This is a genomic window from uncultured Croceicoccus sp. (genome assembly GCF_947496385.1).
Lineage (GTDB): Bacteria > Pseudomonadota > Alphaproteobacteria > Sphingomonadales > Sphingomonadaceae > Croceicoccus.
Map to the genome: position 1 here is coordinate 1 of NZ_CANMCP010000010.1, position 56,349 is coordinate 56,349.

Sequence of the window (56,349 nt, forward strand, 5' to 3'; positions counted from 1 at the left end):
CTCCCCGAAAGTTAATTGATCACTCTCCGCACTTACCGACAGATTGCTGGTATGCAAGGTTTGTCCACGAACCCTAGTTTCAAGACCTTGCCGCAGTCAAAATTTCACGATGCCCTCCTACAGCTCGTAAAAAACACGCAGGCCGTTATTCAATTCTCGCCAGATGGAACTATACTTGAAGCCAATGAGGCATTTTGTAGAACTGTAGGCTATGACCTCTCCGAAATACAGGGGCGTCATCACCGAATGTTTTGTTCGCCCGAATTGGCGAACAGCCCCAAATACGAGCAGTTCTGGGCTGATCTCAGGGCCGGCAAGAGTTTTACCTCGCGCTATCCTCGCATTACCAAATCCGGCGACGAGATCTGGCTCCAGTCGACGTATGGCCCGGTCACCGATGCCCGGGGTAACGTCGAACGGGTCGTCAAGATCGCGACGGACGTAACTCCGCACCGCAAAGCCATGGACACGATCATTGCCGCGATGCGCGCACTTGAGAATGGCCAGCTTAACCAGAAAGTCCCATCGACCGGGATCGAGGAAGTCGACTCTTTCGGCGAGATTTTCAACGCTTCGGTTGCCAAGCTGGAAACGATGATAATGGCGGTGCGGGCGACCGCGTGTGGAGTCCAGACAGGCTCCGACGAGATCCGTACCGCGTCCGAAGACCTCGCCCTGCGCAACGAACAACAGGCCGCAAGCATTCAGGAAACCGCCGCTTCGCTCAGCTCGACGGTGGGCCTCACCCGCGAGACGGCCGACGACGCCTTGGCTGCCAAAAGCGCCATCGCCCAGACCCACGCCCGCGCCACCGAAGGCGAAGCCGTGGTCGGCAAGGCCGTCGCGGCGATGGGTGCAATCGAACAATCGGCCGAAGAGATCACCCAGATCATTGACGTGATGGACGGTATCGCGTTCCAGACCAACCTGCTCGCGCTGAACGCAGGCGTGGAGGCCGCGCGTGCCGGCGAAGCGGGTAAGGGTTTTGCCGTGGTCGCCAGCGAGGTCCGCGCCCTCGCACAAAGGTCTGCTGAAGCGGCGCGCAACATCAAGACCCTCATCAACAAGTCCAGTGGTCACGTGGGCGAGGGAGTGAACCTGGTGGCCGAGACCGGGACGCTGCTGGCGGAGATAGTCACGCAGGTTGGTTCGGTCGCCGCTCAGGCCAATGACATCGCCGAGACCACCGCCGCGCAAGCGAGCCATCTTGAACAGGCGAACAGGGCCGTGAGCACCATCGACCGCATGACGCAGCAGAACTCCGCCATGGTCGAGCAAGCGACGGCGGCCACCCGCAGCCTGTCGTCCGAGGCAGAGCGCCTCAGCGAGCTGGTAGCCCAGTTCCAGGTCAGCGGCGGAGGCCATCCGTCCCTCGCCAAGAGGCACGCGCCCCCGCCGCGCGAACGCATGCCTGCAGCCATCAACGCGGCACCGCGCACGGTTGCGCCGCATCCACCCTCTACCGTCGCCGTCACAGGCAACCACGCCCGCAAACTGGCAATAGTCTCTGCGCATAACGAAGACGACTGGGCCGAGTTCTAATCATGGCGGTGATTCCGCTTGCCACCCAATTCCGTTGAAAAAGGTATATTTGGCATGGGTTGGCGACTGCTTTGGATAGCATAAGAGCGGCGTTGCAATTCCGCTCAAGAAGCTCTCAGTCGGATGCGAACTGCTTTCCGTTAAGGGGGAGCGCCCTTCCAGGGTTATTTTTCAAGCCATGAGGTTTTACCACTCAGACAGGGCGGCTGAGCGGCGGTTCCTGCAAATTTGACGGTCGACAAGGTAGCGTTTGGAATTGAAATGGTTGTGGGGGCCATGAACCGAGGCGAACTTATGTAACGACTTCATTCGCCTGAAGCGCAGCATCGCTCGCGCTCGTAGTCGGAATTGAGGTGTGAATTCTGGGCGCAGTTGTTAGTATAGTGGCCGATCTCTTGCCTTCGCTCCCACCCGAGGTCAGACATCGCTACCCTGTACGAGCGCAGCCCGTCAGTCGGCATAACCTCCGGCGAACCGCGATGCTTCAACGCCTTCTTCATGAAACGCAGCGCCGCAGCCTTGTCCCTCGCCATGGTGACGGAGCTTTCGAGCGCCTCATCTTCGTGATCAACGGCACGCCCGAGGTACATCATCTCACCGTTTATGCAGACACAGATCTCGTCGAGACGCCAGTTCCAATGCCGAAAACCGCGCATCCGATTAATGCGTTGGCGCCGGATGTCGGCCGTAAACTTCTAGCCAGAACGTTTCACCAACACCCGAAGGGGTTGGCTGATTTCCTGGTTCGGGGCAGACAATTTTCGCTGCCCTGCATTGCTCAAATTGCCAGAGGCACCATTCATGCGACACTACCCCGCCAAGTAAAACGGCATATCTAAAGCGCTGATGTTTCGTCAGGCCTCCACAATGCTGTCCAGCCATTCGCGCATCAGCGACTCTTCCGCCTTCGATAGCGCGCCGACGCCTTCGAGATGCGCGCGCAAGGCGATCGCATGAGGCGCCGGGCCGGCTTCTTTCGACGATGCCGTCGCGTCCAGGATCGCGGCAATGGCCCGCATTGCGAGCCTGCGTGAGCGTCTGCTCGTCCCTTTCGCGGGGCGGCAAGGCCAGAAACGTGGTCGCGACGCCTTACCGCCGACGCGTGTATGAGCGCGGCCACCCGCTCCTCCGCAACACGAAGCCGACCGGCCTGCGCGATCCGCGCGGTGCGGCGACGCAGGGCCGCCATCCCGGCCAGCGACGCCGGCGACTGCGCCAGAGCAAACCGATCTGGTTCATGATCGCGAATACGTCCGGGTTTTCAACGCCGAAAGCGACGCAACGGTCTATCCGTTCCGCGACTCCTCGACCGGATCGAGATGCGGGGGATTGGCTTCCTTCTCCGCCACGAACCGCTCCAGCCTGTCTTTTGCCACGGCGTCGAGCAGGCCGCGCTTATCGCCGAAAATCTGGTAGAGAGTAGGGGGCTGGATCGACGCTTTTGCCGCGACCGCCCGCGTCGTCAGCGCTGCTGTTCCGCCGCTTGCGATCAGTTCGGCGGTGCCATTGAACACGGCTCGCCAAGTGTCGGTGTCGCTCGGATCGGCCGTCGCCATGGCCGGATATTATCGATGATAACGCACGTATAATATCATTGGAACTGACGCCCGTATGATCCTAGTCACAGGCGCCAACAGCCATCTCGGCCAGGGTATCGTCAAGTATCTTTCGAAGCGCACAGGACCGGCGCAGATCATCGCCGCTTCGCACGATCCGGGTTCGCTCGCCCCCGCCCGACGGAGACGCCGTGCGACGCGCGGACTTCGCCGATCTGGCGAGCCTGCCCTACGCTTTTGCCGGGGAAAGCAGCCTGTAGATGATCGGAGAGAATCTGAAGCGCGGCGCACTGTGCGTCCCCGAGGATGGCCTCGTCCTCTGGACGGCGCGGGACGATCTGGCACAGGCGGACGCGGCGATCCTCGCGGAAGACGCAACCTTCGACGGCGCGACCCCGCCGCTTACGGCGTCGCCCGGATGGACCTTGGCAGAGATTGCCGACCTCGCCTCGCAAATTACCGGCTGCGCAGTCCGTCACACCATCGTTTCGGACGCGGCATGGAAGGCGCGAAGGTCGCGGCGGGTCTGCCCGAGCCCTGCGCCGAAATGCTGCTCGGCATCTTCCGTGCCTCTCGGCGCGGCGATTTCAGTACGGTCGATGCGACTTTCGAAAAACTCCTCGACCGCGAACCCACGCCCCTGCGCGACATGCTCGCGGCCGAACCGACTCTTGCGCTCCAGACCCAACAGAAATAAAGGAGTTGCCATGCTTGCGAGAGACAACGCCATAGCCCGTTCGGGCACTTTCGCATTGTGCCAGCGCACCGTCCACCAGATGGGCTACGGGGCCATGCAGTTCGGCGCACGCCGCGATAATGAAGGCGCCTAATCGCCCGTGATGGGGCCGCAGGAACTCGTCGATGCGATCGAGAGCAATTGCGACAATCTCGCGATCGAGCGGATCTCGATCGCAAACCTTCGGCTCATGTTCGGCGCGGACGACGCGGGGCCAGCTCGCGGCGACGTGGGGCCGATGCTGGAACCGCTTATCGCCCTGAAGGAACGGGCCGGGGTCAGCAACGCCCTGCCCGAACAGGTCGGAGCAACACGTTCCATGACCGAGATCGTCTGTGTGCAGAACATGTACAATCTCGCCAATCGCGGCGACGATGATTTGATCGATCATCTTGCAGAAGAGGGCATTGCTTACCTACCATTTTTCCCGTTCGGCGATTTCAACTCATTGCAATCGGGCATGCTGGAGGACGTGGCACAAGATCTGGACGCAACGCCCATGCAGGTCGCGCTTGCCTAGCTTCTCCAGCGTTCGCGCAACATCCTGCTGATCCCCGGAACGAGCTCGATCGACCATTTGCGGCAGACTGTCGCAGCCGCCAATCTCGCGCTGCCAGCAGAGGCTGCGGCGAAGCGGGACGGGATCGGCAATTCGTCGCTTTCTTCTCGTCGACGGACAGCTTTTCGATCATCGGAACCGTTCTTCGCCGGACCGGGATCAGGGCGCCTTGTCGCCTGTTGGAAACTTGCCCATTGCTGACCGCAGCTTTCCGCGCCGCAACAGAGGAAAACCGACACTCCCCGGACGATCCATTTGCGGACGGGGCGCTAGCATTCCTGCAGAATGGAGGCCGATATCAGCAAGATCGGGAACGACTGCCATTGCTTGCCGAGGTAGGATTGCTGCGAAAGGAGCTTCAGAATGCGAATTTGCAGCACTTTGGGATATGCGGAACGGATCGAGCGCGCGATCGCGCTGCTCGAACGGAAAGCGGCAGCAGGAGAGCCGGCGTCCTTGTCTGATTTGGCCTCGGCCGCCGCTCTTTCGCCTTATCACTTCCATCGAATATTTCGCGTGATGACCGGTGAATCCGTGGGAGATGCGATTGTTCGCGCGCGTCTGGGCGGCGCCCTACCCATGCTCGATCGGTCAATTTTCGATGCGGTGACGCAAAGCGGCTACGCAACGAGCCAGGCTTTCGCACGCGCGGTGAAAGTTCGAACCGACGCGACGCCGTCTGAACTTCGCAACGACCCCATCCGTCGCAAACAGGCCGAAGAGAGCCTTGCATTGCCCGAACAATCTGGTGCCGCTTCGCCGCCGATCACGATAAAGATTACCTCGGTCGCCCCGCTGCGCCTGGCCGCAATACGCAATGTCGGGGATTACGCGGAGTTGAACCACGGTTTCGGCCAATTGGTCGAACAGATCGTCGGAAAAGCCGGACCGGAAGGAATAACCGGCCTTTACGGGATCCCATATGGCGATCCGAGAGACGTCGAGCCACAATATTGCAGGTTCGATTGTGCTGTGTCGACGAGTGTTTCCATCGATCCCGATGACCAGATTTCTATAATCGACTGTGATGGCGGCCCGGCTTTGGAGATGACCCATTGCGGCGACTACGACCGTATTCATGATGCAGTGGATGCGCTCTATCGCCGAGCGGTGAGAGAAGAGCTGCAACTCTCCGGCGCGCCGCTGCTCATCCACTATGCGCAAGACCCTGAAGAGGTGCCGACGGATGAACTCTTCGCGAACGTCTATCTGTGGCTGGAGCCGGCAGTCGAATCCAAGCCTTTGTCCGTTTCGTAGGGAGTGCGCTTTTAGATTCCGCGTTCCGACAAGAGATTTTTCTCGTTTCGCAAGGAAAGCTGAAATCGAACATACACCATCACGACCAAACGGATTACGTCCGACGACCAATGGAAATAGCGGAACGGGTTGGCTGGTTTTCGAGGGTGGTCCATCAAACTCCTCCAGCCTGCCCGAATGAGGTGGCTAGCGGTACCATCCTTCTGACAATGCCATCGCCGTCAAAGGCGTTCCGCAAGCAGCAAAGCTCTATCAGATGCAGGTGTAACTCGATGGTAGAGCAGCAGCTTCCCGAACTGATACTGAGGGTCCGACTCCCCTCACCCGCTCCCATCTTTCCAACCACTTAGCGGCCACCATTGTAAGGCTTTCGAAGGTAGGCGTTCAACTGTCGGCCGTCTTCAATGTCACGATCGTCCGGCGGCAGCGGTACGCCGGCAGGGGCTGCAATACCCTCGTGCCGTGTTTACTCCCAATGGACTCCGTACCAGTCGGACCAAGACACATCCTAAATAGAGTCAGAACAGACCGTCATCATCATCATCGTCGTCCTCTTCTTCGGCTACGGGATCGCAGGTGTCGGACTGAAGATCGACATGTTCTATTCCCCGCAGGGCGTGGCGGCGGTGAATTTCGCGTTCCTGCGCCATGGAGTAGCGTTGCGCGAGTTCGGCAAGGATCGCCGTCAACCCGTCAAGCGCTTCGGGGCCCAATTCCGCCACGTCGACGTCAGCCACGGCCGGCGTGGCCGTCGCCAGTGTCTCGCTCGCGGCGATCATGTCGCGTTCCAGCGCAAGCTCATTCGCGAGTTCGGTCCCGGTACGACCGAGCAGTTCGATCAATTCGCGCGCTTCGCTGCGTCCATGCTCAATCCCGGTTTCATTCGTGTCGCACCCCTTTCGCACGATCGCCAGTGCATCTTCGAGACTGGGATGCGCCCCCATGTCGGTGGTGGCCTGGATCGCCACGCTGTTTTCGGACAGATCGTCGATCAACGCGATCATGCCGTCGAGCACCATCCCGAGATCGCTGCAGAGCCGGTCGATCTCCTTCGCGATCACGAACACAGCGCGTCCCGTGCTGTTCATGCGGCGGCACAGGAGCAAGGTATTCATGGCGATGTTGCGCACATCGATCCGCAGATCGGCGAACATTTCAAGCTTCCGCCCCAGCTCGATGAGCGTCCTGGCGATCGTATCGATGAGGCGGTTCGATTGCAGGTCGGTGACATGGAGGCGGTCGGTGAGTTCCGCCATCTCGATGATATTATGTTCGACATTCTGCAGGATCGTACGCTCTTCGGCGCTATCCGCCTCGGTTGCGGCCTGATCATCGATGAGCGACAGGAGACGTTCGGTATGGGGCCCTATACCGCGCAGCGCCTGTAGCAGCGTATTCGCGCCCTCGGCGAAGTCTTCCGCTGCCCGGCCCAGCAAGTCGGCGAGGAGCGCGTAGACATGCGCTCTTACTGCGCGTTCCGCCGCGCTATCCAGTTCCATCCGGTGGAGATGCGCGTCGAGAATTCCGACCCCTTCCACCACGTGTTCGATCCGCTGGCGGGTGCTGTCGCCGACCTGAAGCGCGCCGAGGACAAGAGCCACCTGGCCCTGTATTTCCTGCGCGATGCTCAGGACGCTTTCGGCCAGCTTCCCCATGGCGTCCATATGGTCGCGAAGGATGCACGCGTTTTCGGCAAGGCGTTCCGGAACCGTGGGCGGGATGCGCGCGCATTCGCGGCGAAGCGGCTCGACCGCCTCGCCCGCCTCCGAAAGGCTCGGGACCAGTGCCGTCACCATGTCCAGGATCTCACGAAGATTGCCGCGGCCGTGATCGACCCGTCCGTCAATATCGTCGACGAAATTGACGAACGCCGCTTCGCCTGCGGCCGCGATCTTCGTATTGACGCCGTAGATCTGGAGCACATCGAAGAGTTTCTGTACCTCCTCGACCCGGTCCTTGAGCATGGCGGAATTGGTCAGCGCCGCATCGAGGTCGCCTTCCCGTATCGTCAGCGCCTCCGGCAGACCGCTCAGCCGTTCGGCCAGGCTGGTCATCGTGGTCACGGCATCGACCACGGCATCGCCATCGAGTGCACCGCTGATCCCCTTGAGGATCGCAACCAGCCGGTCAATCGTCTCGATTGCCTTCATCAGGGTCTTGCCCGCGTTGAGAAAGCGGGCGTCCATCCCCGCCGCAAGGGCCGCCAGCTCGTTCGACACGCGCAGAACCGCCCGCGTTTCGTCGGCAACGCTGGCGCTCCTGGGCAAGGTTTCGCCGTCGAAAGTCAATATCTGGGAGTTCATCGTTCGCAAGCCCGTAGCAATTCACCGGCGATATGGCCGAGCGGCACGATCTTTTGCGCGCCGCCCCGGTTGATGGCTTCCTTCGGCATGCCGAACACGATCGAGGTTGCCTCGTCCTGTGCCATGGTGCGCGCTCCGGCGTCCTTCATTTCCAGGAGGCCGCGCGCGCCATCGTCGCCCATGCCGGTCATGATGATCCCGACCGCATTCGAACCAGCAGTCCGTGCGGCGGAGCGGAACAGGACGTCCACCGATGGCCTGTGGCGCGATACCAGCGGCCCTTCCCGCACCGAAACGTAATAGCGCGCGCCCTGACGCTCCAGCATGGTGTGGCGCAGGCCGCCCGGCGCAATCAGGACATGGCCGCGCATGACCGTGTCGCCGTCCTGCGCTTCCTTCACATCGACCTTGCACAGCGTGTTGAGCCGCTTTGCAAAGGCCTTGGTGAAGCTTTCCGGCATGTGCTGCACCACCACGATGCCGGGAGAATTGGCCGGCAACGCCTCCAGCACTTCGCGTAACGCCTCGGTGCCGCCGGTGGATGCACCGATGCACGCGACCATCTCGGTTGTGCGGCGCATCGCGCCCGCGCCCGGCGGCGGCATCATGGCATCGGCGGTCAGTTTCGCCTGCGTGCCTTCATCCTTGCGATTGGCGGAGCGGCGCCGCAGACGCGCCTGCGCCGCGCCCTTGACGGTTTCGCGGATGCGCATGTGCGATTCCACGAGATGATCGGCCACGCCCATGCGCGGCTTCAGGATCACGTCGACGGCGCCCGCTTCCATCGCCTGCAGCAGGGTTTCGGACCCTTCCTCGACCAGCGACGAGCACATCACGACCGGCACCGGGCACTGGCTCATCAATTTGCGCAGGAAGGTGATGCCGTCCATGCGCGGCATTTCGACGTCCAGCGTGACCACGTCGGGCATCTCTGCCTGAATATGGCGTGCGGCGGCGAAGGGATCGGAGGCCGCGGCGATCACTTCGATCTCCGGGTCGGCGGCGAGGATCGATGTCATCGCCTGCCGGACGCTGGCCGAATCGTCGATGACGAGAACGCGAATCCGTTTGCTGGGCATTGCGCTAGACCTTCTGAAACGTGGTGTTGCCGACCTGGCGAAGCGGCAGATCCATTTCGGCAATGGTTTCCGAATGACCGATCATGATCCATCCGCCCTGCTTCAGCTTGCGGCAGAGCCGGTTGAGCACCGCCTCCTGTGTTGGCCGGTCGAAATAGATCAGCACGTTGCGGCACATGATGATGTCCATCGGATCGCCCACCGGATAGGAGGCGTCCATGAAGTTGAGTTGCGCAAAACCGACTGCGGACCGTAGCGCCGGAACGATCCGGACATCGGGGGCTGCGGGCTCGAGCGGTTCCATGACGTAGCGCATGCGCATGGCGGGCGGGACCGGCTGCACCTGCGCGCGCGGATAAATGCCGCGGCGCGCAATTTCGAGGACGCCGCTGTCGAGGTCGGTCGCCAGGATGCCATATTCGGGGCCACCGTTCCGCGTGGCGTAATCGTCGAACACCATGGCCATCGTATACGGTTCGGCGCCCGTGGAGCAGCCCGCGCTCCATGCCCGCAGGCGCCGCGTTCCCGCAGCTCCGATCGCGGGCAGGATGGTGCTTTGCATGTATTCGAAATGCTTGGGCTCACGGAAAAAATCGGTCTTGTTCGTCGTGACGGCGTTCAGGAGGTGCTCCGTCTCCTCCTCTCCCACGGCGCCATCGAACAGGGCGTCGCAATAGGCATCGAGATTGTATGCGCCCACGGCCCGCACGCGGCGGCGCAAACGACCTTCGAGCATGGTTTTCTTCGTATGCGGAATCTTGATGCCCGAAAGCTGATGGATAAGAGCGGAAAGCCGCGTGAAATTGCGCGACGATATCTGGTCGTCGAAGACCGGTTGTTCTGCGCGAGCTGCTGTTGACATGGCGCTAAATCCGAAGGTGACGGACGACGTGCCCTCAAGGCCGCCGGGTCAGGAATTGTCGAAGTCGACGAAAGGAGAGAGGGCTGGTCAGGCCATCTGAAGGCCTGGAAGCATGGCGGTATCCGCGTTTGAGAAGACTGCGGCCAGGTCCATCAGGATGACGAAGCCTTCGTCCAGCCTCACCACCCCCTGGATATAATCGGACCGCCATCGCATCCCGATATCGGGGGCCGGCTCGATCTGTTCGGACGCAAGGGCGCGAACGGCCAGAACGCGATCGACGACAAGCCCCATCGTGACCGCGCGGTCCGCCAGCGCGAGGTCGACGATCAATATGCGGGTGGCGAGCGTGGGTTCCTGCGCCGGAAGCCCCATTCGCGTTCTCAGGTCCACGGTCGGAATGCCCGTCCCGCGCACCTCGGTCAGACCCAGGAGCCATTCCGGCCCCTGAGGCACGCGAAACACCGGAGCATAGTCCAGTATTTCGCGCACCATGCCGACCGAAACGGCGAAGATCTCATCCCCCAGGCCGAAGGTGACGACCTGCGTTTCGGCCGCGGCGGTCATGCCGCCTGACCGAAATTGGCGTCGTCCTCGTCCGGCCCGCCGCTCGACAGGTCTAGCGCGAAGCCGCGCGCGCGGTCCTGCTGGTCGGCTACGCTGTTCGGCTTGAACTTGCGGACCTGCGCCTTTGCCCTGGGCGCGGAGGCCTTGGGGGCGGTCTTTTTCGCTTTCGGCGCGCCGATGGCAGCGGCTGCATCGTCCGCGGCCACGTGGAAGAACGCGATCGCCGTTTGCAGGCTTTCGGCCCGGCTGGCCAGCTCTTCGGAGGTGTTGGAGATCTGCTCCGATGCGGTGGCGTTCTGCTGCGTCACCGTATCGAGCTGCTGGATCGCTTCGTTGATCTGGCTCGCCCCGATGTCCTGTTCGCGGCAGGCGGCACTGATTTCGGAAACGAGTTCGGCCGTGCGGCGAATGTCCGGCACCAGCTTGGTCAGCATTTCGCCCGCTTCGGTGGCGGCGGTGACGGTTTCCGTCGACATGGAGCCGATTTCCGCCGCAGCAGCCTGGCTTCGCTCGGCCAGCTTGCGGACTTCGGAGGCGACCACGGCGAAGCCGCGACCGTGCTCACCCGCCCGTGCCGCTTCGACCGCGGCATTGAGCGCGAGCAGATCGGTCTGACGCGCGATCTCCTGAACGATTTCGATTTTCTCGACGATGGTGCGCATCGCGCCGACCGCCTTCTCCACTGCGACACCGCTTTCCTGCGCATCGGTCGAAGACTGACGCGCGATCTTCTCGGTCTGTGCGGCGTTATCGGCGTTCTGTTTGATGTTCGACGCCATTTGCTCCATCGAGGCGGACGCCTCTTCTGCGGCGGCGGCCTGCTCGGTCGCGCCCTGCGAGACCTGCTCTGCGCTCGCGGACATCTGCTGGCTACCCGAGGCAACCGTATCGGCGGCGGCGGTCGTGTCGCCGATCACCTTGCGCAGCCGGTCGACCATCATGGCAACCGACGCGAGCAGGCTGTCCCGATCGTTCGCCTTGAGATCGACCTTGATGGTCAGATCGCCATCCGCAACCTGGCGCACCACGTCGCGGACCGCGGCGGGCTCTCCACCGAGTTGCTTGAGCACCGAGCGCATCACCAGCAGCGCCGCGCCGACGCCCACCGCAAGCGCAATGGCGATCAGCGCAAGGAACAGGGTGCGCGCGCTGGCATAGGTGCTGTCGCCGGCTTCGCTGGCGGCGCGCCCCCCCTCGACGTTCATGGTCACCATGGTATCGAGCGTTTTGCCAAGCTCACGATACATTTCGACCGAGTTCTGCAGCATGGCCGAAGCCCTCTCCTGCTGGCCTTGCGAGGAAAGAGCCATCAATTGCTCATGCATGTTGAGATAGCGTTCAAGATCGCTGGAGAACTCCTGATAGGCCGCCCGCTCTTCGGCAGAGGAAATCAGTGCCTCGTACTCGGTCCTCAGATCCTGAAGCTGTTCGAGGCCTTCGGAAATGCGGAGTGCATCGTCGGCCCTGCTCGCAGCATCGCCAGCCTCGACATAACGATATTCGCGAATTCGCAGATCCGCGACGCCCGTGTTGATCCTGTGGATGCGATCGATACTGGGCATCCAGTTCTCGGCCATGATGGTCGATTGGTCGTTGATATTGCGCATTTGGGTGACGCCGATCCACCCGAGGGCGGCGGTCAGCAAAAGAATGGCAGAAAAGGCTGCTGCCAACTTCATCTTCAGTGACATGTTCATGGGTTTCTACCTGATCGAAAGAGGAAACGGGTATAAGCGAATTCGGAAAATGGGGCCGGCTAGGCGGCGGCGGCGATGCCCGCGGAGGATGCGTTCAAGGCCTTCTCGAAAATAGCCGGAAGGTCGGGGATGATGATGACGTCATCGCCCCGCTGCGCGAGGCAGCGGACATGATCGCGGTTCCAGCGCAGCCCGACCATCGGCGGCTCCTCGCACGAGGACGGTGCGACACTGGCCACTTCGAGCACCTTGTCGGCGCGGAAGCCGAGCCAGATCTCCTCTGCGTCGAGCTCGATCTCGATCACGACGATCCGGCTGTCGATGGTCGGCTCGGTCGGCTCCATGTCGAACGCCAGCCGCAAATCGGCGAGCGGGATGATCTTGCCGCGAAAATTGATGACCTCGTGGACGAGTTCCGGCGCGCCCGGTACGGCCGTCGCGGTAATGACGTCGAGAATTTCGCGCACCACGATCGCTTCCAGAGCGAAGATTTCGCCCTGAAGCTCGAAGTGGAGAAATTCTTCGCCGTTGTCTGTTTTGGTGGTTTGTTCGGTCATCGGTCTATCCCGCGGCCTGGAGCCGCTCCTCCCTGTTCTGGGTCAGCGCGACGAGTTGCGGCACATCGAGGATCAGCGCGACCGTGCCGTCCCCCAGAATGGTCGCACCGGCGAACGAGGCCACGCCCCGATGAAAGGCGGACATCGATTTGATGACCGTCTGATGGTTGCCGATGATCTGATCCACCACCAGTCCGACCCTTTCCGATCCGGTGGAGACGACGATGATCTTCTGAAAGCGATCGGGCTTCTTCGTGCTCGCGAAAAGTTCGCGAAGCCGAAGGAAGGGCACCAGCGCACCGCGAAGCGAAATGAGGCTTCGCCCCCGATGGCGCAGATCGTCCTCGAGCGAGAGTTCGATGCATTCTTCCACGCTGGAAAGCGGGATGACGTAGCGTTCCTCGCTGACCCGGACGAGCAGCCCTTCAATGATCGCCAGCGTCAGCGGTATGCGCAATGCAATCGTCGATCCCGCACCCGGCTCGCTCGCCACCTCGATCGTTCCGCGCAGGCTGTCGATCGTGCGCTTGACCACATCCATGCCGACACCGCGCCCGGACAGGTTGCTGACCTTTGCCGCGGTGGAGAATCCGGGGTGGAAGATAAGCTGAAGGAGTTCCTGATCGCTCAGCACCTGATCGGGCTTGATCAGGCCATTCTCCTCGGCCTTGGCGCGAACGCGGTTCCGGTCGATCCCGCGTCCGTCGTCGCGGATGGTGATGACCACCTCGCCGCCCGCCTGGTGCGCGCAAAGCGTGACATTGCCGGACTCCGGCTTGCCGGCGGCGATACGCTCCTCGGGAAGTTCGAGCCCGTGATCGCAGGAATTGCGGATGATGTGGACGAGGGGATCGAAAAGCCGCTCGATCACGGTCTTGTCGACTTCGGTGCCCTCCCCATCGGTCGTCAGCGTGATCGCCTTTCCGGTCTCCTGCGAAAGATCGTGGACGAGGCGGCGAAACCGCCCGAACAGGGTCGAGACGGGCACCATGCGCAGCACCATCATGGTATCCCGCAATTCGCCGGACAGGCGTTCGATCTCCTCGGAAACCGAGCGGAGGGCGAGATTGACGTCGCTATGCGCGATTTGCGAAAGGCGGCTCTGTGCAATGACCAGCTGGCCCACGCGGTCCATCAATTCGTCGAGCCGCTCCGCCGGGACGCGAAGCGTGTCGTTCGCCGGCTTTCCCGACGTCGTCCTGCCATCGGTGCCGGTTGTTTGTGCCGACGCTCCAGCCTCCTCCGGCGTCGGTGCGGCCGGCGGATCTCCGTCTTCGGCCGCCGTATCATCGGTGACCTGTGAGGCGAGCGGTTCGATCGACAGTTCCATGTCGTCCATCACGAAAATGAACACATCTTCGATATCGTCTTTATCGATCGCGCCCCGAAGCACGACATCCCAGCCAATATGACATTCCCGCGGATCGAGTTCGGCGAGGGAAGGAAGCTTGTCGGTGGAAGCAGTGATCTCGCACTCGCCGAGGTCGCGCAGTTCGTCGAGAAGGAATAGCGGATTGGTGCCGTTCGCCATGCATTCGGGCGGGAGGCGGAACATCACGCGCCAGCCCTCGGCTTGTGCGAGAGACGGCACGTCAGCAATGTCCACGCCATCGCCGGCATCGCCCGATGCGGCCTCCACGGCGGCGGTGAGCTGGGCAATAATGGCGTTCTGCCGCTCTTCATCGACGTTCCCGTCCACCAGCGCGCGCATGCGATCCTGCGCATTGAGAACGATCGAGATCAATTCCGGCGTCGCGGCGACCGCGCCCTTTCGAACCTGATCGAACGCGCTTTCGCAATGGTGGGTGAAACCTGCCAGCGCGTCGAACCCGAACATCGCGCCCGAGCCTTTGAGCGTGTGGAGACCGCGGAACACCGCGTCGATGAGGTTCCTGTCACCGGGACGTTCGGTCAGGTCCAGCAGCGCCTGCTCCACCTCGTTGAGCACATCTGCTGCTTCGATCCGGAAGGTCGCCGTGGGATCGGGGAGGCCCTGCTCGCTCACCGGCCGAGGACCTTGCGCGCGACCTTCGTCAGCTTCTCGGGCACGAAAGGTTTCACGAGCCAGCCCGTGGCGCCAGCGGCCTTGGCCTGTTCCTTCATCCCGTCGTCGGACTCCGTCGTCAGGAAGATGATCGGCACGCCGGCCTGCTCAGGCTGCTTGCGCAGTTCGCGGATCATGGTCAGCCCGTCCATTTTCGGCATGTTGAGATCGGTGACGATCATGTCGAACTTGCCATTATTGGCCGCGGCCAGGCCCTCTTCTCCGTCACCGGCCTCTGTGACGGTGTAGCCTGCCCCGCTCAACGCGATGCGGATGGCCATGCGAACGGAAGGGGAATCGTCGACCGTGAGAATGGAAGCGGTCATTGCGGAATTTCTCCATGGAACCAGAAGGCGACGTCGTCCGACGTCGCCTGAGTGAGGAAACCTGCGCGCCGCAGAAGCTGGGCGACGGATGCGGACACGGGATGGGACAGGCGAAGATTCCTGGCGCCGGCCCGCGCGTCGCGGCGGGCGGCTTCGACAAGCTGCACGAAGGCGAGATCGGCCGTTTTCAGGTCGCCGATCGCGAATTCGATCGCGCCGTCCTGTTCGAAAGCGGCGATCACATCGTCGTAGATGCCGAGTATGGCGGGAAGCGTGACTTCGGCAGGAATCCTGACCGAAATCGCAGAGCGAACCGAACTTTCCATGCGTATGACGACCCATCTCGTTAAGCTGTTTTTTTCTAGAAGGAAAAACGATAAAATGAGCTTAAACGCGCCCTACGCTTCCAACCTCTGGTCCGTCTTTGGAGATTGCGAGGGAGCGGTGCGGATGGGCCGAGCAGCGCGGGTTTCACAGCGACCACGGCTGCCGCGCCAATCGCCGGATGACGCGCAAATACGCCCGATTTCGCGATCCCGGCTCGCGGCCCCGGATTGATCGCAGGCGGGAAACCGCCGCTTCACCGTGTCGAGGTCAGTCCCGACCTTTTCCTCGTCACCTACGGGATCTGCACCAAAAGGTTTTTGATGCATGGCGCGGTTCGTCGGCGTTGGGGGTGTCCTGCGCAGGAGGGATCAGTCGGATGCAAACCGCTCTCCATTTTGCCGGGGTCGCCCTTCCCGCTCAGGTCTCAAACCCTAGCATTGTGCCGCTCAGCCAGTGCAGCCGAGCGGCGGATCTTGTAGGTTTAGCGATCGGCAAGGTGACCTTCGGAATTGAAGCGGTGGTGGAAGGAGGCGTGAACCGAGGCGAACTTGTGTAACGACTTCATTTCCCTGAAACCCAGCATCGCTCGTTCTCGTATTCGGAATGGAAGGCCCGAGGTTTCGGCAGGGTTGTTCGCGCAGCGACGCGTCTCCCGCTTCTGCTCGCAGCCGAAGCCGGACATCGCAGCTTTGCAGGAGCGAATACCGTCAGTCGTTATGACCTATGGCGATCCGTGACGCCTCAGCGCTCTTATCAGGAAGCATAGGGCTGCAGTCTGGCAACGAATGTCCGCCGCGAACATCGGACCGGACCTGGTCCACCCTTGCCGTAGTGTCTCATGACAGAGCGGCGTCAGGCCTCCGCCAGATACCGCTGCGGCTCAGCCTCTCGCACCAGGTTGGGAGTGTGCAACGTAACGCGGTCCCGCCCTTCGTTCTTCGAGGTGTAAAGGGCGCTGTCGGCCTCATCGATCAGGCTTTGCAACGACGCATGCGGTTGAAAGCCCGCGACGCCGAAGCTGGCCGTCAGCACATGGTCCGCGTCGATTGCCTCGAAATGCGAACTGGAAAGCCTTTGGCGCAGATTTTCGGCGATGAATGTCGCCTCGATTTCCCCTCGTTCTGCGGCAATCAGGGCGAACTCCTCGCCACCGATCCGCGCCGCATTCAACCCGGTTTCGCGCAACAGGACGGCAAAGCGGCGCAGCACCGCATCGCCGACGGAATGGCCATAGCGGTCATTGACCTGTTTGAAATGGTCAAGGTCGCACAGGATCAGTGCCCCGTTGCCGCGCATCGCCTGAACCGCCAGCCGCTCGAAAGCCGTGCGATTGGCCAGCCCGGTAAGGGGGTCGCGCTCGGACCGATCGCGATAGCCGGCGATTACCCCGGCGACGACCCTTGCGATAAGCAACAGGACAATCGGGCCGGCCAGCAATCCATTAACGGCCAAAAGGGCGCGGTCGATGTCCGATCCCGTGATCGCCGCCAGATCCCGATGCGCATCGAACAGGAGGGGGTACAAGACTAGCCGGGCCACGAAAACCGCACCGGTGCCGGTTACGGCCACGAATAAGGCCCAATCGATCGGTCGCAGTACGCGCGCGCGTGCGATACGCCAGGGCGTTTCCGCAACCGCCACGGCACAGGCGAGATTGAACATCATTACGGCGACAAGGGCGGGCAGCCCCGCCAACAGCGCGGCCCATCCGGCGGCCACAATCGCAGCGATCAGAGCATGAAACGCACGCGGGGTTCGGCGTTGCGCATACAGATGGCGCGTGGTTTGCCCGATACAGGCATAAGCGACCGGCACACAGCATATTGCCAGCAACAGCTTTGCGCCTTCGGACGTCAGTCTAGCCAGCAACAGCACCTCTGCCGTGGCGATGAACAGGCTCGCGGTCAACCATGCCAGCGCCGGCTTGCGCTGGAACGCCAGCAGCAGAGTCACGCACAACACCGCCATGAAGCCGTAAATGGCAACATGCGCATATCCCACACTTATCGTCGTAGGCATCGAGCCGCCAGTCCCCCTTGCCAAGCGCGTATCTCATCGAGGTTAACGAAATCTTGCCGCAGTCCTAGGCCCGGCAGGGTTCCACCAATGCAAGACCGTTTCGTCGCAGATGCGGGTACCACGTTCCGACAGGCAATTTTCCACGTTTCGTAATGAAGGCGACAATCGAACAGAGACCATCACCACAACTCGGATTACCTCTGGCGACGCGTGGAGATCCCGGAACAGGTTGGCGGGTTCCCCGGTTCGGAGCCCTCCCCTCGCTCTTCTCGCGATCCGCAATTTGCCGAGGGTAGCGTCCCTGTGACCACGCCCACCAGCGCCGTATGTCGATCCCGCGCTCAGCCAGATCCTCGACATTCCGAAGGCTCAGCGGAAAGCGGACCTACATCATCGCCACCCGGCGAATGATTTCGGGCCAGGAGTTGAAATAGCAGAGCGGGCTGACTGATTTTCGCACTTCTGGCATGCGCACCCCCCTGCCCGCGCCAACGCAATTTTCAATTAGGTGCATGTGCTCTGACGGGGTCCAGAGGTACACTCCCCCCAAGAAGCCCCGCCGTTCGGTCAAGGTAATGTGCCAGACCAGTCAGAATCCGACCGCAACCCTGAGGCCCATTACGAGCGCATCCCGCGTCCCGGGACTGGCACCCGGGTTGATCACATATTGAACGTCAGGCTGAACCGAGAGCCAGGACGTCAGCAGACGCGCATAGGTGGCCTCTATCACCGTTTCGGAATTCGCCCTCCCCTCGTCGACGGCTGGCACGTCCGAGGCTATCGCGTGCACCACCGCGAGCCCCACCTGCTCTTCTTCCCGAGGCGAGAAGACCACGCCTCCCGACAGGAAAGCGGCGTAGGGATTGGTCGCGCCAGAGGCGATGCCGGCACGGGCGAAGACCGCGATTCCGCAATATTCCGCGCCGCGCAGGCATGTCTCGCCGCGCAGATAGGCACCGCTGCTCGATGCTTCGCCCCGGCCATCGACCCGGTCCTGCTTTTCCGAATAGCGCCAGCCGCCGGCAAGCAGGCGAAGCGCTCCCATACGCCAGTCCGCTTCCGCAATGGCGAGCACGCCGTCGCCAAGAGCGATCGCAGTCCTGCTGGGACGATCCAGGTCGCCCGGCACGGCATCGAGGATCGCGGCCCTGACCAGCAGCCCATCGTCGATCTGCACCTGTGCGCGCACCGAAAGGCTCGTCACCGGAAAGATCGACGGCCCGTTTTCGCCCGTTTGGGCAATGTCCTGCCCGATGCCGTGCGCGCTGCCGATGAAAAGCGCGGAGGTTTCAAGCGCGTCGAATTCCGAGTTCAGATCATAAAGCCCGACTTTGACGCTGGCCGTGTCGCCGATCTCCTGCTCGATCCAGGCCTCGTACAGGCGGAGGGCGCGCACGCCGGTCTCGATATTGCTGACGATGTGGATGTCACCCGTCAGCTCGCTCAGCGATGCGCCATTGTTGTAGAGGACATAGACCTGGCCGGTTGCGCCTTTCCATCCCGCGGCACGCTCGAGATCCGCCTCAAGCACGACATCCAGATTGTCGAGATAGCGCCAGCCGTCCTTGACGCCGCCCTCGTTCCGCCAGACTTCCGCCGTATACGCAGCCGATAACCGGAACGCGCTCCCGGCCTGTTCATCGGCTGGCAGATCCGGCGCGTGCGCCGGGCCATGGCCAAGCGCGGACAGCAGCATCGCGGCAAGTGCCGCGGCGGTCCTTTTGCGCACGAAGGGAAAGCGGGAATTTTCGCGAACGCGGGACATAGTGACGAACACGCTACCCGAAAATGCGGGCCACCACTCGCTTAAACGGGCCAGATGCTGTCTCATTTCGCTCCCGGATCGTCATTCGGCTTTCCTTTTGACGAGGCGGTCCATCCACCGGCCCAGGGCGCCGTTTCCGAAATGGCGTCGTATGCGGGCGTAGTCGGACGGCCTCTCATCCTGCCCCAGCTTGAAGAACGGCACGCTTTCCCCGATTTTTACCCGAAAGCCGATGATCTTCGTCAAAAGCAGGTCAGCACGCGCCCCCATCCGATCCATTGTCCAGCCGTCCGCGCCCTCCATCAGCCGCGTGAGGACCGCGACCGACCGTTCCGTCAAATCCGCATCCATCTCGACCGTACCGGTCAGCCGCGCCGATGCAAAGTTCCACGTCGGTGCCCAGTCGTCGCGGCCCACTATGTCCGGCGGGACATAGGCATTCGGCCCCAGGAAAAGGAACGAGGCAAGCGGTTCGCGTGCGAGGATCTCCACCGCCGGGACCCGCAATGGAAGGTGGCCGAGGAGCGTCATCGGCGCTTCCGCGTCATTCCCCTCCGCGACGACGGGCATGAGCAAGGCGGCTGCCGGACTGGCGTGCGGCACGATCCAGCAAAGCGGCATCTGATCGAGCAAACCGCGCACGGCGCCGTCATCGGCGGAGAAGAGCGCACTCATCCAGGCCGCCAGATCGACCGCATCCAGCCGGCGGCATCCGCAATGGCCTCCCGCGCCAGTGCCGATATGCTGACCGCTTCGAGAAAGCTGTGCGTCGCGCCTTCATAGACATGGAGTGCGACATCGACGCCGGCCTGCGCCATTCGCGACGCGGTTTCGCGGTTCTCATCGGCGAGTATGTCGCACTGCGCGACGCAGAAGAATGCCGGAGGCAGGTCGGCGAAATTGCCGTTGAGCGGCGTGGCAAGGGGATGCGGCGCGCGGTCATCGCCCCGGTAATTGCGCCAGAACCAGTCCATCTCGTCGGCGGTCAGCATATATTCGGGACCGCCGTAGCGGCTGTGGCTATCGCGCAACCGTTCGTCGAACGCGCCATAGTTGAGGATCAATCCGCCAAAAGGCGACCGCCCCGCATCGCGCATCCGCATCGCCGTCGCCAGCGCGAGATTCGCGCCCGCACTATCGCCGCCGACGATGGCATCGGTCATCTCTATTCCGTAATTCGCGCCATGCGTTTCGAGCCATCCGACCGCCGCGCCGATCTCGTCAAGTGCGACGGGGAAGCGCACTTCGGGTGACAGGCTGTAGTCGACACCAATGACCGCTGCGCCGCTGTGGGCCGCATATTCGCGCATCAACCTGTCATGCGTGTCGAGGCTGAAACTGGTCCACCCGCCCCCATGCAGATAGATCAGCGCCGGGAGCGGCCGGCCCGTCAGCGGGCGATAGATTCTGAGCGGCGCGCTTGCATCCTGCGCCCCGATCTCGATCGTTTCGGCCATCTGCGGACCGCCGCTGCGCCATGGCTGCCTGACCTGCTCGGCAATGGCCCGGCGCTCGGCAATGGTCTCCCCGCCCTTGGTCAGCCGGTCATATTCCGCATTCACCGCACGAACGAAGCGGCGGATTTCGGGATCGATGTCATCGCCCGGCGTGATGGTCTGGCTTTGTGTCATGCGCCCTTCCCGGCTTCCGCATATATTGGCGGGCTGCTCTTTGATGGCTTCGCGGCCTTGCGTCGCGCAACGCGGGAAGACCGTTTCTTCCACCAGATATAGAGCCCCGTGACCGACTGCCCAAAGGTCACGAGACCCAGTACGAAAACCAGCGCCAGAGAGGCAAAGCCGAAGATCTCGCCGCTGTGAAGTGGATAGACCACGCGGATCATCGCAAGGCCCGCGCTGTCGGAATAGGGATCGACTTGGTGCCGCCATTCGCCGGTATCGCCGTCGAAATAATGATCGACCGGGCCAAGCTGCCGATAGCTGAGTTCGCCATGGGGCGAAAACTTGACCCCGTACAGGTTCCACTGCGGCAGGTAGAGCATCCGCGCCGGCTCCCAGTCGAGGCCGATCGCTTCGGCATGGGCCTCTGCCTGCGGAAGGACATCCGAGAACGAAAGGCGGGGAACGGTGCCCTGCGGAAACGGCGCGTCCTGGTCGAACAGATCATGCTCGAGCGGGGAAACGGCCGTCACGGCAGGCTCGTACGCCTCGCTCCAGAAATTGAACGCGATCGAGGTCAGGGCCAGCAGGACCAGAAACGGAAGCAGCCACAAGCCGCTCGCCCTGTGGAGATCGAGCAGAAGACGCGGGATCGCACTGGAGCGGCGAAATTGCCAGTTGCGCCACCATTTCTTCCAGAACGGCCCCTTCTCGGGCGTGGTCAGCACCAGCCCCGCGATGATCGACAGCAGCCAGAGCACCGCGATTGCACCCAGAAACAAGCGTCCCGGCGTGCCGGCCAGCAATTCGAAATGCAGATCCGCGACCCCGGCCACGAAATTGCGAGGACCGATGCCCGGTCCGGTTTCCCTGCCCCCGATGACCGATCCGTCCGCGGGGTTCAAAAAAACCTCGTCAAAGGCCGGGGCGATGGCGCCCGGCCTCGCGGACAGCTCGGCCGCGATGGATCGGTTGGCGTCACTGCGAAGCCGGAAAGCGGTCACTTGCAGGCCAGGATGGGCCGCCTGAAACGCGTCGATTGCGGCCACGGTATCAAACGGCGTCGATGCGACCGGGTTCGAGACAGAGAAGAGATCGGAATTGAGCGCATGGTCGAGCGGTGCCCGAAACACCAGCAGGCTGCCCGTCAATCCGGCCACGGCGAGAAACGCGAGGCTGATGAGCCCGCAATAGCGATGCAGCAGCAGCAAAAAGGCGCGCATGGACCATCCCCTCCTCATTAGCGGCGCCGCCCCGTTGTGCGGCGCCCGTCCGGCCGGCCAATTCGATCCTATGTCCCAAACACCGCACGCGCGACATCCGGGCGGGCCGCTCTTTATCGCGCATGGGTCATAACGCGCTGTATTGCAAACGTCTCGCAATATTAGCTATGGCGATGGCGTCACAGTTTTGCAGCAAACGTGCCTTGGTGGCCAATTCGCGATGATGGATGGCCCATCCACGAAACCGGCCTGATCGAAACGGTGCCTATGCTGCCCCTGCAATATCAATTTGCGTCCGCGGGGGTCATCGGGCGCGCAATTTTTGCCAAAGGGGATCACTTCGATGTCGCATGCTTCACGTCTCTTCTCCGGAACGGCGCTGGCCCTTGCCATGCTGTGTCCGGCCCATTCGTCCTCCGCACAGGATCGCGGGGTGGAAACCATCGAGACAAGCGAAAATGGCGAACGCGTCATCATCGTCACCTCGGAACGCTATGTTCCGCAAGGCAGGCTGACCGCGACGAAGAGCGATATTCCGCTCGTCGAAACCCCGCAGTCGATCAGCGTGGTCAGCCGCGACCAGATCGACCTTCTGAACTTCATCGATGCGCAGCAGGCCGTCCGCTACGTCGCGGGCGCCACGGGCGAGAATTACGGCCCCGATTTGCGGTTCGATTTCATCCAGATCCGCGGCTTTCCGCCCAAGCAGTTCGTCGACGGCCTCGCCACGCCGGTGACGAGTACGATCTATTCCAACGGCATCGACCTCTATGCGTTCGAAAGCCTGGAGATCCTGAAGGGCCCTGCGTCGGTGCTCTACGGCTCGGCGCCTCCGGGCGGCATCTATAATCAGACCAGCCGCCGGCCCAAGAGCGTCTTCGATGGCGAGATTTCCGCCATGTACGGGACCGACGATTACAAGCAATTGGGCATGACCGTCACCGGCCCTGCTTCGGATGCGCTCGACCTGCGGGCCACGGTCATGATCCGCGACCGCGGGGCGGAACGCGATTTCGTCGATGCGCAGCGCATCTATGCCGCGCCCGCCGCGACCTGGCATATCGGACCCGATACGCGGCTGACCGGCCTTGCCTATTACCAGTATGACGAGGTGAACGGCGATACCAACGGCTTCCTGCCCGCGGCGGGCACGCTGCTCGACAATCCGAACGGCAAGCTGCCGCGCAGCGTCAATCTGGGCGAGCCGGACTACAACCGGTACGAGCGCAAGCAATGGGGCGCCGGCTTCGAATTCGAACAGGACCTCGGCCCCGACATGGGCCTAACGGTGAATGGCCGCTATGCCAAATATGCGGAGGAACAGCGCGTGATCTATGCCGCCGGTTTCACCGATGCGGCCATGGATACGGTCTATCGCAACAGCTATCCCTATCAGGAAGACGTGACCTCGCTCACCATCGACGGGCGTTTTCATGGCAAGTTCGACACCGGCGGGATCGAGCACAATTTCCTTGTCGGCGTCGATTACCGTGATGTCGACAATGATGCGTCCTTCGGTTTCTGCAGCCCGTTCTTCTGCCCCAGCGGTGCGAGCGTGCCCGATCCGATCAATATCTACGACCCGCAATACGGTCTGCCGGCAGGCTTCGTGACCCCGCCGCTCGACACGGTGTTCACCGATCAGACGTTGAAACAGACGGGTCTTTACGCGCAGGACCAGATCGCGATCGGCGGGCTGCGCGTCTTGCTGTCGGGCCGCAACGACTGGGTCGATCGCACCAGCTTTGGCACCGAGGGCAAGCAGGACGAGTTCACCTGGCGCGCGGGCGTGTCCTATGTGACCGACGCGGGCGTTGTCCCCTATATCAGCTACGGCACCTCGTTCGAGCCGGTGCTGGGCGTCGACATCGCGGGCGATCCGTTGAAGCCGACCACGGGCGAACAATGGGAAGGCGGCGTGAAATATGATGCGCGCGGCCTGGGCGAAGGGATCGACCTGCTGCTGACGGCGGCCCTGTTCGACATCCGGCAGAACAACGTCACAAGCGCGGTCTATTCCCCGGTGTCCGCGCCGGTCGGTTCGACGCAGTCGGGCGAGGTCAAGGTGCAAGGCGGCGAGCTTGAGTTCGTGGCCCGTATCCGCAACCAGCTCGCGATCAACGGGTCCTATTCCTATACCGATACCGAGGTCGTGGCGAGCGAGACGCCGCAGGAAGTGGGCGCGGCGCTTCCGGTCACGCCGAGGCACAAGGCATCGCTGCTGGCCGACTACACGTTTCAGCGCGGCTCGCTTGCAGGCTTTGGCTTTGGCGCGGGCGTGCGCTATAACAGCGATGGAGCCGGCAGCCTGCCGGGGCCGTTCAACCCGATCGTTTTCGAAACGGGCGAAGCCACCCTGTTCGATGCCATGCTGCACTATGACTTGCCGAACTGGCGCCTTGCGATCAACGGTTCGAACATCTTCGACAAGCGCTATGTGGCGCGCTGCGCCGATGCGAACAATTGCAATTTCGGCGCGGGGCGGCAGGTGATCGCGACGGCGACGTACAAGTTCTGAACGGACAAGTTCCGGCTTTGAAGGAGGTGGAATGATGGATGCAGGACGGCTGGCCGGCGCAATCGCCAGCGTCCTCCTGCTGTGGACGGCGACGCCCGATGCCGATGCGATGGGACGCACACAGGGCGATGGGGGGGCCGGCGCCCTGCCTCCCACGCCATCCGGCCTGCCGCCGATCCCCCGCGCCGAAGCCGGTGCGACACTCCCACTCGCACCGGAGCGGGAGATCGCCTTCACGGTGGAAGAAGGCACCGCACTTCAGCCCGCATTGTCGCCAGACGGGCGCACGATTGTGTTCGCCATGCTGGGCGATATATACACCCTGCCCAGCACCGGCGGGACGGCACGCGCCATCACGCGCGGCATGGCCATGGACACGCAGCCGGTCTTCTCTCCCGACGGACGATGGATCGCCTTCCTGTCCGATCGCTCCGGCCCTGAAAACCTGTGGATCATGCGGACCGACGGTAGCGAGGCGCGTCAGGTCTCGTTCCACGGGGGCGACCCTGTGTTCACCTCCCCTTCGTGGAGCGCAGATGGCCGCGCCATCCATGTCTCGCGCTTCTGGCCGGACCGGAACGCCTATGAATTGTGGGGAATTCCGCTGAACGGCGACGGCATTGGCCATGTCGTCATACCGACCGAGGTGGACGGCACGACGCGGCACGCGCTGGGCGCCGTAGCGACCGCGGATGGCGCGCTGATCTATGCGCTGCGCGAAGGCGATCTGGACCTGGCCGCGCCTGTCGAATGGCGCATCGTCCGCCGCGATCTCGCCAACGGGCGCGAGGAGCTGCTGGTCAAGGCGGTGGGCGACATCCGGCTGGGCAAGGTGCAATCCAGCGCCTTTCGCCCCGCCCTTTCGCACGACGGCAAAACGCTGGCCTATGTGCAGCGCCGCACCGGGGAGACATGGCTGCGGCTCCATGACCTCACGACCGGGCGCGAACGCGATCTCGTGGCGCTGGATCCCGATGCGCTGCAGGCGTCCTTCTGGAGCGATATTGCGCCCCGCGTGGCTTTCACGCCCGACGATGCCGCAATCATCTTCAGCAAGGGCGGCAAGCTGCGGCGGATGACCCTTGCGACCGGATCGCTGGAGACGATCCCCTTCCGCGCCGAGGTGAAGGCCGGACTGGGGCCGTTGACGCGCGAGCCCGTGCGCGTGGAAACCGGCCCCGTGCATGCCCGCATCATTCAGCACCCGGCCCTCTCGCCCGATGGATCGACGCTCGCCTTCTCCGCACTGGGCACGCTTTATACCATGCCGGCATCGGGCGGGGATGCCGAACCCGTCGCACCGGGACTGCCCCCGCAATTCCATCCATCGTGGACCCGGGATGGAAAGGGTCTGCTCTTCGTGACATGGACCGCGGCCGATGGTGGCCACGTCTGGCGGTCCGATCTGGACAGCCGCAAGGCCGAGCGCCTCACGCAGGAGGACGCATTCTATACCCATCCGGTCGAAGCACCGGACGGCAGCATCGTGACGATCCAGTCGCCCACCGCCGACCGCCTCGCCCGCTATGTCGAGTTCGGGCAGTTCCGGCAGGCACGGCTCGTACGTCTGGGGCCGGGCGGTGCGGAGAACGAGATTCTGGCCGAGGGCGACATGGGCGGAACGCCGCATTTCCTCGCCGATGGGATCTTGCTGCTCAACCGGCCCGACGGGGTCTATCGCGTCGACACGGGCGCGAAGATCATCGGGGTTACCGGTCCGAACTGGTATTTCGCGCAAGGCGCGGCCGAGGCCGACGACATCCGCGTCAGCCCCGACGGCAGCCTCGCCCTCGCCCAGATCGCGCAGCAATTGCATCTGGTCGAGGTGCCCTCTGCCGGGGACCGCGTGGTGTCCTTGTCCGATACCGGCGGCCATCGCCAGCTGAGCGACGTGGGCGCTGATTTCTTTGGCTGGGGCGCGGCGGGAACGACGGCATATTGGTCGGTCGGCTCCACCGTCTTCAGCATGTCACCAAGCAGCCCGGACATCGCCTTGGTAAAGGCCGAGGTCGTCTTGCCGCGCGACGTTCCGCAAGGTCGCCTGTTGCTGACCGGTGCGACGGCCATCACGCAAGGCCCGCGAGGCACGATCGAAAACGCGGACATATTGATCGAGAACGACCGCATCGCACAGATTGGCCCGTCCGGGACGATCCGCGTGCCGGAAGGGACCGCGCGCCGCGACATGGCGGGCCGTTTTGTCGTGCCGGGGTTCATCGACGTGCACGACCATGTCGCCGACATTCGCCGGGATATCCTCGATTTCGAACCGTGGGGCCCTGCGGCCAATCTCGCCTATGGCGTGACGACCGCCTTCGACCCTTCGACACTCACGGTCGACATGCTGGCCTATCAAGATGCGCTCGACGCCGGGCTGGCGCTCGGCTCGCGCATATTTTCGACCGGGACCGCGATCTTTGCGTTCAACGACTTCCGTTCGCGTGGGGACGTGCGCGATATCCTGCGCCGGTACCGCGATCACTACCGGCTTTCGAATATCAAGATGTATCGCAGCGGCAATCGCATGGTGCGCCAATGGATCGCCGAGGAAGCGGCCGATCTGGGGCTTCAGCCGACTGCCGAAGGCGCGCTGGCCATGAAGCTCGACCTTACGCACATTCTCGATGGCTATTCGGGGAACGAGCATGCGATCCCGCCGCCGGTGCTTTATGACGATGTGACGCAGCTGCTCGCGCGCAGCGGCACCAGCTATGACCTGACCTTGCAGATTACGCATGGCGGCTATCCGGCTCAGGATTTCTTCATTGCCCGCGACGCGCCGCATGGCGATCCGAAATATGCCCGCCTCGCCCCACCATGGTTCCGTGACCAGAAATTCTGGCAGCGCGAATGGACCGATCCGGCGGGCTATGCCTTCCCCCGCACCGCCGCCAGCGCGGCACGGGTTTTTCGCGCGGGCGGCCTCGTCGCCATCGGCGCGCATGGCGAAGTGCCCGGGCTCGGCACCCATTGGGAAATGCAGGCGCATCAGATGGGCGGCTGGACGCCGGCGGAAATCCTGACGGCGGCAACCATCAATGGCGCAAAGGCGATTGGCCGGGCGGCGGACCTCGGCTCGATCGAAACGGGAAAGCTGGCCGATCTCGTCATCCTTTCGGCCGATCCGCGCATCGACATCGCCAATACGCTGACCATCGAGCAGGTGATGAAGGGCGGCCGGCTTTACGAGGGCGGCACGTTGGCGCAGGTCTGGCCGGAGAAGGCGCCTGCCCCGGCGTTCTGGTTCACGCCTGCCGGTCGTGCGGCTGATTGATGAAGGCGCTGGGCGGCATGCCGAATACGCGATGGAACGTCGCCGTAAAGGCGCTGGGGCTTTCGTACCCCACCTCATAGGCGACGATTGCGACGGGCTTGCCGGCCTCGATCATCGGAATTGCGGCCATCAGGCGTACCTGCTGCCGCCATGTCGCGAGGCCAGCACCCGTTTCGCGCCGGAATGCGCGGGTGAAGGTGCGCCGCCCCATCGCGGCAAGCGACGCCCATTCGTCAAGGTCGCGCTGATCCGCGGGGTCGTCCATCAATGCATGACACACGCGCAGCAGGCGCGGATCGCGCGGCATCGGAAGATCGCTGGGGGTCACCGCCATCCGCCTGATTTCGGACAGGAGCAGGCTGGCAATCGTCCCTTCGCGCCCTTCCATGTCATAGGCAGGGTGGAAATGACCGACCTCGAACACCAGCGCGCGCACGAGGTCGCTCACCTCGATCACGCGTGCCGTTTGCGGATTGGGATCGAGCGCCGGATCGATATACAGCGTGTAGGCCGATACGGGCCCGCGGCACTGCACCTCGTGCACCAGATGCGCCGGGATCCAGATGGCGCGGCGGGGCGGAAGCATGAAGACCGCCTCCGCCGCGCCGATCATCATCACGCCCGCACTGGAATAGGTCAGCTGCGAACGCGGATGGCTATGCGGCGGATCGCGCATACCGGCGGGATATGCGTCGGCGAACCCCATGATCGGCCTCGTGGCCAGCGGATAGTCGGCGGAATGTTTCATGACCCTCGCGCGTCGTCTTGCCACCAAGGTTCCGCGTATGATGTGCAATAGTCAATCGTGCAATTGAATAAGGATTTCGAATTCACACCAGTCGAATAGATGCTAGAATAAGTAGTTTCCGGTGAAACGTATGCGCGAAACCTTCCCAAAATCTTGCTCGCCTAAAGAATAGGCCGGGAGGGCCGGCAAGCGCCTGACCCAAGGCAAAGGAGAGATGACAAACCTCGATTTGCTCTTCGTTCTTGCGGATATCGCCGGACTGATGGCAAGTATTGCTGAACCGACTATCACCCTAATCCGACGATTGTCGATTACCGAAGGGAATTTTTATTTCAATGACTGGCGAGGATTTTACCGCATGGCTCGCGCACATGGAACTGAGTGATGCAGCGACCGCGCGCCTGCTCGGCATTAGCCGAAACACCGTGGTCAAATACAAGGCCGAGGGGACGCCGGAACACTTTGGTTGGGCGTGCGCCGCGTTAGCGTTTGGTCTGCAGCAATGGAAAAGGCCCGCGGGTTGAGCATAGCATGAAGCTGGCAGTCGAGAGCTGTCAGTCGAAGTCAAAACGCTCTCCGTTTTGCAGTTATGACCTCCGGCGAACCGTGACGTTTCAGAACCTTCTTCATGAAACGCAGGACGGGTGCCTTCTCCTTTGTTTGGCGACGCATCTTTCGAGCGCCTCAGCTTCGTGACCGACGGCGCGCCACAAATACAGCATCTCACCGTTTACGCGGACGTACATTTCTCCAAATGCCAGTTCCAATGGCGAAAACCGCGCATTCGTCTCACCGCCTGGCGACGAATATCCGCCGCAAACATTGGACCGAAACTGTTCTACCACAACCCCACCATCTCGCGTTCCGACAGTCGATCTTCGCCCTTCGCAAAGACAGCGGTAAACGCACTTACATCATCAGGACCAGGCGGATCACCTCGGGCGAAGAATGGAAATACCGGAACGGGCTGGCGGGTCTCTTCGCTAGAGACATTCTCCCCCCCTACCCTGCACCGCGGCCTTTGCCAGCGGTACAATCCTTCTGACAGTACCCCAGGCCTCCTTCGCGTCATTCTAGTCCGCCCCCGTTGCTTCGACCTATTCCAAGAACCGGTCACATTTCCGGCGAGCACGTCAGTTTCATGCGACCCGCTCGTCCCGCCCGAATTGGTGGCGCGCGCTATTCCACCATGTTTCCGCCGTGTGCAGTGCTGTCGGATCGTCGACGTCGATCCAGTCGAGATCGCTGCAATCGAGGGTGGATGCCAGCCCCTGCCGGCCAAGGGCACGCATGCCATCGCTCAGCGAAGGGGCGCTCTGCGTCCGCAACGCATCGAAGACGCCCTCCGCAATGGCGAACACCCCCATGTCGTAGCAATCGGGCTCGCTCAGGCCCTTGCCAATATCGGTGATCATGCCCGCATGCGTCCGCACGCATGTGACATCATCCCTGTCGATCCAGGGATGGTCGAGCCGCCGATCGACCGCGAGGCATGCGCCGCCCCCGGCACCGCGCCGGGCCATGCGCGCGTATAATTCGGGCACGACGAGGTGATCGCACATGGCGAGCACGCCATCCTGCCCCGCCAGCGCCTTCTCTGCCGCCAGAACCGACACGCCATTGGGCAAGGCGGGGTCGGGCGTCGGCACCACCTCCACCCACGGGCCGCGATGGCGCCCGGAAAGATGCCGCCGGATGGCATCGGCTTCGTGGCCAACCACCACGATCACCCGCACGATCCCCGCCTGCTCCATCCCGTCGAGCGCATGATCAATCAGCGCCTTGCCCCCGACCGGACACAGCGGCTTGCACGGGGCGGCACCGCGCAAACGGCTTCCGAAGCCGGCCGCCAGCAGGATGCCTGTCTGGATCATCGCGGCAACCGCACGATCATGCGTCGGCGATAAAGCGTTCGAGCGCCGCGTGCGCGAGGTCGTCCGTCGTCTGCGTACGCGGGCGCTTGCAGAAATAGGCCGAAGCCGGGTCGATCACCCCCTTCAGCCCGCGGTCCCGCGCGATCCGGGCGCAACGGATCATGTCGATGGCCACGCCCGCGCTATTGGGCGAATCCTCCACCGAAAGACGCAGTTCCAGGTTCATCGGGACGCCGCCGAACAATTGCCCCTCCATCCGCACGAAACACACCTTGTTGTCGTTCAGCCACGGCACGTAGTCGGACGGCCCGATATGGACATCGTCGTGCGCAAGCGGGCGGGCCGCGACCGATTGCACCGCCTCTGTCTTGGAACGCCGCTTGTCCGCCAGACGCCCGTGATTGGACATGTTGAGGAAATCGGTATTGCCGCCGGTATTGAGCTGATACGTTCGGTCGAGCGTTACCCCCCGCTTGGCGAACAGGTCGGTCAGGACGCGGTGCACGATGGTCGCGCCCAGATGCGCCTTGATATCGTCACCGATGATCGGCACCCCCGCCTCTTCGAAACGGGCCGCCCATTCGGGATCGGAGGCGATGAACACCGGGATCGCATTCACGAAGGCAACGCCCGCGCGCAGGGCGCATTCGGCGTAGAACTCGGTCGCTTTCTGGCTCCCTACCGGCAGGTAGTTCATCATCACCTCGGCGCCGGATGCCTTCAACTCGGCCACAACTTCGTCCGCATCCGGCTGGTCGGCGTCGGCGATGACGAAGCTGCGGTCTTCGCCCGTCTCCGCCATATGCTCCGCCACCCCGTCGAGCACTGCGCCCATCCGCACGACCGCGCCGGTCGGCGGTACGTTGTCACAGAACACGGCGGTACAGTTGGGTTTCGCACCGATCGCTTCGGCGACATCGCGTCCGATCTTGCGGCGGTCGATGTCCCATGCCGCGACGATGGCGATATCTTCGGGTCGGTAACCGCCGAGTTCGGCATGCATCAGCCCGACCGCATCCCCGGCCCCGCGACGGTAATGTTCAAGCCCCTGGACAAGACTGCTCGCGCAATTTCCGATACCGACGATGGCGACGCGAATTTTATTCATTTTTCTTCCTGTCCTTGGGTGTTTTCATTCGGGGCGGATCGGCGATATGGCGCCGACCGCCGCCTAATTCGTGAGAGCGCTCTCGATCCCGCGGTGCCAGATCATTGCGGCGGCCGCGGCGAGGGAAAGGGGGACGATCTCGAACCACCAGAAGAGCCGCGGATCGCCGAGCGAGGCCGCAACGAAGATCGCAAATACGCGCGCATTCGCGGTTTGAGACCACATCAGCCGCATCGGCCCGGTCGCCGCCTCGGTATAAAGCGCGATCATGGCGGCCCGATCCGTCGCGGCGGCGAGGTGGCTTTCAAAGCGACGAGGCCCGCGATCCGGAGCGGTGGAAATCCGGTCGTAGAGGCGCAGGATGCGGCTTTCACCGGATGCCGGCGATGGCGGATCCAGTCGCCCCTCGGCCCGCCGGTGGAAGCGGGCGCGCTCCCCTTCGTAAAGGTTCGACTGAATCGCGTGGGCGGCACCGGCCGCGACTGCCAGCATCCACCCCTCCCCCGTGCCAAGGCGCAGCGCCAGCGTGACATAGACCATCACGAACACACCATGATCGCACAGCCCGTCGAGAAGCCGCCCCGCCGCGCTCTGCGTTCCGCGTGCGCGCGCCACCATGCCGTCCAGCCCGTCCATGACCAGCCAGCAGATTGAGAGCGCCAATCCCGCAAGCAAAGCCACGGAAGACCGCCCCATTCCATATGCCAGCGCTGCCGCTGCCCCGAACAACAGGCCGAAGAGCGAAACACTATTGGCGGAAAGGCCGGCCCGTAACGCGCGCGGCAACAGCATCCGACCCAGAGGATGGATGAGCCAGCGATTGGACGGCTCTTCGATCCGGGGGTCGCGAACGTCGCAGTGGGCCGTGACAGGCATCGCCAGACCCATCGTCAGGCCGCGGACCGCGACTGGCGCGGCCTTGCGCGAACACCAGCCACCAGCACACCGAGAGTTACCGCCAGCCACGCGAGCGCAACCACCGCCGCGCCGATCAACAACGCGTGCATGAAGCCTGCCAGCACCATGACCGCGCACGCCAGCGCAAGAAAATCCCGCATAGTCAGGCGGATCGCCGCCTCGACCAGGAGGGACGGCTTGCCGTCATGGCGCAGCGCCTTTTTCACGACGTCGAAATTGATCGGTTCCCCATTGGCGCGCGCACGCCCTCCCATCAGGGCGAGCCCGAGGGCGAGCGCGACGAGCGTCACGCCGCCGGCGACCGCTGCCTCCACATCGCCCGCCCTGCGCGCCGCGAAAATCAGCCCGATCAGGAACGAAAGATTGGTCATCGCATCGACCATGCTGTCCAGCGTGGCGCCCTGCCTGGACGTGCGAAAGGTCGCGCGTGCCATCTCGCCATCGACACCGTCGAAAACCGATGCCGCCTGAAACAACGCGGCCCCGGCGATCACACCCGCTTCGCCGCCGCCAACCAGCGCCGCAAACATGCAAAGCGCGAGAAACGCCGTGCCCAGGGTCGCATGGTTCGGCAACAGTCCTGGCATGCGGAGCAGGAGATTGGTGATCGCCTGCGATATCGGGCGGTTGAGATAGCGCGAAACGATGCCGTCCGCGTCCTTCCCCGTGGCCGCCACGATCCGCCGCCCGGCCCGCCGCAGATCGCAAAGCGTCGCTCCCTGCAGCGCATGCGATCGCGCCTGCGCCATGGCCTGACGGTCCGCCGACCCATCCGCCAATGCCATGATCAGCGTTTCACCATCAATGACGTCGCCGCCCATCGCGGCGGCGGCAGACCCTTCGAAGATCACCGCGATTTGCGGGGCCAGACGCGCGCATTCGGCACGCGTGTGTGGATCCGGCGTCCAGTCGGGGTCGGCCAGAGCGATGCAGCGACACGTGCCGGCAAACCCCTCGATCCGCGCGATCTCATTAAGCGCACGCGCCACCGCAGGAAGGCCCGCCACACGATATTGTGCCGTCTTCGTGCCGGAAAAGGTGAGAATGATGTCAGCCATGCGCGGTTGTCCGGAGTTCCATCTATGGCCTTAGACGGAGCAGACCGCCCCCGCCCTTGATCAGCCTTGCGAATTTCCCGCGCGCGCCAATATCTGGCGATAAAGGGCGAGGTTCGCGGCGGCGAAATCGCGCCATCGCATGCCGCGCGTCCGCGCCAGCCCTGCATCGCGCATCCGCGCCGCCAGCGATGGCGAGCCGATCACCTGACGAAGGCGGCGCGCAATGGCCCCGATATCGTGCGGATCGGCCAGCAGCGCCGCACCGCCTGCGACCTCCGGCATGGCGGATCCGTCGCTGGTCACGACCGGACAACCACAGGCCATCGCTTCGGCAACCGGATTGCCGAAACCCTCGGCAAAGGAGGGATGAAGCAGTACGCTCGCCGCATTATAGAGCGCGACCAACGCGTCATCGTCCACCGTACCGAGGAAGCGCACCCGTTCCCCCACGCCCAGTGCGATGGCGAGATTCCGCAGCCGGTTCCGGCCCGGACCCTGACGCTGAACCATGACGTGTTCGATGTCGCTATCGTGCGGAAATGCTTCGGCAAAGGCGCGCAGTGCCCCGTCGTGATTTTTATACGGCGCGTCCTGCCCCACGGTCAGGACGAATGGCCCTCGCCCCGCAATGCCCCGGGCGGCGAGCGTTGCATGCGCCACCCCGCGCGAAAGCGGCCGGAAACGGTCCGCGACGCCCGACAACGTGACCGCCGTGCGTGTCGCCGCAGAAGGGTGCCACGCGGCGATTTCATGCGCGGTTGCCGCACTGATCGCGGCGATGCCGGCGGCATGGCGGATCGCACGGCGCAGGCCATGGCCGTAAAAGGCACGCTCGACCATGCCGGCCGGCCCCGTCCGGCACCATGCCGGATGGGTCAGGCGCATGATGTCGTGAACCGTGACGACGCTGGGCATGCGCAGGCCGGCGGGCATGATGTTGAACGTTGCGTGGAACAGATCGACCCCGCGCAGATTCGCGACACGGGGCAGCCACCACATCGTTGCCGGACCGTTGGCGGGGTGGCGCACGACCTGTTCCCGCGTATTGGGCGCCGCGCTCAATCGTCCGTGATAATCCGCGTTTTTCAACAGCAGAAACCGAAGATCGGGGGCGAGCGCGGGCAAATGGTCGATCAAACCGCGCACCACCTCGGCAATCCCGCTCGGTCGCGGGCCGATATAGCGGCAATCGATACAGATCTCCGGCACCCTTTTCACCCCCTCAGGGCACCGCACTGCCGATACCGGTGACGGAGAAGGCCGCGCTCGACACGATATTCAGGAATTTCTGCAGATCGACCGCGGGCGCGTTGGAGACATAGATGACATCGCCGTCGCGCACGCCGAAATCCTGTGCGGTGAACAGGGCCGAACCCTCGCCCATGTTCAGCCGGTAGACCGTGGGCACGCGCCCCTCGGCGGTTTGCCGGGCGGTCGCCGCGATCGAAGGGGGAAGCGCCCCGGCCTGCTCCATGCGGAAAAGGAACACGCCCCGGATATTCGCGCGCTCGTCCCTGAGCCCGCCGATCCGGCCGAGTGCCTGTGCAAGCGATATACCGCCGCCCTCGAACGGTATTTCCGCATTCTGCCCGACCGCGCCCAGCGCGATGAAGCTGTAGGGCTGAAAGATCGCGGTCAGCACGTCGCCCGGCTGCAGCGTGACGTTCTGCGCCGGATCGCGAACGATCGTGTCGAGCGGCATGGACGCGGTACGTCCGCCGCGCGTCATTTGCATGGTGATCTTGCCCACCGGTTGCCGGGTTCCGCCCGCCGCGGCAATCGCGTCGAGCAATGTTTCCCCCCGCGCGGTCAGGGGCAGCCGCCGGGTCGCGCCGACCTCGCCGATGACCGTCACCGCGCGGCTTTCGTTCTGAACGATCCTGACCACGGCCTGTGGCGCGTGTGCCTTGCCCGCCAGGCGCCTTTCAATCGCCGCCGCGACTGCGCGTGGCGTTTGCCCGCGGACCGTCACGGTTCCGACGAAGGGCACGGCGATCGCCCCATCCTCGCCCACGACCTGTTGCGGGATGCCGACATTCTGTCCCGGCGAACGGCCGATCGGCGTGCCGGGCGCGGTCACGCCGAACAAGGTGGCGGGCGGCGCCTCCCATATGGCGATATCGAGAACGTCGCCGACCCCGATCGTCGTATCACCCGGCTGCGCATGGCCGAACACGTCGGAAAATCGCTGCGCCTCGACGAAGGCGGCGGTGCGCCTCGCGCTGTTTTCATCCAGCGGGACGACCACGATCTGGCGCTCTGCGGCGCCGGCTTGTCCTGCCTCGACAATCGCGTCCGGCGACGGTCCCGATGCGCCGAGCGTCGAACACCCGGCGATGACGATGGGAAGACAGGCGGCGACAGCGCGCGCGCGGAGGTTCATCACGAAACCCTTTCGTATAAAGAGGCAAGACGCACCCGGTAGCGTTCGGCCGAGAACAGCTCCGCCTGCACCGGGCCTTTCGCCGACAGTTCGGCGCGAAGATCGGCGTCGGCGTCGAGTATGCGAATGCCCTGTGCGATTTGCGCGGTGTCGTAGGGGTCCACCTGCCATGCGGCGCCCCCCGCCACTTCGGGAAGCGATGCGGTGTCGGAGCACAAGACCGGCGTGCCCAGCGACATCGCCTCCAGCACGGGCAGGCCGAACCCTTCGTAGAGCGAGGGGAACAATGCCGCCTTCGCCCCGCGGATCAGGCTGATGAGCAGGCTGAACGGTGCGTAGGGCAATTGTATGATGCGCCCGCGCCGTGCGGCCTTTGCGCCGCGCTCCTTGCGGGCCGACAGCGTATCGAGGAGTTTCAGTTCCTCTTCGCTGCGCCAGGCCCGTGCGCCCACGATGACCAGCGGCGTCGTCACCCCGCTCGCCAGATAGGCCTCGACCATGCGGCCGACATTCTTCTTCGGCTCGATCGAGCCCCAGAACAGGAAATAATCCTTAAACCCTGTATCGAGTGCGCCCTCTACCTCGCGCGCGACGGCGTCTTCGGCCTTGCCGCGATAATGCGCCGGAATCTCGACCGATTGATAGGTGTTGGTAATGCGATCGGGCGCGACGCCTGCAAGATCGATGATGTCCCGACGCGAACATTCAGACACCGTGACGATATGGTCCGCCCGGCGCGCGATCCGCCGGATGAGCGAGAGATAGCGCCGCTTGTCATCAAGCGTCGTGTAGGGCAGCCGCAACGGCACCAGGTCGTGCAGCGTGTAGATATTGGCCGCCCCCGGCACCGTCACCGGCAGCGGATAGGTCCAGTGCGCGATGTCGGGCGCGTCGTGCGCATCCGCCATGCGAACCGGCGTAAATTGCCCCCATGCATGGTAACGGCCATGCGCGCGGCGAAAGACATCGGCCGCGTTATAGAGCGTATCGTGCGCGGGCAGTCGCGCGTCGAATTGCCGTCGCAGCACCTGCCCGCTCATGGGAATGCGCGTCGCACGGGTCGCCCGGGGGGACAGGATCGCCGCCCTATCGCGCAGCGCACTGCGCCGGGCGCGCGACTGTTCGTCGAAAAACGCGATTTCCTGCAACAAAGGGTCGCGCGACGGTGCCGCGCCATTGCCATAAAGAACCGATACGCGATGGCCAAGTTGCCCCGCCTCGCGGCACAGGTTGCGCGCATAGGTCGCCACCCCGGTGCCCTTTTCCAGGCTGAGGTTATATCCGTCGATCAGAACATGTTTCATCGGTCCAACGCCTTTCGCGTCATGGGCCAGTCGCGAAAGGCATCGGCCATCGCGGTTTCCGGTGCATCGTCATCCGGCGCGCTCAATTGCTCGACACGCTGCTCACCCGTTGCGGGCGGCAAGTGTGCAAAGGCGAGAACCCGGATCGCATCCTCGTGAACGAAGCCGGTTGGCGCGGGGCGCGCGCCCGTCCATGCCGCGTTCTGCCCCTCACCGGCCATCGCGGCGGCCAGCGCATCGCAGCTACCATGCCGGCGCAGCAGGTCGCGCAACACATCGTCGGACAGTTCAGTCTCGCCCCGCAGCAGCCAGGCCAGCGCCTCCGCATCCGCGCGGCCCGGAACCTGCGCACTGGCGGCGCCCTTGGTATAGGGATGGATCGGCCAGGCATCGGGATCCCCGCCGCCCTGCGCCACGGTAAAGCGCAGGAATGCCTCCACATCCGCCGCAGGTTCGCCGAGCGCGCATGCGGTGCGATACGAGTTTTCCGCCCGCGCATACGCCCCGCTTTCCTTGGCCATGTGGGCGTGCTGCACCCAATAGGAACGCTGAAACGGGTGGAGCGCGAGGGCCGCGGCGTAATGGCGTTCCGCCTCCTCCCACCTGCCCGCATCCCGCGCCCAGTCGCCGTCGCGCACCAGCATGCGAAATTGCTCATCCGCCAGGGCGCGGTGCTGCGCCACTTCGATAAGGGCGGCACGGTCCGGTGCGGCGCCGCGATCGACCGGCGATGGCGTATTGAGACCGATGACATCGCGAAACCGGTCATAGGCCACGTCGAAATCGTCGAACAACGCCAGATTTCCGCCGTGAAGAAGGGCGAACCGGTTGCAATGATCGCGCAGATAGCCGGGATCGTGGGAAATCAGCACCATCGCCCGGTCGCCCCGCTTGCAAAAAAGCTCGTCATTGCAGCGATCGTGAAAGCGCGCATCGCCGACCGCGCCGATCTCGTCGATCAGGAAGCAGTCGAACTCGATGATCATGGAAATGGCAAAGGCCAGCCGCGCCCGCATGCCCGAGGAGTAGGACCGCACCGGCTCGCGCAGATAGGAGCCCAGTTCCGAAAAATCCGCCACGAACGCCAGATTGCGCTCGAAATCCTGCGCATAGATGCGGCTGATGAAGCGGATATTATCGATGCCGGACAAGGTCGGCTGAAACGCGCCGCCGAATGCCAGCGGCCAGGATACCGACATCTGGCGCTCGATCCGCCCCGCCGTGGGCCGTTCCGCCCCGCTGATGAGGCGGACCATCGTCGACTTGCCCGCGCCATTGCGACCCAGAATGCCGAGACGCTCCCCCATGCGCAGTTCGAACCCGACCTTGTCGAGCACGACATTGTCGCCCGAACGGGTGCGGTAGATTTTCGTCACGTCATCGAGCCGGATCATTCGGGCACCACCCGCCGCGCGACCCAGCGCGTGGTCATCAACGCCAGAAGCGTCAGCACAAGGCAGAACGGCACCACGTAGCCAAGATCGTAATGGGCGGTGATGCGCGTGCCGAAGAACCCTTCGCGCACGATTTCCGTCCCGTGGACCATGGGGATGTAAAGCACGTATTCGCGCGCCACCGGCGGAAGCGCATCGACCAGGAATGCCGCGCCCGACAGGGGAAAGATGAGATAGGACGCCGGGTGCCACAGCTTGTCCACCAGCTCGCTTTCATGGCTGAGCGCACCGAGGAATATTGCGAGGGCCGCCCCGATCCACGCGATCAGCAGCCAGCCGCCGACCACCTCCAGGATATTGCGCGGCGGATCAATCGAACCGATGGTGATGAAGAGCAGGGACAGCCCCGCGAACGAGATCGTCGCGCCCCCGAATTCGAGCAAGACACGCGCCACATAGATGTCGAGCACGCGAATATTGCGGTGATAGAGCAGCGAAAGATTGCTCCACAACGCGCCGATGCAGCGTCCGGGCATGTTGCGCCACAAAAGCACGCTGGAATATCCGGTGAGCGCAAAGGCGACGATGGGCAGATCGCTGCCATGATAAGCCTCCGCCGCGGTCCAAAGCGCCGCGACGCCCAAGGTGAACAGCATCGGTTCCACAAACAGCCAGAGAAAGCCGATATTGTGACGGCCATAGCGGGTCAGCATTTCGCGCAGGAGCAACGCCTTCAGCACGCGGCCCTGCACACGCCAGCTGCCGGGCGCGAGGGACGATGGCGGGGATACGGGGGGCGCCACGATCAGCCCTCGCGATGTTCGCGCACGCCCGCCAGCAGCACGGTCAATATGCCCCATGCGAGCAGGCCGAGCACGAACACCGCCAGCACCCCGCCGATCCGGTGCGGGCGGATGGGATAGTCGGGAAGGCTGGGCGGTGCGATCCGTTCGACATAGGCGCGCTTGCCCCGCGCCTCGGCCTGCGCATCGCGGAGCGACACCATCGCCGCGGCCAGTTGCTTGGCGGCAAGCTCGCTGTCGAGTTGAAGCACCTGATAACGGGCGCCCGCCGATGACAGCGAGCCGCGACGTCCCGCAACGCCCGTCCGGCGCCGCTCTATTTCCCGGTTGAGCGTCTCGACCTGGCTTTGGAGATAGGGAATTTGCGGGGCCTGGGGCGTGAACTGCCGCAACTGGTCGAGCTGGCTGCGGGCGGACATCATCTCATCCTCAAGGCGCGCGATGCTTTCAAGCCGCGCGATCGCTTCCTTTTCCGGGTCGATGATACCGGTGCGGCTGCGATAATTGGCCAGTTCGACCGCCGCCGCCCGCGCCCGTTCCTGCGCCTCGCGCGCGTCGCTTTCGGCCACTTGCAGAGCGTCGGCACGCGCCCTTCCCGACAATCGGTTGACCAGGTCTTCGGAGCGTTCGAGCAGGCGTTCGGCGATACGCTGCGACTCCTGCGGCCCGAAGGCGCTCACCCGCAGATGCAGAACCTGCGTCGTGGGATCCGGTTCGAGCTCCACCTTATCGAGGTAATAATCGAAAAACCGTTCCTGATTGGGCGGCAGAAGCCCGCCGAACCGATCGAGCAGGAAGATGTCACCGGCGGTATAGGCCCGGCTCAGCAGCCCGTCCCGGTTCGCGTCGTCGAGTGCGCTGCGCGATTCCAGATATTCGACGACCGCGTTGCTTTCCTCGCTCGCCCCGCCAAGGCCGCTCCCGCTGAGCATCTGGCCGAGCGAGGTCGCGGCCACCTTTGCCGGGCTGCGCACGACGAACCGCGCTTCGGATACGTAGATATCACTGGCAAGGAATGCGAAATAGACGAACGCCAGCACCGTGGGAACGACCACGGCGGCAAGGAACAGCGGCGCCAGGAAAAAGGGCCGTGGCTGATACTGGAAAAAGGGCACGTGTCGGTCTCGGTTCAAAAGGGGTGGCCGCCGGGGACGAAAGCGGTGCGAGCGCCGATCCCGGCGCGATCGGCGGGCGGGTTTGCAACGGCACGCGCCGCGATCATCGGCATCCAGCGCTCCACCGCGTCGAAATGATCGGTCCAGCGGGTCGGGCGATAGGCGCGCAGGGCAACGGCATGGCTCTTGCGAACGTCCGGATCCGTATGGAACGCAGCGATCCGCGCCTCCCAGCCGTCGCGGTCACCGGGCTCGATCAGGCAGGCAAGCCCCTGCCCCACCTCCCGCAGCGCGGGCAGATCGCTGGCGATGACAGGCACGCCCTGCGCCAGCGCCTCGGCCATGGGCAGGCCGAAACCCTCGGCCAGCGTCGGCATCAAAACCGCGCGCGCATCGCGCATCAACGCGGCGAGCCGGGCATCGTCGCAATGTTCGAGGATGGTAATATGGCCGCCCGCGTGGCCCGACATGTCAAGACCGCGGCGAAACGCCTCCGCCCCATGGCCAAACCGCCCGACCACGATCAGATGCGGAGCCGCCGTGCCGAAACGGGCACGCAGCCCCTCCCAAAGGTCGAGCAGCAGACGATGGTTCTTGCGGCTTTCGATAGTGCCGACGCACAGGAAATGGCCTGCGGTCGCATCGGTTGACGGCACCGTGGCGGCAAGCGGCGCGCCAGCCAACGGCGCGCGCAGGATCGGCGGTGGTGTCAGGTGCCAGAGAGCAGCCTGCTCGCGCAGGTCATGCTCCACCGCCGCGCTGCCGACGAGGATCCCCGATCCGTGGAGCAACGCCATGCGAACCCGTTCGGTATGACGGCGCACCGCGTGGGGGCGGCAATGTTCGGGAAACCGGATCGGGATAAGATCGTGGATCAGATAGACCGCATGCAACCCGTTTCGCCCGTTCCACGCGACATGGGCCGGAAGGTCGAAATCGGTATGGCTCACGTTGAGATAGATGCCCCCGCCAACATCGACGGGCGATCGTGCCAGACCGCTGGCCATATGCATGGCGATACGACCGCGCGGCGAGCGCGGCCGATCCTCGCCCAGCAATTCGAACAGGCGCGCCGAACCCCGCGCGTCCCACGTCCGCACGACACCGCGATGTTGCACCACGGCCCGCGCCCGCGCCCCGAAATGGCGAAGATATTCAAGGCTCACGCGGTCGATCCCGTTCGCGGGACGCCCGCTCCAGCGCAGTGCCACGAGCCGTGTCACGTCGAACAGCAGCGGGACATCGCCGCCCATGCGGTTCGGGGATCTTTGCGATAACATCGAACCCATGACGGAGACGGCTGCCGAAAGCCTTGATCCCCAGCCACGAAAACCGCGCCATGCGAACCTCAACGATCGGGATTCATGCGCCCGCGCATGACGTCAGGGTTGGGCCACGCGGCCATCACGCGGGTGACGCATCTGCGCTCTTGCGCCCGTCAATCATGTCTCATAAGGCGAATGGATGTGCGGGGCGGTTTCGGCACGATGACGATCGATACCCGCGAGGGGATGCGCGTGGCGAACCATTGATGTTCGGGTCGCAAGCGAATGAAAGTTGGCGGTGGCAAACTCCGGTCATCCTCATAACGGATTGAAAGCGGTCTTTATTGCGCAGCGCGAGACGATCCTGCGCTTTCTTCGCGCGCGCGGGGCCGGCGATGATGCAGAGGATGTGCTTCAGGATGTCTGGCTCAGGATCGACCGGGCGCAGCAGGTGCCGGTGGGCACACCGCTTGCCTATCTCTATCGTGCCGCCAACTCGGTCATGATCGACCGTTATCGCTCCCGGCGGCAGTCGTCGGTGCGCGAGGCCGCCTGGGTGGAAAGCCAGACGGGCGGCGATTTCGCGGCGGGCGGTGCCGTGTCGGTCGAACGGATCATCACGGGGCAGGATTTTGCACGCAAGGTCGAAGACACGCTTTCCACATTGCCGGAAAGAACCGCCGCGATCTTTCGGCGCAGCCGCGTCGACGGCATTCCGCAGCGCGTCATTGCCGAAGAATTCGGGGTGAGCATCAGCACGGTCGAAAGCGATCTGCGCGCGGCCTACCGCGCCCTGAGCGATCTGAAAGAGCATTGGAATGAGGATTGATCGGGGGGACTCCGTCTAATGGCAGGAGCGACAATCTATGACGATCGATGACACGGTGCGGAACGAGGCGGCGGCATGGGCGGTCCGCACGGTCGAGGACGACTTCGACGATTGGACCGCGTTCACCGCGTGGCTCGAACAATCGCCCGATCATGCGCGCGCCTACGACTTGACGATGGCGGCGGCGGCCGATGGCGCGCAGGCTGTCACTCCGGAGCCGCGGTCCACCGCACCGCGATCGGTGTCGCACCCGGTTCCGGCCAATGACGTCGAACCGGTTTTCGACCATGCTCCGCGCCGCTGGCTTGGCCCGGCGCTCGCGGCTTGCCTGGCTCTCGTTGCGGCGCTGTGGCTGTGGCAATCGTTCGACAGGGCCACCGTCTATCGCACCGAAGCGGGCGAGATGCGGACTATCGCGCTTGCGGATGGGAGCACGATCCGGATGGCGGGCGCGACGCGGCTCGTGCTCGAGCCGGGCGAACCGCGTCACGCCCGGCTCGAACAGGGGCAGGCCGTTTTCGACATTCGCCATGACGAGGACAATCCCTTCGAGGTCGAGATCGGCGGCGCACGTCTCGTCGATGCAGGCACGGTTTTCGAGGTGACTGTCCGGGACGCGGACGTCGACGTCGCCGTGGCCGAGGGTGCGGTCATCTACAACCCTGCGGGGCGGAACGCCCGGATCGAGGCCGGTCAAACACTCGTCTTTGCCAGGGACGGACATTCGATCCGCAGGGGCACCATGCCCGTCGCGCAGATCGGGGAATGGACCACTGGACGGCTGACGTTTCAGGACGCGCCCCTCTCCCGCGTGGCGGACGATCTGTCCCGCGCCACGGGACACGTCTATCGGGTCGGGCGCGGTGCGGACGTCCATGTCGTGTCGGGAAGCGTCACGATCGACCCGCTTCGCAGCGATCCTGCTTCGGCGGGCCCGCTTCTCGGCCTGAACGTGCGGCGAGAGGGCGATATCTGGTTCCTCGACCGGAGCTAGGTCATGCGGCATGCGCCTGCCCTCATCGCGATTGTCGCCGCCAGTGTTGCCGTTCCGGCACAGGCACGCGAACGCGTCGTCGACGTACCGCCGGGCACCGCCGCGCAATCCGCCATCACCCTCGCGCGGCAGACCGATGCAAGCATCATCGTCACGGGATCCCGCCTTGCCAACCGGCGCATCCCGCGCATCCGCGGCAGGATGAGCATGGAGGCCGCGGTCCTCCGCCTTGCCGAGGCGGCGGATGCGCGCGCGATCCGCATCGGTTCGGCAAGCTGGCGTCTGGAGCCGCGCCCCGCCCGCCGCGCCGCGCCGCGCACCGCTGCGCGCCCGCCGCAGCCCCGCCCGGCGCCCTCCCGCGTGCAGGCCGCCCCGACCCCGTCCCCCCCGATCATCGTGACGGCGACGAAGCGCGACCTGAAGCTTCTCAATACGCCCGTTCAGGTTTCGCTTCTCGATGGCGAGGAGCTGACGATGGGCGGCACGGGCGGCACGGAGGAAATTACGCAGCGTGTCGCGGCGGTCTCCTCGACATCTCTCGGCAGCGGCCGCAACAAGCTCTTCATTCGGGGAATCGCGGATTCCAGCTTCACCGGTCCGACACAGGCCACCGTCGGCCAGTATTTCGGCGATATCCGGCTCAGCTATAATGCGCCCGATCCCGATCTGCGCCTGTCCGATCTCGATCGCGTCGAGGTGCTCGAAGGGCCGCAGGGCACGCGCAGGGGTTCGATTCCCGTCTGTGGAGCATCGAGCACGTGTCGGGCGGTCCATCCCCCTGCGCCATACTCGCGCTGCTCAGCCCGGACGGCGAGGAAGGTTTTCCGGGCGAGGTGCGGGCCAGGGCGACCTTCACCCTCGATCCCGAAGGGCGTCTGGGCATCACCTACGAAGCGGCGAGCGACCGGACCACCACCATGAACCTCACGCATCACAGCTACTGGAACCTGGCCGGCGAAGGGGCGGCGCGCGACGCGCGGGAGCAGGAACTGACCATCCATGCGGATCGCTTTCTCCCCATCCGGGCCGGCGGCATTCCGACGGGGGAATTTCGCGCGGTCCGGGAAACACCCTTCGATTTTCGCACGCCGCTCGCGCCGGTTTCGCGTGCGGATGCCGACGATCCGCAGTTGAAGGTTGCCGGCGGCTATGATCATTGCTGGGTCCTGGGCGACGGCAATGCGCAGGAACCGCGGAAGGTGGCGACGCTGCGCGATGCGCATTCGGGCCGCGCCGTCGATCTGTGGTCGGATCAGCCGGGCCTGCAATTCTACGGCGGCAATTTTCTTTCCGGCTACGTGCCGGGCAAGTACGGGCGTGTCTATCGCGCCTACGATGGCATCGCTCTCGAACCGCAGCTTTTTCCCGATACGCCGAACCGCCCCGCTTTCGGTTCGGGCCTTCTCGAACCGGGCGAAACCTATCGCAATCGCATGATCTGGCGGTTTTACTGCGATTGAGCGTCACGCAGATTGTCCCATGCCTCGATGAGGGCGCGCGCCCTTTCGCCGATGTCCTCCGCACTCCGACCGGGTTTGTAAAGCGAGGAGCCGATCCCGAATCCTGCGGCGCCGACCGCGTGCCAGCGGCCCATCGTATCCCCGTCGATCCCGCCGACGGGAAGGAGCCGCGTCCCTTCGGGGAGCACCGTTCGCAACGCCTTGAGCGCCTGCGGGCTGGATGCTTCGGCAGGGAATAGTTTCAATCCGCTCGCCCCGGCGCGCAACGCAGCGAATGCCTCGCTCGGCGTTGCAAATCCGGGAAGCGATACGAGCCCTGCGGCCACCGTCGCCGCGATCATTTCCGCGTCGGTGTGGGGCGAAACGACGATCTGCCCCCCGGCATCGCGCACCTGCTCGACCTCCCGCGCCGTGATCACGGTTCCCGCGCCCACCACGGCGCGCCCTTCAAACCGGGAGGCGAGCCGCGCGATGCTTTCGAACGGGCGGGGGGAATTGAGCGGCACTTCGATCACGCGAAATCCGGCGGCTATCAATGCTTCGCCGATGTCCTCCACCTCCTCGGGCGCGACACCCCGCAGGATCGCGATCAGCGGGCAGGCACGAAACGCATTGTCGAAATCAGACACGAAATTCATCACAGGAGACTTTCTATTCGATCGATACCGCACACGAACGCCGCCCTGCTGTCGACCTCGGCGGCGTCGCGGCCGGCCTGGCGGATGGCCGCGGCATAAAGCGCGCCCAGATGGGGATCGGCAAGAATATGGACGAGGGCGCCTTCATATTCGGCGAAGCGGGCGGAAATTTCCGCACCGATCAGGAGCCCGCTCACATAGGATGGCGCATCGTCCGCAGGCAGCAGGCCGAGCAGCCCCCGGGCGCGCACGCCGAACAGCGCCGCGGAAAGATCCCGCTCAAGCCCCGCATCGACACCCGCGATAAAGGCGTCGCCGGTGGTGACCTGGCCGGACATCTGCGGGGCAAGAATGCTTTCCCGGCCGAGCATCGCGAACAGTTCGCCGGTCATCGCGGTGGTGAAGCGCGCGATCCGTCCCGCCCTCAGCTCCGCCCATTTGCAATGCGTGCCCGGCTGAATCAGCAAGGCATCGGGCGGAACCAGCCCCGCCTCCGCCGCGCCGAGAAGCTGCACCTCCTCCCCCCGCATCACGTCGGGGCCGGTGGCGTCGATGCGCGACACGCCCGGCACGATATACACCCTGTCGTCAAGGCGCGGGCATTGCGCCGCGAGATCGCCCAGCCCGGCGGGCGCGGCCACATAAGGCGCCTCGTGCCAGCCGATCGAGGAACCGACCATGCCCGCCATCACGATCGGACGGTTGCCGAACCGGCCCCGGATCGCATTGATTTCGGCCCTGAAATCCGGTTTCGAGGCGACCCCGCGATCGTCGCGTTCGGTTTCGATCACGGCGCCATCCGCGATGAGATAGACACGGCGGTTGGTCGTGCCCCAGTCGACGGCGATAAAACCGTCCATGCTCACCACATCGACGCGTAGAGGGCGATGACGATCCCGACCACCGCAAGCGCCGCCACGTTGAACGAACGCGCTGTGGCGTAACGCACATCGCCGGTCTCGATCCGGTCGCTCCCGGCCGCACCCGGTTTCCAGAGCGACACCAGTATCGCAAGGCCGAGCGAGAGGAAGAACACCCACATCATGCGGTTGAGGAACGGCACGGCGTTAAGCGCGGCGATCCCGCCCCATTCGCTCGGGAACCAGAATGCCACGCTGCCCAAAATCGACGCCGCGGCGGCGGTGATCGCGCCCGCCTCGCTTGCCTTTTTCCAGAACAGCCCGAGCAGGAAGATCACCGTGATGCCCGGCGTGATGAAGCCCGAAAACTCCTGAATGAACTGAAACGCCTGATCGAGACTGCCGAGCAGCGGCCGCGCGGCGAACAGAGCGAGAAGCATGGCGACGCTCGCACTGATCCGCCCCACGAACACGAGATGGCGTTCATGCGTCGCGCGATGCGTTTCATCCTCGGCCTCGCTCTTGTAGCCGCGGCGCTTGGCATAAAGGTCGAGCGTGAAGATCGTCGCGATCGAATTGACCTTGGACGCGGTCGAGGCCACGACCGCTGCCATGAGCGCGGCAAACACCAGCCCCAGAAGCCCCGTCGGCAGGTATCGCATCATCGTAGGATAAGCCTGATCGGCGGGGTCCAGTCCGGGCGCGAGGAGCACCGCGGCAAGGCCCGGAACCACCACCACCAGCGGCATCAGCAGTTTCAGGATGGCGGCAAAGACGACGCCCTTCTGCGCCTCTTCGAGGTTCTTCGCCGCGAGTGCGCGTTGAATGATATACTGATTGAAGCCCCAGTAGCTGAGATTGGCGATCCACAGCCCGCCAATGAGCACCGCGATGCCGGGCAGTTCCTGATAACCCGGATCGCCGGGTTCGAGAATCATGTTGAACTTGTCCGGTGCCTGCTCGACAAGCGTGCCGAGCCCGGCCCAGACCCCCTGCCCGCCGCCAACCTCGTTCAGCGTGAGCCCCGAAATGATCAGCCCGCCCATGACGAGCAGCGTGACCTGCACGATATCGGTGATCGCCACGGCCTTCAGCCCGCCATAAAGCTGATACAGCAAGGCAAAGGCACCGAGCCCGAACAGGGCCACCGTCTGATCGACGCCCGCGACCTGGTTGACCACGATCGAGCCGAGCCAGAGGATCGAGGTGAGATTGACGAAGACATAAAGCGCGAGCCAGAAAATCGCCATGATTGTGCGGATGTTCGGGCCGTACCGCTGCTCGAGGAACTGCGGCATCGTGTAGATGTCGTTCCTGAGGAAGATCGGCAGGAAGAACTTCCCGACGATGAGCAGGGTCAGTGCCGCCATCCATTCATAGGATGCGATCGCAAGACCCAGCCGGTAACCCGAACCCGACATGCCGACGATCTGTTCGGCCGAGATATTCGCCGCGATCAGCGACGCGCCGATCGCCCACCACGGGAGCGATTTCGACGCCAAAAAATAATCGGAGGAATTCTTTTCGTGGCCGGCCTTGTCGCGGCTCACCCACTGCGCGAGCCCGAATATGAACAGCGCGTAGATCGCCACCACGACGATATCGAAAGTTGCCAACCCCATACGATCATTCCCCCATGCCTGACCGTCGCGGCAGCCAGTCTCCGATTGCCAGTCTAATTATATTATTTATAAGGTTTGTCTAGCCGAATAGTTTGTTAATCTGGCCTGCGTCTCTACAATGCAGGCATATCCGAGGGGAGCAAGAAGCCTTGGTCAAGAATACCGAAGGGGACGGGAGCGTGCGGTCGCGTCTCGGTCGCAATCTCACGCATGGCATGCTCGAAATGCTCGGGCGGGCGATCATCGTCGGCGATTATGACGATGTGCCCTTCCCCACCGAAGCCGAGCTGACGAAGCAGCACGGCGTCAGCCGTTCGGTGACCCGCGAGGCGGTCAAGATGCTCACGACCAAGCGGTTGTTGAGTGCGCGGCCGCGGCAGGGAACGATCATCGAACCGGCGGAGAACTGGAACCTGTTTGACCCGGATGTGCTGCGATGGCTGCTGGAGCGGCGCGCCTCGGTGCAGCTTTTGCGGCACTTCAACCAGCTGCGCGTCGCGATCGAACCCGAAGCTGCGGCGCTCGCCGCGCGGTTCCACGAAAAGGCCGACCTGCAGACGATCGAGGACGGGCTCGCCCGCATGAAACGCGCCGAAGAGGGCGCCGACGATACGCTTTCGGCCGACATCGCGTTCCATGTCGCCATTCTGGAAGCTTCGAAGAACCCGTTCTATCGCCAGTTTCGCGACGTGGTATCGACCGCGCTGCGCACTTCGATCCGCTTTACGAACAAGATCAAGGGGCACTCCGCCAGTATTGCCGACCACGATGCCGTGCTCGCCGCGATCCGCGCGCGCGACGATCAGGAAGCCTATCGCGCGATGCGGCACCTCATCGGCGAGGTGCTCGACCTCATCGAAGAGCGGGGAGGCGAAGAGGTCGCCTGAAGCGCGTCATCGCTTGCTCTTGTCGTCGGAATGGCAGGTGTGCGGTTTCTGCCCTGTCGTTCGCCCAGTGACCTGTCGCTTGCTTTCACGACTTTCCGAGTTCGGTCATGGCAGCTTTTAAGAATCGAAGACCGTCCGTCGTCATGACCTCCTGCAAAGGAGCTGTCAGTCGGATGCAAACCGCTCTCCATTGTGCAAAGTGCACCCTTCCTGGGACATTCTTCTATCCATCAGATTTTGCCACTCAGTGAGGAGAGCTGTGCGGCGGGTCTTGTAAATGTCTCGGTCGACGAGGTGTCGCTCGGAATCGAAGGGGTTGTGAAAGGTTGCGTGAACCGATGCGAACTTCTGTAGCGACCTTATTTGCCTGACGCACAGCATCGCTCGTTCCCCTCGTCGGAATGGCAGGTGTGTGTTTTCGGCCCGGTTGTTCACGTAGCGGCCTGTCTCCTGCTTATCCTCGCAGCCAAGGTTGCACATCGCAGCTTTGTAGGGCCGCAGACCGTCCATCGTCATGACCTCTGGAGAGCCGTGGCGTTTCAGCGCATTTCTCATGAAGCGCAGGGCAACGGCTTTGTCCCCTTTCGTTGTGACATGGTTTTCAAGGACGTCCCTACTGATCGACGGCACGCCAAAGATACATCATCTCGGCGTTTATGTGGACGTACATCTCATCGAGGTGCCACTTCCAATGCCGAAATCCGCGCATTCTGCCGACACGTTGCCGCCATATGTCCGCTGCGAACATCGGACCAAAATGGTTCCACCAGAGCCGCACCGTCTCATGACAAATGTCGATCCCACGTTCCGACCGAATCTTCCACGTTCCGCAGCGAAAGCGGGAAACGAACTTACATCATCTCGACCAGGCGGACCACCTCCGGCGACGACTGGCAATACCGGAAGGGATTGGGTAGACTGCGAGGGCGGGTCATGAAACGCTTCTAGCCCATGCCACTGAGTTCTCTAGCGGTACAATCCTTCTGACGGTGCGCTACCGCGGCTTCGCGCAGGCCCCGACCATCTCGTCAGCCAGAACGTCCGGCTGCAAATGCTTGAATACCATAAGCAGACAGTCGGAAAACGGCCCGGATCCGGGCCCCGGCGGCGGTTGCGGCTTGCGCGGCGCGGATGAACCGGCCATCCGGCAGGCATGAGCTTCAACTTCTCCCGCCGCACCGTACTGAGCGCCGCGCTCGCAGTCCCCGCGTTCACCCATGCCCCGATTCTGCGCGCCGCGCAGTCCGATCTGTCGCAGCTGTCGGACATGACCGGCGCGGCCAAGCCTATTACCTCAGCTGAACGACTGGAGCGGATCGTACGTGCGCAGGCGTTGATGGAAGCGAACGACATTGCCGCAGTGGTGATCGAACCGGGCGCTTCGCTGACCTATTTCACCGGCCTCGAGTGGGGCCGCAGCGAGCGCGTCACTTGCGCGGTTCTCCCTCGCGAGGGTGATCCGCTGATCGTGACGCCTTTCTTCGAAGAGCCCTCCGTACGCGAGACGCTGGATATTCCCGCCGAGCTGCGCGTCTGGCAGGAAGACGAAAGCCCGTTGGCGCTGATCGCCGGTTGGCTGCGCGAGCGCGGCCTTGCAAGCGGGCGACTGGGTATAGAGGAAACCGCGCGCTTCTTCGTGGCCGACGGTCTGACAGCCCGCCTGCCTGAGATGCGCGTAGTCTCAGCCGACCCGGTGGTGCGCGCGTTGCGTATGCACAAGAGCGCGGCGGAAATCGCTCTGATGCAGCTCGCCACCGACGTGACGATGGCGGCCTATCGCTGGACCTGGCCGCGCGTCGAGGCGGGAATGACCGGCGCGCAGATTTCTGCCCTGATGAACGGTGCAACGCGCGCATTGGGCGGCACCCCGCAATTTTCGCTGGCGCTGGTGGGGGAGGCGTCCGCCTATCCCCACGGGTCACGGCAGATCCATCGGATCGCCGACGGCGAGGTGCTGCTGATGGATTGCGGTTGTGCGGTCGAGGGCTACGAAAGCGATGTCTCGCGCACCTTTTCATTTGGAGCGATCCGCGCAGACGTGGCACGCGTATGGGAGACCGTCGCGCGCGGACAACGCATCGTGTTCGACGCGGCACAGATTGGCACGCCCGCAGGCTACGTGGATGATGCGGTGCGCGCCTTTTACGAAAGCATGGGCTACGGTCCCGGCTATGCTTTGCCGGGCCTCTCCCACCGCACCGGCCACGGCATCGGCATGGACGGACACGAACCGATCAATCTTGTGCGCGGGGAGGAAACGGCGCTGGCGCCTGGCATGTGCTTCTCGAACGAACCGGGCATCTATCTGCCAGGGCGGTTCGGTGTTCGGTTGGAGGATTGCATCTATATGACGCAAAGCGGACCCAAATGGTTCAGCCAGCCTGCCGCTTCGATCGAGAATCCGATTTAAGCCGGATATGTTCGATGGGCTGCCCATCGAGAGAAGGAGAATATCCGGCCATTTTCGGACGGCGCTGGCAAGAAATTGGGGCGAGCGTCGTAGGAATGTCCGCCTTCATAGCTTGCCCGCCCGCAAGCAGGCGGTTGTCAATCGGCCCCGGTTTCGTCGAGTATCTGGCTGCTTTAAAGGATCGTTTTCTCTTTCTGCAGGGTTTCGTGCCGATGGCCGACATTGGGCAAAACGGACTTTCTGCTATCGCGCAGAGCTTGAGATTAGATTTACACTTCCGAGCGAAACTTGTGACGTAAAGTTGTTTTCGGCACCCTGATATCGTCGGCAAGCCCGTCGATGATGCGTATTTCCAACCAGCGGCTCTTGTATTTCAAACTGTCGACAAATTTCTCGTCCACTCTCATCTTCTTCACGCTCTTTACCATTGATGGAAGCGTAACCGCTGACTTCGTTCAGCAAGCATGACCAGCGGTCTACCCTCACCGTCGCACTCCTTATCAAGCTAGCAAGTCGATACCGCCCAGAGTGCGCCCGATCGGTCGCGGAACAGCCCGTTTTTGTAGACTGGCCGCCGTCCAGCGCGCCTTCAGGCACGTTGCATCGAGCGTGAGCCAGTCAGGCATGCCGCCCTTCCTTGCGAGGCTGCCGATGATGATGTCGAACACTCCCATCCGGCTCCAGCGAATGAAACGGTCGTAGATCGCCGAGCGCGGTCCATTAGCAGCCGGTTGCATCCTGCCATCCCAGGCCGCGCCTGATGAAGAGAATGATGCCGCCGACGATCCGACGGTCGTCGACCCGCGCCGTGACTCATGCGACAGCGGAAGATACGGTTCGATCCGGCGCAGCTACACCTCCGAGAACCGGATCAGATCGCGCAGGGGCAGTGCCTCTTCACGCTACGATCCCCTACCGAGCGCTCCGCGATATGCCCGAGGTACCATCCCTCCAACAGTGCCTAAGGCGAAGTTGGCGGACAAATGTTCGGCAAACCGTGAGCAACCGCAAGAAGTGGCTCGGGGTAGCACGGCGCTGTGGCGCTCGGCCGTTTGCTGAACATATCGTACCAGTTGCGTAGAACGGAGCAGCCTTCAGGCAGAGGAACGCCATAAAGTTTTTTGGCAAACTGCAGCGTGGCCATGGTGATGCAATCGGCGATGGTGACCCCGTCACCAGCGAGGAACGTGCCGGCGGTTTCGCGTGCCAGCGTGTCGAGGAGCCTGAGCCGCCCGTAATAGGCATCCGCCGCAATGGTCGCGGCTTCACGGCTCTGTTCCTCGCGTCCTGCGAATGCCGGACTGCCCTTGTGGCACCATGTCCCGAAGTGCAGCGCTGCCTCGTCGATGACCGCGACCAGTTCGCGCGTTCGCGCCCGCAGTTCCGGCGTCGCGCCCAGCATGCCGGGCGAGGGAAAGCGCTCCTCGAAATATTCGAGGATCGCGATCGAGGAGCGGATCAGCGTGCCGTCTTCGGTCCGCAAGATCGGCACGGTCGCGAGCGGGCTCAGTTGCGCCAGCTCGGGTGGCGGCCATCCTGCCAACAGGTCGAACGCGATCCGGTCTATATCCGTGATCCCCTTTTCGGCGAGATAGATGCCGACGCGGCGAGGATAGAGGCCCCATTCCAGTTCATAGAGCGTCATGCTCATGCGGCAGCACCGGCCATGGATGCCTCGAATACCAGCGACTGGTGGAGCGAGATGCCGGCGGTCACGCCGTCAGCCGAAGCCCAGGTCGCATTATGAGGCGCACGTGCGATGTCGCCGGCGGCGTACACGCCGGCAACGCTGGTGAGCCTGTCGGCATCCGTCCGGACAATCGGGCCGAATGGTCCGTTGTCGAGCGCGCAGCCGAGCCGTTCGGCTATCGGACTGTTGAGCCTCGAGCCCGGAGCCAGAAACAGCGCGTCGATCGCTACCTCCCGGCCATCACCGAGCAGCAGCGAAGTCAGGGTGCGGTTCCTGCCCCGAAGCTCCCTTAACGGCGCGGCTTCGATCGCTACGCCGCGATGATCGAGAAGCCTCCTCGCATCTCCCTCGGGCAAGGGGTTGCCGTCGAGATAGAGCGTCGTCGTTCCCCAATCGGCGATAAGCGCGGCCTGATGCAGCGACATGGGTGCGGTCCACAGCACACCAAGTCGACCGTCCCGATGTTCGTAACCATGGCAATAAGGGCAGTGCAGCACGGTATCACCCCAACGTTCGGACAGGCCGGGAATGTTAGGAAGCACGTCGGAAATCCCGAACGCCAGCACCAGCTTGCGTCCGGCAACCGTCCCACCGCTTGCAAGCGTCACCTCGAACCCACCACCGACTTGGATCGCATCGCAAGCCATGTCGACGATCATTCGAACGGTTGGATAGGCTCCAAGTTGGTCGCGGGCCTTGACAATCATGTCTTGGGGCGCTGCACCGTCCTGACCGAAGAAACCGTGCGAGGCGTCCGCGAACCGATTGCGCGGCTCGCCCGTATCGACGACGCATACGGATCGGCGCGCACGGGCGATCTGTATTGCCGCCGACAGACCTGCATAGCTCCCGCCTATAACGACGGCGTCATATTTCATGGGTGATCTCCTGATCGACGGATGCGCCACGTGCGCCCATGCGGCGATGGAAATCATCGCTCAGCTGAGAGAGGGTCACGCTGGCGAACCGATCGAGCAGCACGGTTCGCGCCTTGTCGTAAGCGCTGCCCAGCGCCGCGTTGACGGACTCCTCGACCAAACATCCCGGGGCGTCGGTCCGGTTGCCCATCGCAAAGAGTTCGGGGCTGTCCAGCGATATGTAGATGTCGCGCAGCGTGATTTCCGAAAGCGGTCGCTCGATCGACCAGCCACCGCCGTGACCCTTGTCGGATCTGACGAACCCGGCCTTGCGCAGCCCCGCCATCGTTCGCCGCATCGTAGCCGGGTTGCTTCGCATGATGGTGGCCATGCTCTCTGAGGTCACCGGACCATCCATCTCGGCCATGTGGAGCAATACGTGGAGTACGCCCGATAATCTGCTGTCACGTTTCATGTTTCTTTATATGTTACGTGATATTGTACGGGTCAAGGGTTGCTCAGGAAAGCTGGATGGTGAATGAGGGGAGGCCGACGTGTGTGGAGATCGGAGCTCGGCAAGGGGAGGCGCCATCGGAACGTCGCGGTTCAGGGCAGCGCTCGCCAGAAAGCGGCCGACCGGACTAGCCAGTCGACCGTAGTCGTTTAAAATTTCAGTCCGCTCCGCCAGCAGCGGCGGATCTTCCACGACGACGCCCAAAGAGCGGACGGAGTTTCAATTTTCGTAAGTCCACGAACTACCTGAAAGCGCACCGGGGTCGGTCAGGTCGCCGCGATGAAGATCGACCCCACGGTCTTTCCAGCCAGCAGCGGTTTCGGGATCGCGCACCAGAGACCGGACGCTTTTGCCCCGAGCCAGAAAGGCGCGTGCCGTCGCCCCGCCCACATGGCCGGTAATGCCTGTTCCGAAATACATGGTTCGCTCCTTCAGTATGACGGCGGCGGGCGCGTCATGGAATGACTTCGCCTGCGCTCGCTTGGGTCAATGATGGCCGAGTCCGTTTTCGAAAAGCTCGATGAGCATGCCTTCGTTATCGTGGATGAAGGCGAAACGATCGCCGGGGCCATCAGGCACCTCCCGCGGTTCCGATGCAACCTCGACTCCACCGGCCTTCAGTTCACTGATGGTGGCGTCCAGATTGTCGACCGTGAGCGCCACATGGTTGATTCCGCCAATTTTCAGATTGGTCGGCGCTGCGGAACGCTCCGGCGCCATTGGCGATGCGCCCTCCGTCTCGAAAAGCTCCAGCCGGATGTCGCCATTGGCGATGAACAGCGCTTTGACGCCCGGAAAGCCGTATTCGTAAAGGCGATCGAAGCCGAGATGCTGCCTGTACCAGGCGGCACTTTCGTTGATGTCACGGACCACAATACCGACGTGGTCCACCTTCTTCAGCCGGTTCGACATCGAGATTCTCCTTTTTCAAAGCGACGAACGTCGGTTCGGAACGCGAGCCACGCCCGATTGGCCGCTGCGATTGAGGCGAATATGCGTGTCCAGCCTCGATTGATAACCATGCGGAATACGGATACGCTGTTCGGTATGGCGAACAATGCGGATCGATTGCGGCTGGACGATCTTTCTGTTTTCCTCGCGGTCATCGATGCTGGAGGGTTTCGTGCCGCAGCCAAGCGACTGAGAATCTCGGCGTCGTCTGTGAGCGAGAAGATCGCGCAACTTGAAGCGGAGGTCGGCGCTCCCCTCCTCAATCGCACGACACGCAGCGTCTCCCCGACCGAAACCGGAATGGCGCTGGCGAAGCGTATCGCACCCTTGCTGGAAGAGATCGGGCTGGCGTTGAGCGACGCATCGGGTGCTGGCGGAGAAGTGCGCGGTTCGTTGAAACTGAATGTCCCCGGTGCCGTCATGGTGGACATCCTGCCCGCCCTGATCGCCGAATTCATGACACTGCACCCGCAAGTCCGGGTGGAGATCACGATGGAAAGTCGGCTGGTCGATATCGTCGCGGCTGGCTGTGATGCGGGGATCCGCTATGGTGAGCATCTGGCGCAGGACATGATCGCGGTGCCCATCGGTCCTCGCTCGCAATGCCTCGCCCACGCAGCCTCACCGTCTTATCTGGCAAGTCGCGAAATTCCGCGCGAACCGGACGATATCCTCGATCACGAATGCATCCGAATGCGCTTTTCAAACGGCCCCCTTGTTCCGTGGGAGCTGGAGCGGAACGGAGAGACCATCACGATCGATCCGCCCGCGCGCCTGATTGTCGATGTTGAGGCCGTGAACTCCGCCATCACCCTTGCGCGATCCGGGCGCGGCATA

57 protein-coding genes and 1 pseudogene (1 of these 58 only partly in view) are annotated in these 56,349 nt (G+C 63.4%); 17 read left to right on the plus strand and 41 right to left on the minus strand.

Translation table 11 applies throughout. The features are described from left to right. Nucleotides 1-51 precede the first annotated feature (51 nt). Nucleotides 52-1,542: a PAS domain-containing methyl-accepting chemotaxis protein gene (locus Q0897_RS13385; RefSeq protein WP_299309926.1), complete on the plus strand. Its 1,491-nt coding sequence runs from the start codon at nt 52-54 to the stop codon at nt 1,540-1,542. Between the two features lie 305 nt (nt 1,543-1,847). Here the strand turns inward: Q0897_RS13385 and Q0897_RS13390 are convergent, their stop codons facing one another. After that, nucleotides 1,848-2,135 (minus strand): DDE-type integrase/transposase/recombinase, encoded by a 288-nt coding sequence (locus tag Q0897_RS13390; protein WP_366519941.1) that lies wholly within the window; start codon nt 2,133-2,135, stop codon nt 1,848-1,850. On the opposite strand from Q0897_RS13390, the gene Q0897_RS13395 reads away from it, so the two are divergent. Further along, a complete protein-coding gene (locus tag Q0897_RS13395) occupies nt 2,022-2,381 on the plus strand; it encodes a hypothetical protein (protein WP_299309997.1) in 360 nt (119 codons plus the stop codon). The two genes, Q0897_RS13390 and Q0897_RS13395, sit on opposite strands and share 114 nt — an antisense overlap. Nucleotides 2,382-2,396: 15 nt before the next feature. Here Q0897_RS13395 and Q0897_RS13400 read toward each other — a convergent pair whose 3' ends face one another. Beyond that, nucleotides 2,397-2,561: a hypothetical protein gene (locus Q0897_RS13400; protein WP_299309927.1), complete on the minus strand. Its 165-nt coding sequence runs from the start codon at nt 2,559-2,561 to the stop codon at nt 2,397-2,399. Between the two features lie 267 nt (nt 2,562-2,828). Continuing rightward, the gene (locus Q0897_RS13405) at nt 2,829-3,098 is read right to left on the minus strand and encodes a TetR/AcrR family transcriptional regulator (RefSeq protein ID WP_299309928.1); all 270 of its coding nucleotides are present in this window, start codon (nt 3,096-3,098) and stop codon (nt 2,829-2,831) included. A gap of 499 nt (nt 3,099-3,597) precedes the next feature. Here Q0897_RS13405 and Q0897_RS13410 point away from each other — a divergent pair, with 499 nt between their 5' ends. The 3 genes from Q0897_RS13410 to Q0897_RS13420 all read left to right on the plus strand — a co-directional run bounded on the left by Q0897_RS13410 (nt 3,598) and on the right by Q0897_RS13420 (nt 5,650). Continuing rightward, entirely contained in the window at nt 3,598-3,795 is a 198-nt protein-coding gene (locus Q0897_RS13410; protein WP_299309929.1) for a hypothetical protein, read from the plus strand. A 139-nt stretch (nt 3,796-3,934) separates the two neighbouring features. Beyond that, on the plus strand, nt 3,935-4,354 hold the full coding sequence (locus Q0897_RS13415) for a hypothetical protein (RefSeq protein WP_299309930.1): 420 nt from the start codon (nt 3,935-3,937) through the stop codon (nt 4,352-4,354). Nucleotides 4,355-4,756: 402 nt separating this feature from the next. Beyond that, nucleotides 4,757-5,650: an AraC family transcriptional regulator gene (locus Q0897_RS13420; RefSeq protein ID WP_299309931.1), complete on the plus strand. Its 894-nt coding sequence runs from the start codon at nt 4,757-4,759 to the stop codon at nt 5,648-5,650. Between the two features lie 518 nt (nt 5,651-6,168). Here the strand turns inward: Q0897_RS13420 and Q0897_RS13425 are convergent. The 9 genes from Q0897_RS13425 to Q0897_RS13465 all read right to left on the minus strand — a co-directional run bounded on the left by Q0897_RS13425 (nt 6,169) and on the right by Q0897_RS13465 (nt 15,411). Next, complete coding sequence (locus Q0897_RS13425) at nt 6,169-7,953, minus strand: hypothetical protein (RefSeq protein ID WP_299309932.1); 1,785 nt, start codon at nt 7,951-7,953, stop codon at nt 6,169-6,171. After that, nucleotides 7,950-9,032 carry a chemotaxis response regulator protein-glutamate methylesterase gene (locus Q0897_RS13430; protein ID WP_299309933.1) on the minus strand — a complete coding sequence of 361 codons (1,083 nt, stop codon included), beginning with the start codon at nt 9,030-9,032 and terminating at the stop codon, nt 7,950-7,952. The genes Q0897_RS13425 and Q0897_RS13430 overlap by 4 nt, the downstream gene beginning before the upstream one ends. 4 nt (nt 9,033-9,036) lie before the next feature. Then, entirely contained in the window at nt 9,037-9,894 is an 858-nt protein-coding gene (locus Q0897_RS13435; protein WP_299309934.1) for a CheR family methyltransferase, read from the minus strand. An 87-nt stretch (nt 9,895-9,981) separates the two neighbouring features. Then, entirely contained in the window at nt 9,982-10,461 is a 480-nt protein-coding gene (locus Q0897_RS13440; RefSeq protein WP_299309935.1) for a chemotaxis protein CheW, read from the minus strand. Then, nucleotides 10,458-12,158: a methyl-accepting chemotaxis protein gene (locus tag Q0897_RS13445; RefSeq protein WP_299309936.1), complete on the minus strand. Its 1,701-nt coding sequence runs from the start codon at nt 12,156-12,158 to the stop codon at nt 10,458-10,460. Before Q0897_RS13445 ends, Q0897_RS13440 begins: the two co-directional genes overlap by 4 nt. A gap of 59 nt (nt 12,159-12,217) precedes the next feature. Further along, entirely contained in the window at nt 12,218-12,715 is a 498-nt protein-coding gene (locus Q0897_RS13450; RefSeq protein ID WP_299309937.1) for a chemotaxis protein CheW, read from the minus strand. A gap of 4 nt (nt 12,716-12,719) precedes the next feature. Next, complete coding sequence (locus Q0897_RS13455; RefSeq protein ID WP_299309938.1) at nt 12,720-14,720, minus strand: chemotaxis protein CheA; 2,001 nt, start codon at nt 14,718-14,720, stop codon at nt 12,720-12,722. Further along, nucleotides 14,717-15,085: a response regulator gene (locus tag Q0897_RS13460; RefSeq protein ID WP_299309939.1), complete on the minus strand. Its 369-nt coding sequence runs from the start codon at nt 15,083-15,085 to the stop codon at nt 14,717-14,719. The genes Q0897_RS13455 and Q0897_RS13460 overlap by 4 nt, the downstream gene beginning before the upstream one ends. Next, nucleotides 15,082-15,411, minus strand: coding sequence for a hypothetical protein (locus tag Q0897_RS13465; RefSeq protein WP_299309940.1), 330 nt, complete (start codon nt 15,409-15,411; stop codon nt 15,082-15,084). Before Q0897_RS13465 ends, Q0897_RS13460 begins: the two co-directional genes overlap by 4 nt. A 377-nt stretch (nt 15,412-15,788) precedes the next feature. On the opposite strand from Q0897_RS13465, the gene Q0897_RS13470 reads away from it, so the two are divergent. Further along, complete coding sequence (locus Q0897_RS13470) at nt 15,789-15,968, plus strand: hypothetical protein (protein WP_299309941.1); 180 nt, start codon at nt 15,789-15,791, stop codon at nt 15,966-15,968. Between the two features lie 296 nt (nt 15,969-16,264). On the opposite strand, the gene Q0897_RS13475 is transcribed toward Q0897_RS13470, so the two are convergent. The 5 genes from Q0897_RS13475 to Q0897_RS13495 form a co-directional block, all read right to left on the minus strand. Beyond that, on the minus strand, nt 16,265-17,431 hold the full coding sequence (locus Q0897_RS13475; RefSeq protein ID WP_299309942.1) for a GGDEF domain-containing protein: 1,167 nt from the start codon (nt 17,429-17,431) through the stop codon (nt 16,265-16,267). 589 nt (nt 17,432-18,020) lie between these two features. Beyond that, nucleotides 18,021-19,160: a carbohydrate porin gene (locus Q0897_RS13480; RefSeq protein ID WP_299309943.1), complete on the minus strand. Its 1,140-nt coding sequence runs from the start codon at nt 19,158-19,160 to the stop codon at nt 18,021-18,023. Between the two features lie 117 nt (nt 19,161-19,277). After that, nucleotides 19,278-19,871, minus strand: coding sequence for an FMN-binding negative transcriptional regulator (locus Q0897_RS13485; RefSeq protein ID WP_299309944.1), 594 nt, complete (start codon nt 19,869-19,871; stop codon nt 19,278-19,280). After that, complete coding sequence (locus Q0897_RS13490) at nt 19,868-20,827, minus strand: alpha/beta hydrolase (RefSeq protein ID WP_299309945.1); 960 nt, start codon at nt 20,825-20,827, stop codon at nt 19,868-19,870. Before Q0897_RS13490 ends, Q0897_RS13485 begins: the two co-directional genes overlap by 4 nt. Continuing rightward, nucleotides 20,824-22,038: a PepSY-associated TM helix domain-containing protein gene (locus tag Q0897_RS13495; protein ID WP_299309946.1), complete on the minus strand. Its 1,215-nt coding sequence runs from the start codon at nt 22,036-22,038 to the stop codon at nt 20,824-20,826. The genes Q0897_RS13490 and Q0897_RS13495 overlap by 4 nt, the downstream gene beginning before the upstream one ends. A gap of 343 nt (nt 22,039-22,381) precedes the next feature. Here Q0897_RS13495 and Q0897_RS13500 point away from each other — a divergent pair, with 343 nt between their 5' ends. Together Q0897_RS13500 and Q0897_RS13505 are read left to right on the plus strand one after the other, a co-directional pair. Further along, the gene (locus Q0897_RS13500; RefSeq protein WP_299309947.1) at nt 22,382-24,556 is read left to right on the plus strand and encodes a TonB-dependent siderophore receptor; all 2,175 of its coding nucleotides are present in this window, start codon (nt 22,382-22,384) and stop codon (nt 24,554-24,556) included. A 31-nt stretch (nt 24,557-24,587) separates the two neighbouring features. Beyond that, nucleotides 24,588-27,830, plus strand: coding sequence for an amidohydrolase family protein (locus tag Q0897_RS13505; RefSeq protein ID WP_299309948.1), 3,243 nt, complete (start codon nt 24,588-24,590; stop codon nt 27,828-27,830). Here the strand turns inward: Q0897_RS13505 and Q0897_RS13510 are convergent. Further along, a complete protein-coding gene (locus Q0897_RS13510) occupies nt 27,802-28,578 on the minus strand; it encodes a helix-turn-helix transcriptional regulator (protein ID WP_299309949.1) in 777 nt (258 codons plus the stop codon). The genes Q0897_RS13505 and Q0897_RS13510 overlap by 29 nt on opposite strands. Nucleotides 28,579-28,792: 214 nt before the next feature. Here Q0897_RS13510 and Q0897_RS13515 point away from each other — a divergent pair, with 214 nt between their 5' ends. Further along, entirely contained in the window at nt 28,793-28,963 is a 171-nt protein-coding gene (locus tag Q0897_RS13515; RefSeq protein ID WP_299309950.1) for a hypothetical protein, read from the plus strand. After that, on the plus strand, nt 28,950-29,102 hold the full coding sequence (locus tag Q0897_RS13520) for a hypothetical protein (RefSeq protein ID WP_299309951.1): 153 nt from the start codon (nt 28,950-28,952) through the stop codon (nt 29,100-29,102). Before Q0897_RS13515 ends, Q0897_RS13520 begins: the two co-directional genes overlap by 14 nt. A gap of 102 nt (nt 29,103-29,204) precedes the next feature. Here Q0897_RS13520 and Q0897_RS13525 read toward each other — a convergent pair whose 3' ends face one another. The 12 genes from Q0897_RS13525 to Q0897_RS13580 form a co-directional block, all read right to left on the minus strand. Then, the gene (locus tag Q0897_RS13525; protein WP_366519942.1) at nt 29,205-29,324 is read right to left on the minus strand and encodes a DDE-type integrase/transposase/recombinase; all 120 of its coding nucleotides are present in this window, start codon (nt 29,322-29,324) and stop codon (nt 29,205-29,207) included. A 393-nt stretch (nt 29,325-29,717) separates the two neighbouring features. Further along, on the minus strand, nt 29,718-30,452 hold the full coding sequence (locus tag Q0897_RS13530; RefSeq protein ID WP_299309952.1) for an NTP transferase domain-containing protein: 735 nt from the start codon (nt 30,450-30,452) through the stop codon (nt 29,718-29,720). A gap of 16 nt (nt 30,453-30,468) precedes the next feature. Then, complete coding sequence (locus tag Q0897_RS13535; protein ID WP_299309953.1) at nt 30,469-31,560, minus strand: inositol-3-phosphate synthase; 1,092 nt, start codon at nt 31,558-31,560, stop codon at nt 30,469-30,471. 63 nt (nt 31,561-31,623) lie between these two features. After that, a complete protein-coding gene (locus tag Q0897_RS13540) occupies nt 31,624-32,436 on the minus strand; it encodes a CDP-alcohol phosphatidyltransferase family protein (protein WP_299309954.1) in 813 nt (270 codons plus the stop codon). Between the two features lie 14 nt (nt 32,437-32,450). Then, nucleotides 32,451-33,536 carry a CDP-alcohol phosphatidyltransferase family protein gene (locus tag Q0897_RS13545; RefSeq protein ID WP_299309955.1) on the minus strand — a complete coding sequence of 362 codons (1,086 nt, stop codon included), beginning with the start codon at nt 33,534-33,536 and terminating at the stop codon, nt 32,451-32,453. A gap of 60 nt (nt 33,537-33,596) precedes the next feature. Continuing rightward, nucleotides 33,597-34,745 (minus strand): glycosyltransferase family 1 protein, encoded by a 1,149-nt coding sequence (locus Q0897_RS13550; RefSeq protein WP_299309956.1) that lies wholly within the window; start codon nt 34,743-34,745, stop codon nt 33,597-33,599. A gap of 13 nt (nt 34,746-34,758) precedes the next feature. Then, nucleotides 34,759-35,919: a polysaccharide biosynthesis/export family protein gene (locus Q0897_RS13555; protein WP_299309957.1), complete on the minus strand. Its 1,161-nt coding sequence runs from the start codon at nt 35,917-35,919 to the stop codon at nt 34,759-34,761. Beyond that, the gene (locus tag Q0897_RS13560; RefSeq protein ID WP_299309958.1) at nt 35,919-37,223 is read right to left on the minus strand and encodes a glycosyltransferase family 1 protein; all 1,305 of its coding nucleotides are present in this window, start codon (nt 37,221-37,223) and stop codon (nt 35,919-35,921) included. The genes Q0897_RS13555 and Q0897_RS13560 overlap by 1 nt, the downstream gene beginning before the upstream one ends. After that, the gene (locus Q0897_RS16125; RefSeq protein ID WP_366519938.1) at nt 37,220-38,617 is read right to left on the minus strand and encodes an ABC transporter ATP-binding protein; all 1,398 of its coding nucleotides are present in this window, start codon (nt 38,615-38,617) and stop codon (nt 37,220-37,222) included. The genes Q0897_RS13560 and Q0897_RS16125 overlap by 4 nt, the downstream gene beginning before the upstream one ends. Further along, nucleotides 38,614-39,420 (minus strand): ABC transporter permease, encoded by an 807-nt coding sequence (locus Q0897_RS13570; protein WP_299309959.1) that lies wholly within the window; start codon nt 39,418-39,420, stop codon nt 38,614-38,616. The genes Q0897_RS16125 and Q0897_RS13570 overlap by 4 nt, the downstream gene beginning before the upstream one ends. Nucleotides 39,421-39,422: 2 nt before the next feature. Further along, on the minus strand, nt 39,423-40,535 hold the full coding sequence (locus Q0897_RS13575; RefSeq protein ID WP_299309960.1) for a hypothetical protein: 1,113 nt from the start codon (nt 40,533-40,535) through the stop codon (nt 39,423-39,425). A 14-nt stretch (nt 40,536-40,549) separates the two neighbouring features. After that, nucleotides 40,550-41,788, minus strand: a complete 1,239-nt coding sequence (locus tag Q0897_RS13580; RefSeq protein ID WP_299309961.1) for a glycosyltransferase family 1 protein — start codon at nt 41,786-41,788, stop codon at nt 40,550-40,552. A gap of 310 nt (nt 41,789-42,098) precedes the next feature. Here Q0897_RS13580 and Q0897_RS13585 point away from each other — a divergent pair, with 310 nt between their 5' ends. The 4 genes and pseudogenes from Q0897_RS13585 (at nt 42,099) to Q0897_RS13600 (ending at nt 45,083) form a co-directional block, all read left to right on the plus strand. Next, nucleotides 42,099-42,629: an RNA polymerase sigma factor gene (locus Q0897_RS13585; protein ID WP_299309962.1), complete on the plus strand. Its 531-nt coding sequence runs from the start codon at nt 42,099-42,101 to the stop codon at nt 42,627-42,629. A gap of 37 nt (nt 42,630-42,666) precedes the next feature. Next, complete coding sequence (locus tag Q0897_RS13590; RefSeq protein WP_299309963.1) at nt 42,667-43,623, plus strand: FecR domain-containing protein; 957 nt, start codon at nt 42,667-42,669, stop codon at nt 43,621-43,623. 207 nt (nt 43,624-43,830) lie between these two features. After that, nucleotides 43,831-44,343 (plus strand): annotated as a pseudogene (locus tag Q0897_RS13595) (TonB-dependent receptor plug domain-containing protein); the annotation flags it as partial. Nucleotides 44,344-44,381: 38 nt separating this feature from the next. Further along, a complete protein-coding gene (locus tag Q0897_RS13600; protein WP_299309964.1) occupies nt 44,382-45,083 on the plus strand; it encodes an aldose epimerase family protein in 702 nt (233 codons plus the stop codon). Here Q0897_RS13600 and Q0897_RS13605 read toward each other — a convergent pair. The 3 genes from Q0897_RS13605 to Q0897_RS13615 are packed head-to-tail and all read right to left on the minus strand — an operon-like array spanning nt 45,071 to nt 48,203. Continuing rightward, nucleotides 45,071-45,721, minus strand: coding sequence for a 2-dehydro-3-deoxy-6-phosphogalactonate aldolase (locus Q0897_RS13605; RefSeq protein WP_299309965.1), 651 nt, complete (start codon nt 45,719-45,721; stop codon nt 45,071-45,073). The genes Q0897_RS13600 and Q0897_RS13605 overlap by 13 nt on opposite strands. Then, on the minus strand, nt 45,721-46,581 hold the full coding sequence (locus tag Q0897_RS13610; RefSeq protein WP_299309966.1) for a 2-dehydro-3-deoxygalactonokinase: 861 nt from the start codon (nt 46,579-46,581) through the stop codon (nt 45,721-45,723). Before Q0897_RS13610 ends, Q0897_RS13605 begins: the two co-directional genes overlap by 1 nt. Nucleotides 46,582-46,583: 2 nt before the next feature. Further along, nucleotides 46,584-48,203: a sodium/sugar symporter gene (locus Q0897_RS13615; RefSeq protein WP_299309967.1), complete on the minus strand. Its 1,620-nt coding sequence runs from the start codon at nt 48,201-48,203 to the stop codon at nt 46,584-46,586. A 215-nt stretch (nt 48,204-48,418) separates the two neighbouring features. On the opposite strand from Q0897_RS13615, the gene Q0897_RS13620 reads away from it, so the two are divergent. Beyond that, on the plus strand, nt 48,419-49,090 hold the full coding sequence (locus tag Q0897_RS13620) for a FadR/GntR family transcriptional regulator (RefSeq protein ID WP_299309996.1): 672 nt from the start codon (nt 48,419-48,421) through the stop codon (nt 49,088-49,090). A 165-nt stretch (nt 49,091-49,255) separates the two neighbouring features. Here the strand turns inward: Q0897_RS13620 and Q0897_RS13625 are convergent, their stop codons facing one another. Beyond that, on the minus strand, nt 49,256-49,645 hold the full coding sequence (locus tag Q0897_RS13625; RefSeq protein WP_299309968.1) for a DDE-type integrase/transposase/recombinase: 390 nt from the start codon (nt 49,643-49,645) through the stop codon (nt 49,256-49,258). A 58-nt stretch (nt 49,646-49,703) separates the two neighbouring features. Next, a complete protein-coding gene (locus tag Q0897_RS16130) occupies nt 49,704-49,838 on the minus strand; it encodes a DDE-type integrase/transposase/recombinase (RefSeq protein ID WP_366519943.1) in 135 nt (44 codons plus the stop codon). A 405-nt stretch (nt 49,839-50,243) separates the two neighbouring features. On the opposite strand from Q0897_RS16130, the gene Q0897_RS13630 reads away from it, so the two are divergent. After that, the gene (locus Q0897_RS13630) at nt 50,244-51,500 is read left to right on the plus strand and encodes a Xaa-Pro peptidase family protein (protein WP_299309969.1); all 1,257 of its coding nucleotides are present in this window, start codon (nt 50,244-50,246) and stop codon (nt 51,498-51,500) included. 500 nt (nt 51,501-52,000) lie between these two features. Here Q0897_RS13630 and Q0897_RS13635 read toward each other — a convergent pair whose 3' ends face one another. From Q0897_RS13635 to Q0897_RS13660, 6 genes are all read right to left on the minus strand, one after another. After that, nucleotides 52,001-52,237, minus strand: a complete 237-nt coding sequence (locus Q0897_RS13635; protein ID WP_299309970.1) for a hypothetical protein — start codon at nt 52,235-52,237, stop codon at nt 52,001-52,003. Nucleotides 52,238-52,461: 224 nt separating this feature from the next. Further along, nucleotides 52,462-53,151 (minus strand): glutathione S-transferase family protein, encoded by a 690-nt coding sequence (locus Q0897_RS13640; RefSeq protein ID WP_299309971.1) that lies wholly within the window; start codon nt 53,149-53,151, stop codon nt 52,462-52,464. Next, entirely contained in the window at nt 53,148-54,068 is a 921-nt protein-coding gene (locus Q0897_RS13645; protein WP_299309972.1) for an NAD(P)/FAD-dependent oxidoreductase, read from the minus strand. The genes Q0897_RS13640 and Q0897_RS13645 overlap by 4 nt, the downstream gene beginning before the upstream one ends. Then, nucleotides 54,058-54,522: an Rrf2 family transcriptional regulator gene (locus Q0897_RS13650; protein WP_299309973.1), complete on the minus strand. Its 465-nt coding sequence runs from the start codon at nt 54,520-54,522 to the stop codon at nt 54,058-54,060. The genes Q0897_RS13645 and Q0897_RS13650 overlap by 11 nt, the downstream gene beginning before the upstream one ends. 258 nt (nt 54,523-54,780) lie before the next feature. Then, nucleotides 54,781-54,981, minus strand: coding sequence for an NAD(P)H-binding protein (locus tag Q0897_RS13655; protein WP_299309974.1), 201 nt, complete (start codon nt 54,979-54,981; stop codon nt 54,781-54,783). A gap of 66 nt (nt 54,982-55,047) precedes the next feature. Then, nucleotides 55,048-55,473, minus strand: a complete 426-nt coding sequence (locus Q0897_RS13660; protein ID WP_299309975.1) for a VOC family protein — start codon at nt 55,471-55,473, stop codon at nt 55,048-55,050. Here Q0897_RS13660 and Q0897_RS13665 point away from each other — a divergent pair. Then, nucleotides 55,444-56,349, plus strand: partial view of a LysR family transcriptional regulator gene (locus Q0897_RS13665; RefSeq protein ID WP_299309976.1) — the 5' portion only. It continues 183 nt past the right edge of the window; the window shows 906 of its 1,089 coding nt (coding positions 1-906); its start codon is at nt 55,444-55,446; its stop codon lies off the right edge, out of view. The two genes, Q0897_RS13660 and Q0897_RS13665, sit on opposite strands and share 30 nt — an antisense overlap.

Coding starts and splice junctions, on each gene's coding strand:
- Q0897_RS13385 (WP_299309926.1), top strand. CDS start 52: ATGCAAGGTTTGTCCACGAACCCTAGTTTCAAGACCTTGCCGCAGTCA.
- Q0897_RS13395 (WP_299309997.1), top strand. CDS start 2,022: ATGCTTCAACGCCTTCTTCATGAAACGCAGCGCCGCAGCCTTGTCCCT.
- Q0897_RS13390 (WP_366519941.1), bottom strand. CDS start 2,135: ATGATGTACCTCGGGCGTGCCGTTGATCACGAAGATGAGGCGCTCGAA.
- Q0897_RS13400 (WP_299309927.1), bottom strand. CDS start 2,561: ATGCGGGCCATTGCCGCGATCCTGGACGCGACGGCATCGTCGAAAGAA.
- Q0897_RS13405 (WP_299309928.1), bottom strand. CDS start 3,098: ATGGCGACGGCCGATCCGAGCGACACCGACACTTGGCGAGCCGTGTTC.
- Q0897_RS13410 (WP_299309929.1), top strand. CDS start 3,598: ATGGAAGGCGCGAAGGTCGCGGCGGGTCTGCCCGAGCCCTGCGCCGAA.
- Q0897_RS13420 (WP_299309931.1), top strand. CDS start 4,757: ATGCGAATTTGCAGCACTTTGGGATATGCGGAACGGATCGAGCGCGCG.
- Q0897_RS13425 (WP_299309932.1), bottom strand. CDS start 7,953: ATGAACTCCCAGATATTGACTTTCGACGGCGAAACCTTGCCCAGGAGC.
- Q0897_RS13430 (WP_299309933.1), bottom strand. CDS start 9,032: ATGCCCAGCAAACGGATTCGCGTTCTCGTCATCGACGATTCGGCCAGC.
- Q0897_RS13435 (WP_299309934.1), bottom strand. CDS start 9,894: ATGTCAACAGCAGCTCGCGCAGAACAACCGGTCTTCGACGACCAGATA.
- Q0897_RS13440 (WP_299309935.1), bottom strand. CDS start 10,461: ATGACCGCCGCGGCCGAAACGCAGGTCGTCACCTTCGGCCTGGGGGAT.
- Q0897_RS13445 (WP_299309936.1), bottom strand. CDS start 12,158: ATGAACATGTCACTGAAGATGAAGTTGGCAGCAGCCTTTTCTGCCATT.
- Q0897_RS13450 (WP_299309937.1), bottom strand. CDS start 12,715: ATGACCGAACAAACCACCAAAACAGACAACGGCGAAGAATTTCTCCAC.
- Q0897_RS13460 (WP_299309939.1), bottom strand. CDS start 15,085: ATGACCGCTTCCATTCTCACGGTCGACGATTCCCCTTCCGTTCGCATG.
- Q0897_RS13465 (WP_299309940.1), bottom strand. CDS start 15,411: ATGGAAAGTTCGGTTCGCTCTGCGATTTCGGTCAGGATTCCTGCCGAA.
- Q0897_RS13470 (WP_299309941.1), top strand. CDS start 15,789: ATGCAAACCGCTCTCCATTTTGCCGGGGTCGCCCTTCCCGCTCAGGTC.
- Q0897_RS13475 (WP_299309942.1), bottom strand. CDS start 17,431: ATGCCTACGACGATAAGTGTGGGATATGCGCATGTTGCCATTTACGGC.
- Q0897_RS13485 (WP_299309944.1), bottom strand. CDS start 19,871: ATGAGTGCGCTCTTCTCCGCCGATGACGGCGCCGTGCGCGGTTTGCTC.
- Q0897_RS13490 (WP_299309945.1), bottom strand. CDS start 20,827: ATGACACAAAGCCAGACCATCACGCCGGGCGATGACATCGATCCCGAA.
- Q0897_RS13495 (WP_299309946.1), bottom strand. CDS start 22,038: ATGCGCGCCTTTTTGCTGCTGCTGCATCGCTATTGCGGGCTCATCAGC.
- Q0897_RS13500 (WP_299309947.1), top strand. CDS start 22,382: ATGTCGCATGCTTCACGTCTCTTCTCCGGAACGGCGCTGGCCCTTGCC.
- Q0897_RS13505 (WP_299309948.1), top strand. CDS start 24,588: ATGATGGATGCAGGACGGCTGGCCGGCGCAATCGCCAGCGTCCTCCTG.
- Q0897_RS13510 (WP_299309949.1), bottom strand. CDS start 28,578: ATGAAACATTCCGCCGACTATCCGCTGGCCACGAGGCCGATCATGGGG.
- Q0897_RS13515 (WP_299309950.1), top strand. CDS start 28,793: ATGACAAACCTCGATTTGCTCTTCGTTCTTGCGGATATCGCCGGACTG.
- Q0897_RS13520 (WP_299309951.1), top strand. CDS start 28,950: ATGGAACTGAGTGATGCAGCGACCGCGCGCCTGCTCGGCATTAGCCGA.
- Q0897_RS13525 (WP_366519942.1), bottom strand. CDS start 29,324: ATGTACGTCCGCGTAAACGGTGAGATGCTGTATTTGTGGCGCGCCGTC.
- Q0897_RS13530 (WP_299309952.1), bottom strand. CDS start 30,452: ATGATCCAGACAGGCATCCTGCTGGCGGCCGGCTTCGGAAGCCGTTTG.
- Q0897_RS13535 (WP_299309953.1), bottom strand. CDS start 31,560: ATGAATAAAATTCGCGTCGCCATCGTCGGTATCGGAAATTGCGCGAGC.
- Q0897_RS13540 (WP_299309954.1), bottom strand. CDS start 32,436: ATGCCTGTCACGGCCCACTGCGACGTTCGCGACCCCCGGATCGAAGAG.
- Q0897_RS13545 (WP_299309955.1), bottom strand. CDS start 33,536: ATGGCTGACATCATTCTCACCTTTTCCGGCACGAAGACGGCACAATAT.
- Q0897_RS13555 (WP_299309957.1), bottom strand. CDS start 35,919: ATGAACCTCCGCGCGCGCGCTGTCGCCGCCTGTCTTCCCATCGTCATC.
- Q0897_RS13560 (WP_299309958.1), bottom strand. CDS start 37,223: ATGAAACATGTTCTGATCGACGGATATAACCTCAGCCTGGAAAAGGGC.
- Q0897_RS16125 (WP_366519938.1), bottom strand. CDS start 38,617: ATGATCCGGCTCGATGACGTGACGAAAATCTACCGCACCCGTTCGGGC.
- Q0897_RS13580 (WP_299309961.1), bottom strand. CDS start 41,788: ATGGGCGGCGATGTCCCGCTGCTGTTCGACGTGACACGGCTCGTGGCA.
- Q0897_RS13590 (WP_299309963.1), top strand. CDS start 42,667: ATGACGATCGATGACACGGTGCGGAACGAGGCGGCGGCATGGGCGGTC.
- Q0897_RS13605 (WP_299309965.1), bottom strand. CDS start 45,721: ATGAATTTCGTGTCTGATTTCGACAATGCGTTTCGTGCCTGCCCGCTG.
- Q0897_RS13610 (WP_299309966.1), bottom strand. CDS start 46,581: ATGGACGGTTTTATCGCCGTCGACTGGGGCACGACCAACCGCCGTGTC.
- Q0897_RS13615 (WP_299309967.1), bottom strand. CDS start 48,203: ATGGGGTTGGCAACTTTCGATATCGTCGTGGTGGCGATCTACGCGCTG.
- Q0897_RS13620 (WP_299309996.1), top strand. CDS start 48,419: ATGCTCGAAATGCTCGGGCGGGCGATCATCGTCGGCGATTATGACGAT.
- Q0897_RS13625 (WP_299309968.1), bottom strand. CDS start 49,645: ATGAGAAATGCGCTGAAACGCCACGGCTCTCCAGAGGTCATGACGATG.
- Q0897_RS16130 (WP_366519943.1), bottom strand. CDS start 49,838: ATGTTCGCAGCGGACATATGGCGGCAACGTGTCGGCAGAATGCGCGGA.
- Q0897_RS13630 (WP_299309969.1), top strand. CDS start 50,244: ATGAGCTTCAACTTCTCCCGCCGCACCGTACTGAGCGCCGCGCTCGCA.
- Q0897_RS13635 (WP_299309970.1), bottom strand. CDS start 52,237: ATGCAACCGGCTGCTAATGGACCGCGCTCGGCGATCTACGACCGTTTC.
- Q0897_RS13640 (WP_299309971.1), bottom strand. CDS start 53,151: ATGAGCATGACGCTCTATGAACTGGAATGGGGCCTCTATCCTCGCCGC.
- Q0897_RS13645 (WP_299309972.1), bottom strand. CDS start 54,068: ATGAAATATGACGCCGTCGTTATAGGCGGGAGCTATGCAGGTCTGTCG.
- Q0897_RS13650 (WP_299309973.1), bottom strand. CDS start 54,522: ATGAAACGTGACAGCAGATTATCGGGCGTACTCCACGTATTGCTCCAC.
- Q0897_RS13655 (WP_299309974.1), bottom strand. CDS start 54,981: ATGTATTTCGGAACAGGCATTACCGGCCATGTGGGCGGGGCGACGGCA.
- Q0897_RS13660 (WP_299309975.1), bottom strand. CDS start 55,473: ATGTCGAACCGGCTGAAGAAGGTGGACCACGTCGGTATTGTGGTCCGT.